Source organism: Bdellovibrio sp. HCB117 (assembly GCF_047305915.1).
Lineage (GTDB): Bacteria > Bdellovibrionota > Bdellovibrionia > Bdellovibrionales > Bdellovibrionaceae > Bdellovibrio > Bdellovibrio bacteriovorus_B.
In genome coordinates, this window is record NZ_CP178622.1 from 171301 (window position 1) to 226601 (window position 55301).

The 55301-nt window shown below is 44.7% G+C and carries 60 protein-coding genes and 1 tRNA gene (2 of these 61 only partly in view); 44 read left to right on the plus strand and 17 right to left on the minus strand.

Annotated features, from left to right (window positions below):
* The 4 genes in view from ACLWBD_RS00880 to ACLWBD_RS00895 are tightly spaced (at most 43 nt apart) and all read left to right on the plus strand, a layout consistent with a single transcriptional unit that may run on beyond the window.
* On the plus strand, positions 1-339 hold the 3' portion of the coding sequence (locus ACLWBD_RS00880; protein ID WP_413569220.1) for a polyprenyl synthetase family protein. It extends 531 nt beyond the left edge of the window; only the last 339 of its 870 coding nucleotides appear in the window; its start codon lies beyond the left edge, outside the window; the stop codon is at positions 337-339.
* 2 nt (positions 340-341) lie between these two features.
* Entirely contained in the window at positions 342-1121 is a 780-nt protein-coding gene (locus ACLWBD_RS00885; RefSeq protein WP_413569221.1) for a TlyA family RNA methyltransferase, read from the plus strand.
* A gap of 43 nt (positions 1122-1164) precedes the next feature.
* The gene (locus tag ACLWBD_RS00890; RefSeq protein WP_063206023.1) at positions 1165-2148 is read left to right on the plus strand and encodes a patatin-like phospholipase family protein; all 984 of its coding nucleotides are present in this window, start codon (positions 1165-1167) and stop codon (positions 2146-2148) included.
* Positions 2149-2156: 8 nt separating this feature from the next.
* Positions 2157-3476 carry an aminopeptidase P family protein gene (locus ACLWBD_RS00895; RefSeq protein WP_413569222.1) on the plus strand — a complete coding sequence of 440 codons (1320 nt, stop codon included), beginning with the start codon at positions 2157-2159 and terminating at the stop codon, positions 3474-3476.
* Positions 3477-3530: 54 nt separating this feature from the next.
* Here the strand turns inward: ACLWBD_RS00895 and ACLWBD_RS00900 are convergent, their stop codons facing one another.
* A complete protein-coding gene (locus ACLWBD_RS00900) occupies positions 3531-4277 on the minus strand; it encodes an HAD family hydrolase (protein ID WP_413569223.1) in 747 nt (248 codons plus the stop codon).
* Between the two features lie 51 nt (positions 4278-4328).
* Between ACLWBD_RS00900 and ACLWBD_RS00905 the strand changes: the two genes are divergently transcribed.
* The 11 genes from ACLWBD_RS00905 (at position 4329) to ACLWBD_RS00955 (ending at position 16508) form a co-directional block, all read left to right on the plus strand.
* A complete protein-coding gene (locus tag ACLWBD_RS00905) occupies positions 4329-4784 on the plus strand; it encodes a hypothetical protein (protein ID WP_063206026.1) in 456 nt (151 codons plus the stop codon).
* Positions 4785-4788: 4 nt separating this feature from the next.
* On the plus strand, positions 4789-6420 hold the full coding sequence (locus ACLWBD_RS00910; RefSeq protein WP_413569224.1) for a glycerol-3-phosphate dehydrogenase/oxidase: 1632 nt from the start codon (positions 4789-4791) through the stop codon (positions 6418-6420).
* A gap of 161 nt (positions 6421-6581) precedes the next feature.
* Complete coding sequence (locus ACLWBD_RS00915; RefSeq protein ID WP_413569225.1) at positions 6582-7610, plus strand: hypothetical protein; 1029 nt, start codon at positions 6582-6584, stop codon at positions 7608-7610.
* Between the two features lie 78 nt (positions 7611-7688).
* Positions 7689-8732: a rod shape-determining protein gene (locus ACLWBD_RS00920; protein WP_015089392.1), complete on the plus strand. Its 1044-nt coding sequence runs from the start codon at positions 7689-7691 to the stop codon at positions 8730-8732.
* Between the two features lie 13 nt (positions 8733-8745).
* Positions 8746-9213 (plus strand): hypothetical protein, encoded by a 468-nt coding sequence (locus tag ACLWBD_RS00925; RefSeq protein ID WP_063206029.1) that lies wholly within the window; start codon positions 8746-8748, stop codon positions 9211-9213.
* Positions 9197-10132 (plus strand): hypothetical protein, encoded by a 936-nt coding sequence (locus ACLWBD_RS00930; RefSeq protein WP_063244939.1) that lies wholly within the window; start codon positions 9197-9199, stop codon positions 10130-10132. Before ACLWBD_RS00925 ends, ACLWBD_RS00930 begins: the two co-directional genes overlap by 17 nt.
* 101 nt (positions 10133-10233) lie before the next feature.
* Entirely contained in the window at positions 10234-12096 is a 1863-nt protein-coding gene (locus ACLWBD_RS00935) for an ATP-binding protein (protein WP_253696547.1), read from the plus strand.
* 32 nt (positions 12097-12128) lie between these two features.
* Positions 12129-12353 (plus strand): hypothetical protein, encoded by a 225-nt coding sequence (locus tag ACLWBD_RS00940; RefSeq protein ID WP_063206032.1) that lies wholly within the window; start codon positions 12129-12131, stop codon positions 12351-12353.
* Between the two features lie 80 nt (positions 12354-12433).
* Positions 12434-13171, plus strand: coding sequence for a molecular chaperone (locus tag ACLWBD_RS00945; RefSeq protein WP_081112149.1), 738 nt, complete (start codon positions 12434-12436; stop codon positions 13169-13171).
* On the plus strand, positions 13168-15585 hold the full coding sequence (locus ACLWBD_RS00950) for a carboxypeptidase regulatory-like domain-containing protein (protein ID WP_413569226.1): 2418 nt from the start codon (positions 13168-13170) through the stop codon (positions 15583-15585). The genes ACLWBD_RS00945 and ACLWBD_RS00950 overlap by 4 nt, the downstream gene beginning before the upstream one ends.
* On the plus strand, positions 15582-16508 hold the full coding sequence (locus ACLWBD_RS00955) for a spore coat protein U domain-containing protein (protein WP_063206035.1): 927 nt from the start codon (positions 15582-15584) through the stop codon (positions 16506-16508). Before ACLWBD_RS00950 ends, ACLWBD_RS00955 begins: the two co-directional genes overlap by 4 nt.
* A gap of 50 nt (positions 16509-16558) precedes the next feature.
* Here ACLWBD_RS00955 and ACLWBD_RS00960 read toward each other — a convergent pair whose 3' ends face one another.
* Positions 16559-17044: a hypothetical protein gene (locus tag ACLWBD_RS00960; RefSeq protein ID WP_063206036.1), complete on the minus strand. Its 486-nt coding sequence runs from the start codon at positions 17042-17044 to the stop codon at positions 16559-16561.
* 252 nt (positions 17045-17296) lie between these two features.
* Between ACLWBD_RS00960 and ACLWBD_RS00965 the strand changes: the two genes are divergently transcribed.
* Positions 17297-17914 carry a hypothetical protein gene (locus tag ACLWBD_RS00965; protein WP_253696548.1) on the plus strand — a complete coding sequence of 206 codons (618 nt, stop codon included), beginning with the start codon at positions 17297-17299 and terminating at the stop codon, positions 17912-17914.
* On the opposite strand, the gene ACLWBD_RS00970 is transcribed toward ACLWBD_RS00965, so the two are convergent.
* Complete coding sequence (locus ACLWBD_RS00970; protein ID WP_253696550.1) at positions 17915-18325, minus strand: JAB domain-containing protein; 411 nt, start codon at positions 18323-18325, stop codon at positions 17915-17917.
* Positions 18326-18457: 132 nt separating this feature from the next.
* Between ACLWBD_RS00970 and lpoB the strand changes: the two genes are divergently transcribed.
* Positions 18458-19057, plus strand: coding sequence for a penicillin-binding protein activator LpoB (lpoB, locus tag ACLWBD_RS00975; protein ID WP_063206037.1), 600 nt, complete (start codon positions 18458-18460; stop codon positions 19055-19057).
* 4 nt (positions 19058-19061) lie between these two features.
* A complete protein-coding gene (locus ACLWBD_RS00980) occupies positions 19062-20303 on the plus strand; it encodes a COG3014 family protein (RefSeq protein ID WP_413569227.1) in 1242 nt (413 codons plus the stop codon).
* Between the two features lie 55 nt (positions 20304-20358).
* On the opposite strand, the gene ACLWBD_RS00985 is transcribed toward ACLWBD_RS00980, so the two are convergent.
* Positions 20359-20904 carry a polyhydroxyalkanoate synthesis regulator DNA-binding domain-containing protein gene (locus tag ACLWBD_RS00985; protein ID WP_041872735.1) on the minus strand — a complete coding sequence of 182 codons (546 nt, stop codon included), beginning with the start codon at positions 20902-20904 and terminating at the stop codon, positions 20359-20361.
* A 264-nt stretch (positions 20905-21168) separates the two neighbouring features.
* On the opposite strand from ACLWBD_RS00985, the gene ACLWBD_RS00990 reads away from it, so the two are divergent.
* Complete coding sequence (locus tag ACLWBD_RS00990) at positions 21169-21663, plus strand: hypothetical protein (RefSeq protein ID WP_413569228.1); 495 nt, start codon at positions 21169-21171, stop codon at positions 21661-21663.
* Positions 21664-21756: 93 nt separating this feature from the next.
* Positions 21757-23634 (plus strand): tetratricopeptide repeat protein, encoded by a 1878-nt coding sequence (locus ACLWBD_RS00995; protein ID WP_373998681.1) that lies wholly within the window; start codon positions 21757-21759, stop codon positions 23632-23634.
* A 48-nt stretch (positions 23635-23682) separates the two neighbouring features.
* On the opposite strand, the gene ACLWBD_RS01000 is transcribed toward ACLWBD_RS00995, so the two are convergent.
* On the minus strand, positions 23683-24294 hold the full coding sequence (locus tag ACLWBD_RS01000) for a hypothetical protein (protein ID WP_413569229.1): 612 nt from the start codon (positions 24292-24294) through the stop codon (positions 23683-23685).
* A 17-nt stretch (positions 24295-24311) separates the two neighbouring features.
* Here ACLWBD_RS01000 and ACLWBD_RS01005 point away from each other — a divergent pair, with 17 nt between their 5' ends.
* The 6 genes from ACLWBD_RS01005 to ACLWBD_RS01030 all read left to right on the plus strand — a co-directional run bounded on the left by ACLWBD_RS01005 (position 24312) and on the right by ACLWBD_RS01030 (position 30890).
* Positions 24312-24938 (plus strand): hypothetical protein, encoded by a 627-nt coding sequence (locus ACLWBD_RS01005; protein WP_413569230.1) that lies wholly within the window; start codon positions 24312-24314, stop codon positions 24936-24938.
* A 77-nt stretch (positions 24939-25015) separates the two neighbouring features.
* Positions 25016-27091 carry a PrkA family serine protein kinase gene (locus tag ACLWBD_RS01010; RefSeq protein ID WP_063244926.1) on the plus strand — a complete coding sequence of 692 codons (2076 nt, stop codon included), beginning with the start codon at positions 25016-25018 and terminating at the stop codon, positions 27089-27091.
* Positions 27091-28188, plus strand: coding sequence for a DUF444 family protein (locus ACLWBD_RS01015; protein WP_063206044.1), 1098 nt, complete (start codon positions 27091-27093; stop codon positions 28186-28188). Before ACLWBD_RS01010 ends, ACLWBD_RS01015 begins: the two co-directional genes overlap by 1 nt.
* A 41-nt stretch (positions 28189-28229) precedes the next feature.
* Positions 28230-29756: a SpoVR family protein gene (locus tag ACLWBD_RS01020; RefSeq protein ID WP_413569231.1), complete on the plus strand. Its 1527-nt coding sequence runs from the start codon at positions 28230-28232 to the stop codon at positions 29754-29756.
* The gene (locus ACLWBD_RS01025; RefSeq protein WP_063206046.1) at positions 29753-30115 is read left to right on the plus strand and encodes a translation initiation factor; all 363 of its coding nucleotides are present in this window, start codon (positions 29753-29755) and stop codon (positions 30113-30115) included. The genes ACLWBD_RS01020 and ACLWBD_RS01025 overlap by 4 nt, the downstream gene beginning before the upstream one ends.
* 55 nt (positions 30116-30170) lie before the next feature.
* A complete protein-coding gene (locus ACLWBD_RS01030; protein ID WP_413569232.1) occupies positions 30171-30890 on the plus strand; it encodes a response regulator transcription factor in 720 nt (239 codons plus the stop codon).
* Positions 30891-30949: 59 nt separating this feature from the next.
* On the opposite strand, the gene ACLWBD_RS01035 is transcribed toward ACLWBD_RS01030, so the two are convergent.
* Positions 30950-31966 carry a M48 family metalloprotease gene (locus ACLWBD_RS01035; RefSeq protein WP_413569233.1) on the minus strand — a complete coding sequence of 339 codons (1017 nt, stop codon included), beginning with the start codon at positions 31964-31966 and terminating at the stop codon, positions 30950-30952.
* 112 nt (positions 31967-32078) lie between these two features.
* Between ACLWBD_RS01035 and ACLWBD_RS01040 the strand changes: the two genes are divergently transcribed.
* Together ACLWBD_RS01040 and ACLWBD_RS01045 are read left to right on the plus strand one after the other, a co-directional pair.
* Entirely contained in the window at positions 32079-33017 is a 939-nt protein-coding gene (locus tag ACLWBD_RS01040; RefSeq protein ID WP_413569234.1) for a protein-glutamine glutaminase family protein, read from the plus strand.
* Position 33018: 1 nt separating this feature from the next.
* Entirely contained in the window at positions 33019-33294 is a 276-nt protein-coding gene (locus tag ACLWBD_RS01045; protein WP_063206050.1) for a hypothetical protein, read from the plus strand.
* On the opposite strand, the gene ACLWBD_RS01050 is transcribed toward ACLWBD_RS01045, so the two are convergent.
* The 4 genes from ACLWBD_RS01050 to ACLWBD_RS01065 are packed head-to-tail and all read right to left on the minus strand — an operon-like array spanning position 33295 to position 37669.
* Positions 33295-34854: a DEAD/DEAH box helicase gene (locus tag ACLWBD_RS01050; RefSeq protein WP_413569235.1), complete on the minus strand. Its 1560-nt coding sequence runs from the start codon at positions 34852-34854 to the stop codon at positions 33295-33297.
* Between the two features lie 29 nt (positions 34855-34883).
* The gene (gene tadA / locus ACLWBD_RS01055; protein WP_413569236.1) at positions 34884-35816 is read right to left on the minus strand and encodes a tRNA adenosine(34) deaminase TadA; all 933 of its coding nucleotides are present in this window, start codon (positions 35814-35816) and stop codon (positions 34884-34886) included.
* A complete protein-coding gene (locus ACLWBD_RS01060; protein ID WP_063206614.1) occupies positions 35816-36565 on the minus strand; it encodes a TerC family protein in 750 nt (249 codons plus the stop codon). Before ACLWBD_RS01060 ends, tadA begins: the two co-directional genes overlap by 1 nt.
* 42 nt (positions 36566-36607) lie before the next feature.
* Complete coding sequence (locus ACLWBD_RS01065) at positions 36608-37669, minus strand: hypothetical protein (RefSeq protein ID WP_413569237.1); 1062 nt, start codon at positions 37667-37669, stop codon at positions 36608-36610.
* A gap of 170 nt (positions 37670-37839) precedes the next feature.
* Here ACLWBD_RS01065 and rpsU point away from each other — a divergent pair, with 170 nt between their 5' ends.
* From rpsU to ACLWBD_RS01110, 9 genes are all read left to right on the plus strand, one after another.
* Complete coding sequence (gene rpsU, locus ACLWBD_RS01070; RefSeq protein ID WP_041872727.1) at positions 37840-38034, plus strand: 30S ribosomal protein S21; 195 nt, start codon at positions 37840-37842, stop codon at positions 38032-38034.
* A 147-nt stretch (positions 38035-38181) separates the two neighbouring features.
* Complete coding sequence (locus ACLWBD_RS01075; RefSeq protein WP_063206053.1) at positions 38182-38628, plus strand: GatB/YqeY domain-containing protein; 447 nt, start codon at positions 38182-38184, stop codon at positions 38626-38628.
* Positions 38629-38636: 8 nt separating this feature from the next.
* Positions 38637-40496: a DNA primase gene (gene dnaG, locus ACLWBD_RS01080; protein WP_413569238.1), complete on the plus strand. Its 1860-nt coding sequence runs from the start codon at positions 38637-38639 to the stop codon at positions 40494-40496.
* Positions 40497-40510: 14 nt separating this feature from the next.
* Positions 40511-42340 carry an RNA polymerase sigma factor RpoD gene (gene rpoD / locus ACLWBD_RS01085; RefSeq protein ID WP_063206055.1) on the plus strand — a complete coding sequence of 610 codons (1830 nt, stop codon included), beginning with the start codon at positions 40511-40513 and terminating at the stop codon, positions 42338-42340.
* 152 nt (positions 42341-42492) lie between these two features.
* Entirely contained in the window at positions 42493-42954 is a 462-nt protein-coding gene (locus ACLWBD_RS01090; RefSeq protein WP_413569239.1) for a hypothetical protein, read from the plus strand.
* Between the two features lie 137 nt (positions 42955-43091).
* Positions 43092-43168 (plus strand) — tRNA-Met (locus tag ACLWBD_RS01095).
* Positions 43169-43473: 305 nt separating this feature from the next.
* Positions 43474-43815 (plus strand): hypothetical protein, encoded by a 342-nt coding sequence (locus ACLWBD_RS01100; protein ID WP_413569240.1) that lies wholly within the window; start codon positions 43474-43476, stop codon positions 43813-43815.
* A gap of 75 nt (positions 43816-43890) precedes the next feature.
* A complete protein-coding gene (locus tag ACLWBD_RS01105) occupies positions 43891-44430 on the plus strand; it encodes a DUF1697 domain-containing protein (RefSeq protein ID WP_413569241.1) in 540 nt (179 codons plus the stop codon).
* A gap of 5 nt (positions 44431-44435) precedes the next feature.
* Positions 44436-44996 (plus strand): YdeI/OmpD-associated family protein, encoded by a 561-nt coding sequence (locus ACLWBD_RS01110; RefSeq protein WP_413569242.1) that lies wholly within the window; start codon positions 44436-44438, stop codon positions 44994-44996.
* Between the two features lie 51 nt (positions 44997-45047).
* Here the strand turns inward: ACLWBD_RS01110 and ACLWBD_RS01115 are convergent, their stop codons facing one another.
* Together ACLWBD_RS01115 and ACLWBD_RS01120 are read right to left on the minus strand one after the other, a co-directional pair.
* Complete coding sequence (locus ACLWBD_RS01115; protein ID WP_413569243.1) at positions 45048-45287, minus strand: hypothetical protein; 240 nt, start codon at positions 45285-45287, stop codon at positions 45048-45050.
* A 109-nt stretch (positions 45288-45396) separates the two neighbouring features.
* The gene (locus tag ACLWBD_RS01120) at positions 45397-46509 is read right to left on the minus strand and encodes a sensor histidine kinase (RefSeq protein ID WP_155722518.1); all 1113 of its coding nucleotides are present in this window, start codon (positions 46507-46509) and stop codon (positions 45397-45399) included.
* 296 nt (positions 46510-46805) lie between these two features.
* Here ACLWBD_RS01120 and ACLWBD_RS01125 point away from each other — a divergent pair, with 296 nt between their 5' ends.
* On the plus strand, positions 46806-47111 hold the full coding sequence (locus ACLWBD_RS01125) for an RNA recognition motif domain-containing protein (RefSeq protein WP_063206065.1): 306 nt from the start codon (positions 46806-46808) through the stop codon (positions 47109-47111).
* A gap of 74 nt (positions 47112-47185) precedes the next feature.
* A complete protein-coding gene (gene infA, locus ACLWBD_RS01130; RefSeq protein WP_063206066.1) occupies positions 47186-47407 on the plus strand; it encodes a translation initiation factor IF-1 in 222 nt (73 codons plus the stop codon).
* A 10-nt stretch (positions 47408-47417) separates the two neighbouring features.
* Here the strand turns inward: infA and ACLWBD_RS01135 are convergent, their stop codons facing one another.
* From ACLWBD_RS01135 to ACLWBD_RS01145, 3 genes are all read right to left on the minus strand, one after another.
* Positions 47418-47552, minus strand: coding sequence for a hypothetical protein (locus ACLWBD_RS01135; RefSeq protein WP_301335611.1), 135 nt, complete (start codon positions 47550-47552; stop codon positions 47418-47420).
* A gap of 182 nt (positions 47553-47734) precedes the next feature.
* Positions 47735-48133: a winged helix-turn-helix transcriptional regulator gene (locus ACLWBD_RS01140; RefSeq protein WP_413569244.1), complete on the minus strand. Its 399-nt coding sequence runs from the start codon at positions 48131-48133 to the stop codon at positions 47735-47737.
* 20 nt (positions 48134-48153) lie between these two features.
* The gene (locus tag ACLWBD_RS01145) at positions 48154-48606 is read right to left on the minus strand and encodes a nuclear transport factor 2 family protein (protein WP_413569245.1); all 453 of its coding nucleotides are present in this window, start codon (positions 48604-48606) and stop codon (positions 48154-48156) included.
* 309 nt (positions 48607-48915) lie between these two features.
* On the opposite strand from ACLWBD_RS01145, the gene ACLWBD_RS01150 reads away from it, so the two are divergent.
* Positions 48916-50586: a PQQ-dependent sugar dehydrogenase gene (locus ACLWBD_RS01150; RefSeq protein WP_413569246.1), complete on the plus strand. Its 1671-nt coding sequence runs from the start codon at positions 48916-48918 to the stop codon at positions 50584-50586.
* Here the strand turns inward: ACLWBD_RS01150 and ACLWBD_RS01155 are convergent, their stop codons facing one another.
* Both ACLWBD_RS01155 and ACLWBD_RS01160 read right to left on the minus strand, forming a co-directional pair.
* A complete protein-coding gene (locus ACLWBD_RS01155) occupies positions 50587-51459 on the minus strand; it encodes a PilZ domain-containing protein (RefSeq protein WP_413569247.1) in 873 nt (290 codons plus the stop codon).
* A 137-nt stretch (positions 51460-51596) separates the two neighbouring features.
* A complete protein-coding gene (locus ACLWBD_RS01160) occupies positions 51597-52211 on the minus strand; it encodes an ATP-dependent Clp protease proteolytic subunit (RefSeq protein ID WP_413569248.1) in 615 nt (204 codons plus the stop codon).
* 206 nt (positions 52212-52417) lie between these two features.
* Between ACLWBD_RS01160 and ACLWBD_RS01165 the strand changes: the two genes are divergently transcribed.
* From ACLWBD_RS01165 to ACLWBD_RS01180, 4 genes are all read left to right on the plus strand, one after another.
* Complete coding sequence (locus tag ACLWBD_RS01165) at positions 52418-52690, plus strand: peptidylprolyl isomerase (RefSeq protein WP_063244904.1); 273 nt, start codon at positions 52418-52420, stop codon at positions 52688-52690.
* A 102-nt stretch (positions 52691-52792) separates the two neighbouring features.
* Complete coding sequence (locus tag ACLWBD_RS01170) at positions 52793-53599, plus strand: transporter (protein ID WP_063244903.1); 807 nt, start codon at positions 52793-52795, stop codon at positions 53597-53599.
* Positions 53600-53606: 7 nt separating this feature from the next.
* Positions 53607-55025: a methyl-accepting chemotaxis protein gene (locus tag ACLWBD_RS01175; RefSeq protein ID WP_413569249.1), complete on the plus strand. Its 1419-nt coding sequence runs from the start codon at positions 53607-53609 to the stop codon at positions 55023-55025.
* Positions 55026-55100: 75 nt separating this feature from the next.
* A protein-coding gene (locus tag ACLWBD_RS01180; RefSeq protein WP_413569250.1) for a hypothetical protein crosses the window boundary here: on the plus strand, positions 55101-55301 show its 5' portion. Its footprint extends 999 nt past the window's final position; only the first 201 of its 1200 coding nucleotides appear in the window; its start codon is at positions 55101-55103; its stop codon lies beyond the right edge, outside the window.

The following is a 55301-nucleotide window of genomic DNA, read 5'->3' on the forward strand; positions in this document are numbered from 1 at the left end:
GATGAAATCGCGCATTTGCATTTATTAAAAACAGGAGCCCTTATCCGTGTGGCCGTCGAAGGTGCCGCGGTGATAGCAGGTGCTCGCCCTTCAGATATTGAACATCTCAAAAAGTTTGGAGAAGGATTAGGTTTAGCCTTCCAAGTGGCCGATGACGTTTTAGATCATGGGGAAAAGGATCAAGATATCCGCAGTTTCACAGGGATTCTGGGGCTTGAAGGTACGAAATCTTACCTTCAAGAAGTCAGTTCAGCCGCTTTGCAAGAATTGCATAAGGTATCTGCCGATGCTCCGATGTTAGAGTACTTGATCAGCTTTAATCAAAAACGTCAGGTGTAATCATGTCTGAAAAGCAGCGCCTGGATGTCTATCTTGTTGAAAAGGGATTGGCCCAGTCGCGCACTCACGCACAAGAATTGATTGAAGCAGGACAAGTTTTTCTTGTTGAGGGAACTCAACGACGCGTCTTAAAAAAAGCCAGTCAGTCTGTTTCTACTGAAAACTCCGTCATCGTTGAAGCCGGTCCCGCGAATAGATTTGTGTCTCGAGGTGGGTTGAAGCTTGAAGGGGCTTTGCAGCATGTGAAGCTTTCCACTAAAGATTTAAATGTTTTAGACGTTGGAATTTCGACGGGGGGATTTACAGATTGCCTTCTTCAGTCGGGTGCCAAGTTTATCCTTGGTGTTGACGTCGGACACGGACAAGTTCACAGCAGCCTTTTAAAAAATCCAAAACTTAAAGTCTGCGAGGGCGTCAATGCTCGTGGTCTTTCCAAAGAAACTTCGGTTCTTCAGTATGTCCCTAAAGAAAAATTTGATCTAATCGTGATGGACGTTTCGTTCATATCGATCAGCTTGATAATTCCAGAACTTTCTTCTTTCCTAAACTCTCAAGGCGCATTGCTGAGCTTAGTAAAACCCCAGTTTGAAGTGGGCGTCGAAGGCTTGGGTAAGGGCGGCATAGTTAAAGACGAAAGTCTTTATGCCGAAGTGGAAAAGAAAATTCGCGAAGTTTGCGCACAAAGTTCGTTTGAAGTCCTGGATTATTTCCCTTCACCCATCGAAGGCAAAGATGGAAACCGTGAGTTCTTCATTTATTGTCGTCATTTAAATAGAATCTGACAAAGTTGGGTGCTAGGATCATTTAAATAAAAAAGGGGAAACAATGCGATTGATATTCTCTCTAGGTTTCATTTCTTCTTTGATCTTTGTTGTGGGCTGTCAGTCCATTCGCACGCGCGAGGACATGCGTAAGCCACCGCAGCCGCGTCCAAGCCAAACCCCACAACAGCCGACTCCACAGCCGCCACCCATTGAATCTGATGATGACGAGGAAGTTGCTGAAGTTCCAGCTCCGCCACCTCCTCCGGCCCCTGTTATTCCTACAATGCCTAAGATTGGAATTATCTTAGGGGCTGGTGGTGCAAAAACTTATGCGCACATTGGATTTCTTCATGAACTCTCTCGCGCCAAAGTTCCTGTTCACGCAATTGGAGGCGTTGAGTTTGCAGCACCCATGGCGGCCTTATTCGCGAATAAAGAACAAGCTAACGATGTTGAATGGCAGATGTTTAAGCTCAAAGGTGAAGACGTTATTAAAACGTCTTTATTGGGTTCGGTAAGTAAAAACGCCGATGTGACGATCTTAAAAGATTTTGTGGGGACCGCATTTAATCGGGCTAAGGCCGAAGACTTCCGCATCCCTTTTGCTTGCCCTTCTTACAACATGAAGAAGAATCAAGTCTATCTGATGAATCGTGGTGCCTTAGATCAACTCATGTACCTTTGCATGGCCTATCCGCCATTCTTTAAGCCGTATCAAGCCCAAAATATTTCTGGAGTTCGCGATGTGACGGCATTAGCCAATTATCTGCGTAGTAAAGGGGCCAACTACATCGTTCTTGTAAACGTGCTTCAGCCGCCAGGAGGCAAAAATTATACATTGGATGCTGCGGCAACTGACAACGTCCTATGGAATGAGATTGCAGGTCTGTATAATAAGCCTTTTGCGGGTGTGGATACTGTTGTTTACTTAGACACAACCAATTATGGTATTATGGATTTTGATAAGCGTCGCGAGATCATGAATAAGGGAGCTGATTCAGCTGCTCGCCAATTGAAAACTCTGACTCGCAAATGGGGACTGTAGGAGATTGTATGAGAAAACCCACTTTTGATATGAACGTTTTTGCAGAAAGAAGAAAAAAGGCCGGCCAAGAAATTCAAGGCGGTGCTTTGATCGTGGCTTCTCACCCCGAGCACATTCGCAATCACGATGTGCATTTTCCATATCGCCAAGATTCAAACCTTTTTTACCTAACAGGTTGGGAAGAGCCTGAATCTATCATGATTTTACGCCCGGGTTTAGTTCCAGAAACGGTGATGTTCGTTCGTCGTCGTGATCCAGAACGTGAAACTTGGGATGGTTTCCGCTACGGTCCAGAAGGCTGTGAGCGCGAATTCAAAATCGACAAAGCTTATCCTATTGATGAATTTTCGAAAGTGGCTCCGCAACTTCTTAAGGAAGTGGACCGCGTTTATTATCGTCTTTTCAAAAACCCGGAAGTAGATCACCAAATGCAAAGTGTTCTAGAGACGGTAAAACAAATGCAAGGCCGCACCGGTTACGGTTTGTTATCGATCCATGACGCGGACACATTACTAGGCGAGATGCGTTTGGTGAAAAGTGAGTTTGAACTGACTCAATTACGTGAGGCTTGTGAAATTAGCGCTCAAGGTCACTTGGCGGCGATGCGCTTTACTCGCCCAGGTGTAACAGAACGTCAGGTTCAAGGTGTGCTTGCGCATCATTACTTTATGAAGGGTTCTGCGCGTGAAGGTTATAACCACATCGTGGCTTCTGGAAATGCAGCCACGACGTTGCACTACAACTTCAATGACCAAGTCTGCAAAGACGGGGACTTGTTGTTGATTGATTCCGGTGCGGAATACAATTTCTATACGGGCGACATCACAAGAACTTATCCCGTAAACGGTAAGTTCACAGATGAGCAAGCTCGCGTGTATGAAGGTGTTTTGAAAGTTCAAAAACAAATCATCGATTTTGTGAAACCAGGAATCGTGTTCAAAGATCTTCACGAGATGGGAACGTCATTGTTGACTGATCTTATGTTGGAATTAGGACTTCTTTCCGGTCGCAAAGAGGATTTGATCCAAGCATTGGCTCAAAAGAAGTATTACCCGCACGGAATCGGTCACTGGTTGGGTCTTGACGTGCATGATGCAGGCCTTTACTTCAAAAAAGGAGAGCCTCGTCCGATTGAAGCCAATATGTGCTTCACGATTGAGCCGGGTCTTTACATCCCTGCTGAAGATACATCAGCACCTCAGAAGTACCGTGGCATCGGTATTCGTATCGAGGATAATATCCGCGTGACGTCGACAGGTTCAGAGAACATGACTTCATCTGTTCCTAAAGAAATCACAGACATCGAAAAGGTAGTTGGGAAAGCTTAGGCAAAATTACGAACTAAAAAGAAAAAGGCCTCTTGGTTTCCAAGAGGCCTTTTTTTATCCCACAAATCGGTGAGACAGCCAGGAATTGGTTTCAGCATGCTGTTGCAATTCATGCTCTGTTTTAAAAAGCTTATCGTCGCGTGAAGCGGCACTAACCGCCAAGCTTAGGCGTGTCGCGGATTGCAGAAGTTGGAAATCACCCATGGTATTTCCGGAGGCAAAGAAAGGCTTTTTACCACCGGTGCGTTGAAGGAGAGCATCCACTTTTCCTTGGCGGTAGGTGATCAGACCTTTTTGAGTATCGGTGATCAAGCCGTTTTCAATCGTTGTTTCAATTCCGATAACATCATCTTTCTTAAGCCCTAGCATTTCTGCCCCAGGCTCGACGGCCCACTTCACTGAAGCCGTGACGACAAAAACTTTTACGCCGCGAGAAAGAAACAGATCGATCAACCTTTTTTGCTCTAAGAAAACAGGAAGGGGAGCTTGATCCTTCACGGCTTGGCGTGCCCACTCGTGCACTTGCTCCAGTCTCTGACCCTTGCAGACTTGTGCTAGCCAAAGGTAGGCTTTCTGTGGATTTTCGGCCTTCATGGATTCATAGTGATTCCAGGCATGAGGTGGAAGCTCGACAAGTCTGTTGTCGATTTGATAGTGGAAAAAAGTTTCTCCCAGGTCGATATCCCACAGTGTTCCATCGGCATCAAATGCGGCGACGGGTGCAGAATCCTCTTTCAAAACTTGGTCTAGTGTCGTATTTATGCGGTTCCAAATCTCGATCGAATAGTCTTTGTATTTCATATTCTTCTAGTATGAAATAGGAAGAGTGAAATGACAAGGAGACCTCAGGCCATGAGCCTTTTTTGCCGTGTGATTCAGGCGGACGATTTACAAGATATCTTAGATCTCGAAAATAAAAAGCTGACAGAAGCTTATCCCGACGAAATGGAACGCATGATGGCGGGATGGAGCTCGAAGTTTCGAGTGGAAGCTTTGAATCACTACATCCCATTGGGTTGGAGTTTTCTGGCTCGTGATGTGGAAAGCGGCAAACTCATGGGTTATTTCATCGCACAACCCTTGTTATTCTTGGACGGACAAACGCAGTCATTATGGGTAGAACACGTTCAGTATTCTTCTTTGCAGGCGCGTGACGAGCTTTGTGAGCTTGCTTACAAGTTAGGTCGCGAAAAACATTTGCAAAGAGTTTACTTCCCGAACGACAACGGAGTTCCAAACTCCATCAAGGCTTTCAAGTCAGAAAGCTGGCAACCAGGCACTCTTTCAGTCAAGACGACAAAGGGATAGAGTTATGAAGAATTTTTCCTTCGCCAATCGTATCCAGAATATCAACAAAATGAAGACTCAGGAATTTGATCTGGTAATAATTGGGGGAGGAATTAACGGCGCCGGTGTGGCACGAGATGCCTCGGCTCGCGGAATGAAGGTCGCTCTGATTGAAGCCCGCGACTTCGCATCCGGCACATCTTCAAAATCCAGCAAACTCATCCACGGCGGAATTCGATATTTAGAAAACATGGAATTCAAACTGGTGTTTGAGGCGTTGAATGAACGCACTCGCTTGTTTGAAATGGCGCCTCACTTAGTTCATCCACTTCGCTTTATGATTCCTTTGTACAAGGAAAGTCGTGTGGGCATGACAAAGATGGGGATGGGCATGTGGTTGTACGATGCCTTATCTTTGTTTCAAGCTCCCGAAATGCATGAACGCTTAAATGCAAAACATTCTTTAGAAAGAATGCCGGCGATCCGCAGTGAAAATCTTTTGGGTTCTTATATTTATTCAGATGCCTACATGGACGATGACCGTTTGGTGCACGAGACATTGCGTTCAGCCAATGACAACGGGGCTCTTTGTGCCAACTACGTTAAGGCCACAGGAGCGCAATACGAAAACGGTAAAATCACCGCGGTGACTTGTGAAGATCAAGTCAGCAAAGATAAGTTTTCTATTAAAGCTCGTCACGTCATTAGCAGTGTAGGACCTTGGACAGATCAAGTGGCACAAAGTCTGCTTCGTGACTGGAAGAAAATTCTTCGTCCCACAAAAGGTATTCACTTAACTTTGCCGAAACATCGTCTGCCTTTAACAAGTGCCGTCGTGATGGGTGCAGAAAAAAGTGATCGCATCGTCTTTGGAATTCCTCGTCATGAAATGATTATTATAGGAACTACCGACACAGACTTTAAAGAATCGCCAGAGAACGTGACGACTACGCCGGAAGATGTGAAATACTTGCTGTCTATTACCGACCACTACTTCCCGGGTGCTAAAATCACCGCGCACGATGTGATTGCAAGTTACGCTGGGGTAAGACCTCTAGTTCAAGACGGCTCTGCATCTGAAGGTAAAACAAGTCGTGAACATACGATTCTGAATGATGATGCAGGAATTACTTTCGTTGCCGGAGGAAAGTACACAACCTATCGCTTGATGTGCCAACAGACGGTAGACCGCGCTTTAGAATCTTTCACCCTCGAAGAGCGTGTGAAGTTTGCTAAAGCGGATACGGCGAAACCTTTAAATTCTTATACAAGTGTCGATGCCTTCCATCAGGCGCAAAGTCTTGCGGATGCTTGGTCAAAAGAAACCGCTCGTCCTTTGGAAGACATCAAATTATTGACTGAAAGATATGGTCTTGAAGCGGCAGAGATCCTAGAAAAATATTCTGAAAATTATAGCTATTGGCAGCTGGAAGCGGCGCAAGCTATCGACGCCACCATGTGTTTGCACTTAAGTGATTTTTATGCGCGCCGAGTTCCGTTGTTCCTGGCGGATCGCAATCACGGAGTGAAACACCTCGACGAAATCGGTGCGGTTTTCCAAGAAAAATTAGGCTGGAGTGACCAGCGTCTACATGAAGAAAAGCACAACCTCACGGCCTACATGGCTCATGAAGTTGAATGGAAAAAACATTTCTAAGCTACTATACCCACCAAGTATCTTTTACCCTCTGACGGCCTAAGCCGTCAGCACTGTCTAACTTTTTGATAGTGCATGGTTCCTCGTACCCCTATATTTCATTCTAACTTGGCAGGAAGTTTGAACTTTAAGCGGCGTTGCTCGTTGGTGGAGGACGTCAGATGAGTTTAAAAAATTCTTTGCTTTTGACTGCGCTTACGATGGTTTTAGGTGCCTGTGGTAATGGCGGTGGCGGCCAACCGGTTGTCACGGCAGCGGCGCCTATTCCAAACACAAATCCAACCCCTACATCTATTGGATATGAAGAGCTGACTTACGAATTTAAATTCAACGGCTGTTCAACAGGAAAACACAAGCTTCTTTCAAAAAAAGAATTCTGTGATGCTTTATTGAACGATACGCTTAACAACAACTGCGCGCGTGAATTGCGTATTGAACACTACAACCGTCAATGTACAGCCACTCAGCCTTCCAGTGCGGGGACTTTACTTCCCACAAGTGCTGCTCGTTGTATCGTCAGTGGTATGGACTTGAAGGACCGTACGTTCTTAGACAACATGAATCCATTCAATCCTCAACGTCGTCAAAGTGTGCGCGATATGTTCTGGAATGGAAGACAGTCTCAAGCTTATGACCTTCTTTTTTCTAGCAACTCGTATGGCCGCGCGCGATTTTTAGTTTCTCCTGCACAAGGTGGTCGATCCGCTCAAGCAGAGATTTTGTTACAGCAGCAAAGAGGCGATGACGCATTTTCTGCTCGTGGCGGAATGGGCTCACCACTTCGCATGGTAGTGACAAATTTTACGGATGAAAAAGAAGTCGATGCGGTGTGCATCTCTGACAAAGCTTTCCGCGTTGCCAAAAAAGATTTAAGAACCGTGAAGTGTTCCTTCCGTTTGGGTGGTGCTCACGATCGCAACTCGACAGTTCGTGAAGAGCTTTTGACATGGGATTTAGTAAGTTCTGTGCAAAAAGAAATCTTCCGTACCCGTCGCAGTGGATCCATCGTCGTGAAGCTGAAACCCGCTACCAATGGGGAAGAGGAGCGCATCGAAGTTGAAACTGTGGAGCTCGACATAGACAAAACATTCAAGGCCGAAGCGTCCCTGAATGAAGGTCTGGAAATCCGCTACCAAGGTCGCCAGACCCGTGCCGACTTCTCTCTTCAATGTGCGCCCGCGTCAAAATAACTGCAAGTCGGGGCTAAATATCTGCATTGACTCTGCTTTTCATCGCTCCTAGACTTGAGATGAAAAGAGAGAGTCCGCATGAGTTTTTTTGACAAAGTTCAAGATTATTTTTCGAATGATATTGCCATTGACCTTGGCACCGCTAACACCCTTGTTTACGTAAAAGGACGTGGAATTATTCTCGACGAACCTTCAGTTGTTGCGGTTCAAAAAAATTATCGCGGAATGCAAAACCGTGTTCTAGCGGTAGGTAAAGAAGCCAAAGATATGTTGGGTCGTACACCTGGCAGCATCGTTGCAATTCGCCCCATCAAAGACGGCGTTATCGCAGACTTCGAAGTCACTCAGTCCATGTTGAAATACTTCATCGGAAAATCTTTGGGAGAGAAAAAATCTTTCATCCGTCCACGTATCATCATCTGCGTTCCTTACGGAATCACGCAGGTGGAAAAACGTGCGGTGAAAGAAGCTGCTCAATCCGCAGGAGCTCGTGAAGTTTATTTGATCGAAGAACCAATGGCAGCCGCGATCGGTGCGGGTCTTCCAATCACAGAACCCTCTGGAAACATGGTTGTGGATATGGGTGGCGGTACGACAGGTGTTGCTGTTATCTCTTTAGGCGGTATCGTTTACTGTAAATCTATCAAAGTTGCGGGCGATAAATTCGACGAAGCGATCGTGAACTACGTTCGTCGCCAGTTCAACTTGTTGATCGGTGAAAGAACAGCGGAAAATATTAAAATCCAAATCGGTAACGCTTATCCATTCGAAGAAGAAAAATCGATGGAAATCAAAGGTCGTGACCTTGTTGCCGGTGCTCCAAAAACTATCGAGATCACTTCTTCGCAAGTGAACGATGCTTTGATGGATCCTTTGTCTGAAGTAGTTGATGCTGTTCGTACAGCGCTTGAAAAAACTCCGCCGGAATTAGCTTCTGATATCGTTGATAACGGTATCGTACTTACGGGTGGTGGCGCTCTATTAGCGAACCTTGATGTGTTGTTAAGAGAAAGAACAGGTCTTCCCGTTTCTATCGCAGAAGATCCTTTAAGCTGCGTAGTAATGGGTTCGGGCAAAGTTCTCGACCAGCTTGATCTTCTCAGACAGCTTACAGTCGACTAACATATAAGGAATTATGACCGAGGCCGACGTACAATCTATCGCTTTGTTTTTCTACTTTGCTTTGCTCGATGATCAAAAAGCGATAGAGGCTTCGTCCCAGGCTCTGGCCCTTGGTCGAGCCCGCAAGCAAAGAAATCCCGACTTAAAAAACTCTGTTGCTATCGTGGCTGCTACGAAAACCGTGTGGGATAGATATAAGTCCCGCGTGGCGCGCGGTCGTCCTAATACATCCGTTGAATCGGGTTGGCTTATTCCTGATGGGACTGATTTAGGTCCATGGCGTGAATTTCAAAAATCAGCATCTGAAGATGAGCTGCTGACAGTGATCTGGTCTAAAATTCTAAAACTTGAAGATGATGATATTTCTGAAGGCTTGGGGATCACTCAGGGAACGATTCGTTACCGTTTAGGTCGCGCTCTTCGTAAATTGGGAAGCATGACTCAAGCAGTGGGTAAGTTAAAGCATGGCACAGGAAAATAATGTTCCTCTTTCAAAAAAAGGAAAAAGAGAGATCTCTCCTTTTATTGGGCATGAGCTGCTTTACGATTATCTTACCGGCTCCTTAGATAAAGACCGTCGTTTGGCGGTCGAAGATCACGTTAAATTTTCCCGAGATGCCCAGTTAGATCTTACAAAAATTCAAAACGGTCAGGCGTATGCAGAAAAGCTGGCTGACACCGTCGTCTCTCAACACATCATTGGGCAAATCAATGCTCCTTCAAGCTATATGTCCGTTCTTATGCAGAAGTCGAACTTCGATAAGTGGCCACAAGGTTTGAAGTGGGGTTTAGAAGCCTTGGTTGTTGTTGTCGGGATCGTGGTTCTTCTTTCAATCACTCCTTGGCAGAAAGTCATGGAGTTAAGTACGACCACAGGTTCAAAAGAAGTTGTATTGGCTGAGGTCTCAAAAACGGGAACTTCTACAACAGTGGAAGATCAACCCCAGTTTGTGGACGAAGGCGTGAAGGAAAACTCGACGCCAGCGCCCGCGGCACCAGTTCAAGATACGGCGAAGCCCACAACAAGCCCATCACCGACAGTGGCGGCAAAAAAAGCAGCTCCCACAGAGGAATCTTCAGCAGCGACAAGTCCAGCTGCCGGGGGAGGGTTTCTTTATCGTGGCGACATTGCAGTAACAAATATCGAAGTTATCGGCCCGAAAATCACAGACAAGATCAACGAGCTTGGTGGACGTAAAGCCGGGGCCGTGGAACTGGGCTGGAAGAAGACGGCCACTTCCATGTATTATCACTTCACTATTCCTGAAGCAAAATATCAGGATCTGATGAATTTCTTGGGTACTTACGGAAAGCCTAAGATTTCAAAAGAAAAACATCCTCGCGTGATGCCCGATGGAATCGTGCGACTTATTATTACTGTGGATGAAGCGAAGAAGTGAAAACCTTAAGAAAAAAACCTAAAAGATCATTACGTACGATTTTGATCGTTTGGTTTGTTCTTTTCTCGGTGGTTCCTTTAGCCTTTGTCACAATTTATTCCATGATCAAATACGAAAAAGCGATCGACCACGAGTTGTCGCAACGTTTGAGTGGAAATGCTCGTGAAATCGAAGTGGCTTTAACAGATCTTCGTGCCGGTCTTCAGCAAAAACGCGACAAATACGTTCGGGATCCCAGCTTGGTTTATCACGTGACGATGGGGGATGGATCGACGTTGCGCTCGTTATCGGGACAGTGGATTCGTTCTGATAATATTTCAAGTCTGACATTCTTTAACCGTGAAGGGCGCATGCTGGCTTCGGTGTTTAAAGATGATAAAGATGTTATTCGTAGCTTCGTTCCTTCTCAAGATGCCGTGTTTTTGTCTGCGAAGTACATGGCGCAGGTCAAAGACGAAAATGAAATCGCTTTAGCCGAGTTCGGCGAAAATCAGAAAGTAAATCTGATCTTGATATCCAAAGTCACGGGAGCTGGTGGACGTGTTGTCGGCTATGTGGAACAAATCGTGGATATTAATAAAGCGTTCGTTGGCAAAATCAAAAATCGTCTGAAGCTGGAATTGATTTTCTTTAAAGACTCGGGCCAAGTCGTGGTTGCCAGTCATCCTGATTTCTATCTTTATAAAAAAGATTTCTTTCGTCCTTATTTCCGCCCTGGCGCGGAACCATTCTTTGATCTCAACATTAGAACTACACCATATGGATTTTTGGTTTATCCACTTGATTGGGGAATCACTAAGTTCTATGTCGCTCTGGGCGCTTCAAAGAGTGAAGCAAAAGCCGTCCTTAAGAACGTCAACTATGCCTTTATAACGGTTGTTGGTGCCGTCGTTGTTCTTCTAGTGTTAACAATTCTTGTGACATCAAGCTGGGTGCTAAAACCCTTATATGATCTTGTTGAGGCCTTGCAGTCATTTGAGTCGCAGGAACAAGCCGTGACCATCCCTGTGAAAAACGACACCGAGATTGGGCTTTTAACAGAATCTTTTAATGAAATGAGTAAAAAAATCTGGCAAGCCAGATCGGATCTTCGAAAAAAAATCACAGAACTTGAAGCCGCAAATAAAGAACTTAAAGACACGCAAACAAAACTTGTTCACTCTGCAAAAATGGTGAGCTTGGGTCAGTTGGTCGCCGGTGTTGCGCATGAGCTGAACAATCCCATCGGATTTATCTATAGCAACATGACTCATCTGAAAGAGTATTCAGAAAAATTGATTCAAATTGCTGAGGTCGCTGAAAAAGACCCGAAAAAACTTCCCGCAGTAAAAGAAGAGTACGAGTTTGACTATATCGTGAAAGATCTGCCGAAGCTTGTAGCTTCTTGCCAAGATGGGGCTCGTCGCACTCGCGATATTGTCTTGGGATTAAGAAATTTTTCGCGCCTGGAAGAAGCAAAACTACAAGAGATCGACGTTCATCAAAGTCTCGATACAACATTGAACTTACTGCAAGGTGAAATCAAAAACCGCCTAGAAATTCATCGTCAATACGAACCAATACCGATGATTCATTGCTACGCGAGCCAGATTAATCAAGTCTTCATGAACATTCTTTCCAATGCTGTTCAGGCCATTGAAGGCACGGGACACATTTGGATTTCCACGACGGCTTTGAAAGACTATAAAGGTTCTAAGGACCGCCGCGGTTGGGTGCAAATCTCAATTCAGGACAGTGGAAAAGGAATGTCAGCAGAAACCCTGGAAAAAATCTTCGATCCGTTCTTCACCACAAAAGGGGTGGGGCAGGGGACCGGTTTAGGACTGAGTATTTCTTACGGCATTATTCAAAATCACGGAGGAGAAATCCAGGCCCGTTCTGAAGTTGGCGTAGGGACTGAATTTATCGTGATAATCCCAGTCTATCCACCGATTCAGGAAAAGAACCCAGCACTTTTGTCCTAAAGCTTTCGTCGAGCTTTTCCGAGAAGAATAGGGTGAAAACTCTTTTCTTCCTTTCAATTTTAATCATTGGAAGTTTCAGCCAAGCCCAAAGCTCGAAAGGACTGCAGCTTGCGGGAACAGTTCCTCTTAAAGCAGAAGTAAAAATTCAGTATACAAAAACGGGTGTCGCTCACATTCAATCCAAAAGCTCACCTGAACTGCGCACCGAAGTAGATAAAAGAAAACCGGCTTCAATCGTTCGAGTCTCTGCGCCTTAGAAATTTTTCCTCTCTTAGGACTAGTTGTTAAAAACTGAATAAGTTCACCATTTCCCTGCTATAGCCACTTCGATAAGCTTATGAATATGTTCAAAAATATTCTGGCTCTGATCGTTTGTTTGGCGGCGATTCCCTCAGTGTCGTTTGCGTTTCGTTTGACTCCGATGGTGATCCACTTTTCACCAAGTGGAACAAAAGCAACCCAAGTTCTTACCTTAGAAAATCCCAGTACGGAAAAAGTTCCTATTCAGATTGAAGTCTTCACACGAACAACTGATGCCAAAGGCGAAGAAGTTCGAACGAAAACAGATGAGTTCAATGTTTATCCGGAACAAGTTGTTCTTCTGCCCAATGAAAAACGAAATGTCAGAGTTACCTGGTCCGGCGAGCTTAAAGGTGCCGAAGAAAAAGCCTTTCGCATTATCGCTTCTCAACTTCCTGTCGAATTTCGAGATAGAAATGCCAAGCCAAAGGCTAATGGTGTAAACCTCAATTTTCTTTTGCAGTATGTGGCTTCCGCCTACGTCACACCCGAGGGTGCGGTCGCAAAGATCAAAGTGAAAGAAGTTAAAAGCCTGGATAAAAAGAAGGTCCGAGTGACGGTGGCAAATGAAGGTACCGCCCACTTTGTCCTTAAGCCGAAATCCTTAAAGATTTACTCTGGTGAAACTTTGGTTGGGACGGTTTCTCCAATCAGCGAATTGGAAAATACGAATTTGTTACCAAAGACTGAAAAGACTGTCGTCGTAAATTCCAATAAAGAAATTTCAGGAAATAATCTGCGCGGAGAACTTGAGCTGGCGGAGTCCGGAGATTGAGATTTCTTTTTAGCTTCCTTCTTTTAATATTCTCTTTGGCATTGCCGGCTTTTGCTCAATCTGTGCGACCGGCGTTGTCAAAGCCCTATCTTGTGGCGCCCATTGTTTTAGACAATCAAGTGATTGCCCAAGCTTGGGTATTTCCACGTGAGGATAAGAAAAATTTTGCTGTCGAAGCAAAACCACTTCTTGAAGGCTTACAAAGTCAGCTCAAAGACTCTTTATGGATTAATCTTAAAAACCGCGTCCGCCCAGAGGGTGTGGTGACTTTGCAGGATCTAGAGGGCGCAGGCCTTTCTGTCTTTTTTGATGAAGCTCGTCTGGAGCTAAAAGTTGATCTTCCATTAAAGCATCGTCGGGGCAATGACTTAGATTTAAACTATGCAGAATTAAGCACTCGCCCTTACATGCGACCCGACGCTCATAGCGGATATTTAAACCTAAGAATGCTTCAATCCTTTCAGTACGGAGCGGGAACCACCGAAGAGAAGCTGCCTTTATCTTCCCAAGTGGATTTAGTTGAGAACATCAAAGGTTTTGTTTTCGAATCGTCGGGTGAATATCTCGAAGGGGACGAATATCCGTGGAAACGTCATGACACTCGAATCCGTCATGATGACGAGGAGAGAATGATTCGTTATACCCTCGGGGATTTGACATTGAATTCTCGCGGCTTTCAAGTGGCTCCGAATCTGGCCGGTTTTTCAGTGGTCAAAGAGTTTTCTATTCAACCCTATAAAACACTTCGTCCTTTAAGCAACACCGAGATCGTGATTAAACGACCTTCCTTTGTTGAAGTTTATGTGAACGGATTTCTTTATAGTCAGCTGCGCTTAGCCCCGGGTGTTTTTAATATTCGAGATTTCCCTTTGGCGATTGGACAAAATAACGTCAAAGTGAAAATTCGCGATGATTTTGGTCAAGAAGAGCTCTATGACTTTTCGGTTCTTTTTGAAAACACCCTTTTAGGGAAAGGTGTTCAAGAATTTTCTTACGCCGTCGGATTGCCATGGAGTGAATCAGGGGCAGACCGTGCTTATGACAACACCGGAGCGGCGACCACCTTCTTTCACCGCGTGGGCGTGACTGATCAATTAACTCTAGGTCTTAATTTTCAAAACTATTTATCTCAATCTATGACGGGTTTGGAAGTTTCGGGTATCAGTCGTTGGGGATATCTTTCATTTGATGGTGGATACAGTTCTGTTTCGGAAGACAAGCAAGGATTTGCAGAAAAACTTCGCTATCGCACTTTGGATAGAATGCTTGGACGGGATGTGCCGGTCGTCCTGACACTCGAAGCTGAAAATCGAGATCCTGATTTCGTTCCGGTTTCGGTTTTTGATATCGGAATTGTGTCTTACGTTCGCCGCTATGATTCTCAATTGAACTTTCGCTTTTTGCAAAATTGGTTCTTTGGTGTTGGCTCAGGAAGCCTGGAAGTTCCTACCGGAGTCAACGAGCGCCAGTATCGCTCAAATCTAGTGGTTCCTATAAATAATCAAACTCGCGTTGAACTGAGTTACAGTAAAACGGTCGGGTTGACTGAAGACGATCGTGGTTTGATTTCGTTCTTCTGGAACGAGGCTCAAGGTAAATACAGCGCCAGCGCGTATTACGACTCTCTTCAGAAAACGACGAATCTGACTGTGAATCGAAACAACATGCAAAAATATGATGATGTAAGAGCCTCTGCATCTTTGCAAGCAAGTGACGGTCAAGAAAGTGCGAACCTTATGGCTGAATACTTGGCGCAGCCTTTCAGTCTGCGCTTGGAGCACTTCACGACACGTCAAGATTCACAGGACACAAATACCACCTCATTAGGCCTGAATACAGGCATTGCTTGGGTGGGGAACCATGCGGCTTTCACTCAACCCATTTACGATAGTTTCGTTTTACTTCATTCAAAAATGCTGCCTGAGGGTCAGGAGTTGATGATCAATCCGAATGGAGAAAAAGGAGACGCCCAACTAGGACCTCGCCATACTACGGTTTTAAGAGATCAATCGGCGTATTACAAGTACACGGTGAATGTGGATTCAACGTCTCTTCCCATTGGTTATCTTTTAGAGAAAGAATATTTCAATGTGCAACCAAGCTATCGTAGCGGTGTTCTTATAGAGTTGGATTTAAAAAAGAAGATTATGGTGAAAGGGCGTGTGGTAGATCAAAAAGGTCAACCCATTGCTTATGTTGCCGGTGATATCCTGAACAATCAGGATCAGCTGGTCGACAATACATTCTTTACTAATAAAAATGGTGGATTCTTAATTGAGGGTTTAGAGCCGGGCCAGTACAAAATTATGACGGACCGTCCTTACTTGGGTCCTCTAATTTTTGAAGTTACTGAAGTGCCGGGCAACTCGCTGGATCTTGGAAACATTGTTTTAAAGAAAGAGGACAGTGAATGAGAACGCTGTTTTTTCTAGGCATATTGATGTTTCACGGACATTTTGCATGGGCCTGTGTTTCCATGCAGCTGCAAACATCGCAAACGGCAATTAACTTCAATAGTTCAACGACGGCGGCTCCAACATTCACAGTCAAAGCGAATACGAATCCCGGTGGCTGTAACTTCTTTATTACTTTTGATTATGGAAATGCGCCATCGTATTCAAGTCGGTCGATGAACCAGGGATCTGATAAATGGCCGTTTCAAGTTTCCAAGGATTCTGCACAACAGAATATTCTAAAGCATTTTCCAGACGTGATGGGAACGAATGATGTTCTGACAGGAACGCTCGCTGAAGGCAGTAACGATCGACAAGTGAATGTGACATATTATGCGAAGCTTGATGATTCCAATCCTTGGTTGCGATATGGAAATTACACTGAAACCTTAAACGCGCGTTTGTATCGCGGAAGCCCTACGGTTTCAGGATATACACTTATAGATAGTCGCTCGATTGTGTTTAATTATAATGCGCAAAAACGAGCCGATATCTCTGTGACCGCATCTGGTGGTTCTTTTGACATCGGCGATACGACTGAAACACTGAATTTTGGAAATCTGTCTTCGGGACTATCGCGAACGGCCTTGATAATTCTTAAGTACAATGCGGGCTACACTCTGTTCGCGTCTTCGCAGAACAATGGACAGTTAAAGCACATCTCGGCAAATCAGTTCATCAATTATGCTCTCACTATTAACGGAACGTCGGTGAATCTTTCTAACACTGCTACCAATCCCACACAAGTGGCGAGAGTGCTAGGAAGATCTCCCGCCAGTGGAACGGCGCTGCCAGTCGTTGCGACCATTGGTTCCGTTGCCAGCAATCAGCAGTCGGGAGTTTATACCGATACAATCACTCTGACGGTGCAATCTGCGGAATAAAAAAAGCCAACCTGAGAGGTTGGCTTTTTAGTTTTTAATTGTTCGAAAAATTAGTTAGCCTCGATAGCGATCGTCAAAGTATCTTGATAAGTACCAGCTGCCGCGTTTGCATAAGCGGCTACATCCACCGTCACTTCAGAAGAATCTGTAGTAAGACCAGTCAGTGAGCTTACGTTTTTCACAACAACACCCGCAACCGTTGGAGTGACTGCTGCCGCGCCATCATAACCGATTTTATAAGTCGTTTTTTGTGCAGAGTTTGTCGTGTGTCTTAATTCGCCGCCAGTTGCAGAAGAAATTTTGATTTTATAACCATTTAAGTTGTTGGAAGTCTCAGAGACTGTCGCAACATTTTTATTAGTTTCACCCGCAGTGATGTTCAACGAAGTATTGTTCGCCGTGTTTGCGGTAACAACGATATCGTTAACTACGTTGACTGTCCCTTGAAGCAATAAGGTGCCTGAAGAGGCTGCCATAGCTGTCGAACCAAGTGCCAATGTCGCCATGACTGCCGTCGCAATTTTAGTGATTCTCATGTAAAAGATCCTTTCCATATTCGGAGAATTATTGTTTTAACTTTCACAGAATCTTTACTTCATGGGTTGTGCCATTACCGGCGAGCAATATTTGGAAAAGGAAACACGTGGATATGTCTAAGAGTTAGACACTTTACCCAATCTTGCTTTACAGGCCTTTAACTCTGACAGCAGAAGTCTGTGGAGCTGTAATGATTTGAGGAAGACTCTTTTTGTTAAGAAATCATCTATTTAAGCCGATAAGGGCACTGTATGGCAGCCAAACCGGAACAAAAGGACCAAAAAGAAAGATCGATGCTTTTGGCACTTCTGCTTTTTTTAGGAGCAGCAGGGCTGATCTTTGCTTCGTTGGGAGAGCCGGATCCTAAGCCTGCGCCTGAAGGCGTTTCCGCAAAATTGAAATCTGAAAAATATGAAAAGTCCGTGAATAAACATTTGATGCTGACCAATGAGCGCATGGAATTAGAACGTCAACGTATGGCGGTTGAAAACGCGCGCTTGCTGAATACGGAGTTCAATAAAACTCACGCGCAACAAGCTTATCAAAATAGCGATAGCCTAGATCTAAGCGTTGATAATCGCGCCGCAGAACTTGCTAATGAGTTAGGGCGCGGAGAGAAAAAAGAACAAGCCATGACCCCTGATGAAATTGTTCAGCGTGAACTTTTCAATCAGCAGCAGATGCACGAGTATTCTCAAGCCTATAAAGAAGAATACGCACGTCAGTTCATCGAAAATGCTCGGCGTGGTGGATACAAAGTCATCTTAAGTGAAGATTTAAGCCGTGTTATTTCCGTGCAGCCATTAAGACGTGGAAATCCAAATTCCATGGAACTCTTCGGTGGCGGCGGCGACGACTTCCTTCAATAATTAATATAAATACTGAGTTGAACTTCTTCGCCATTTCTTAAAATGACCATGATCGGCCATGCTGTAGTACTGGGTCTGTGTCACTATTAAATGATCGTTGAGTGGAATCTGAAACATCGTCGCTAGCTGATAGATTTTGCGGGTGATGATTAAGTCCTGCTCGGATGGAAGAGCCTGGTTGCTGGGATGATTGTGAGCTAGAACGAAAGAGCTCGCGTTACACAAAATGAGTGTTCGAAAAATATCACGGGGATGAACCAGACAATGATCCGCAGTGCCGCGAAAAATCATTTCCTTCTGCACCATTTCCATTTGTGAATTTAAAGCGATGAGCCAAAGCTCCTCCGCATAAGGGTTTATTTGCGCGCGGAGTAATTCGTAAGCCTGCAGGCTTGAGGACACTTCATTCATAACTGAATAAACTGCAAATGGGCCGGTGTTTCAGAACTGGATCTAAGGGTTTTACTGGTTTTTGATTCGGACTTGCGTGTCCGAAATCCTCGACATAGACTTTCTGGGTATCCATTATTCAGGGAAGGTAATATGAAAAAGAATCTTACTTTAGCAGCTCTCTCTCTTTCATTCGTGGCATTGGCTAGTTGTGGACCAAAGGCATTCCAAAAAGGTCAATACGACGATGTGAACCGCGAAAACTTGATGAATGATCAATGGTCAGAAACAGACATGCAAAAAGCTGTGACTGATTTAGTTGCTAGCTTGATGAATGCGCCAGCGATCAACAACGCTAAAAAAATGCCAGTTGTAATGGTGACGGGTCTTCAAAATAAAACAAGTGAGCATATCGACACACAAAGCATCATGGACATGGTTCGCGTCGAGCTTATGAAGTCCGGTAAAGTCGGTTTCATCGATAAAGAAGCTCGCCAAGATATCTCTGATGAATACAACTACCAAAACTCTGGAATGGTAGAGCAAGAGTCTAAAAAAGGCCCTGGTGGCCAAATTGGCGCCGACTTCATCATCAACGGTCGCCTTGATTCCATCGTACAAGAAGTTGGTAAAGACAAGTCTGTGTACTACAAGTTGACTTTGAATCTGACGAACTTGAAAACAAGCATGATCACTTGGTCTGATCAAAAACAAATCCGTAAAACATTTAAGAAAAAAGCGGTTGGTCTTTAATTAGATGAAACTGAATTTGCAAAGACTCACGCCTGTCGTGGGTCTTTTTTTAGCTCTGCATCTTGTCGGCTGCGCGACCTATCAGAATAAAGTTCAAGAAGCTCGCGCTGCCATGTCTCGCCGTGATTACGAAAAAGCGATCGCGGATCTTAAGCCGTTGGCTGAAACTCAGAACGACGATCAACTGGTTTATCTCTTGGATTATGGTGTAGCCTTGCAGGTTGCGGGGAAGCTGAAAGAAAGTAATCAGGTCTTTTTGCAGGCGGACCGTCTTGCGGAGATGGTGGACTATCAGTCTGTTTCGCGTATCGCCGGTTCCTTGGCGCTTAATGAAGAAATGGTGCAATACAAGGGCGATACTTTTGAAAAGATCTTTATCAATGCTTATCTAGCCATGAATTTCCTAGAGCTAAATCAATTGGATGATGCTCTGGTTGAAGCTCGTCGTATCAACGAAAAATATTTAAAGTATCGCGCTGATGAAAAGAAGACTTTTGAGCTGAATTCATTCAGTAAATATTTGTCGGCTGTCGTTTGGGAAGCCAGCCGAAATTACGATGATGCTTACATCGCCTATGCGGAAGCATATAAAATTGATCCGACTATTTCGACGATTCGTGAGGATCTGATTCGCTCTGCAAAGCTGGCTCGTCGTATGGATACCTATCAGGATTGGAAAAAGAAATTCCCAGACGTGAAAGAAGACAGCGCTTGGTATGACCGCGGTTTGGGTGAGCTTGTCATTATTTATCAACAAGGTTGGGGTCCTCGAAAAGCACAAAGTCCGAATGAATACCGCTTTCCAACTTTGGTGCCGGTTTATAGCGAAACTCAAAAAGCGCGTCTGAATATCATCGGTAAAAATTATTTAAGCCGCGAAGTTTATGATGTGCAAAGTGCCGCCATTCAAACGTTGAACGAAGACCAAGGTATCTTGATCGCAAAACGTGTGGCCGGAGTTGCCACTAAAGCAGTGTTGTCAGATCAGGTCCGTCAAAAAGACGAACTCTTGGGGACTTTGACTTGGATTGCTTTGAACGTTGCGGACCGCGCCGACGTTCGTCAATGGTCGACACTCCCGCAGACAATTCAAACTATCCGCGTGCCCCTCGCGCCCGGCAAATACACCTTTAATATTGAAGGTCTGAATGTTTCTGGAGCCTCCACGGGGGAGGTATTAGAAAACCGCGAAATCGAAATTCGCCCGGGTCAGAAAAAGTTCGTGATCTGGCGATCCTTGAAATAAAAAAAAGCCCCGCAGTTGCGAGGCTTTTTAAGTAACTTCGAATTTACTTCAAATCTTAGTTGTTCAACAAAGAAGAACCAGGAAGATTCGGAGTTTCGTCGTCTTGTTGCAAACCAGGAAGAACAGTCGCTTTTTCAGCAGCTACTTTAGCAGTAGTGTCTGTGTTGTAGCGAGTTGCAGCAGTAGCAACGCGGTTTTCCAAGTTTTGTTTAACGCTGTCTGTAGAAGCGTTTTCGATCACTGTGTTAACTTGTTGCTTAGTCATGTAGTCCTGAGGGAACGCGCCAAGCTTAGCCAAGTAACCAGAGATGCTTCCGTTACCGTTTTGGATGATTTCACGAAGAGTGAAAAGAGGAGCGTATTGAGATGCTTTCTTTTCTGCTTCGAAAATGATCTGAGTCAAAGTAGCAGCAGTGATATCGTTTTTAGATTTATTATCGATAACCATTACTTCTTCGTTCGTACGGATCATCTTAGCGATATCGTCCAAAGTAACGTAGCAGCTTTGTTGAGTGTCGTAGAGTTTGCGGTTCTGATAGCGCTTGATGATTTTTACTTTAGAATTTGGCTTCGATGTCATTGTTTCGTTTTGGTTGATCAAAAGTGCCTCCCAATTTGAAATTTCCCCAAAGTCTCAAGGAGATATGGCTGCTAAATGATTCAGCGTCCCCTTGCAGATGGGCGCAACCTATCCCTGCCGCCACCCCTTGTCAAGGGGTCCTCAAATCAAAAGAAAAGACTCTAGGCGTTATTTTTTCTGCAAACTGCCATTAGTTTTTTCGAAATTCACAGACCTTTGTCTAAAGTTTTTTCCAAAGCCCGCCGAAATGTATTTATACCAACTTTCTTGGCGGGAAGTAATTTAATGAAAAATGAGCAAAAACAAGAGTTTAAGTCCTCTGGAGTCTTGGCCCTACTGGGTCTCGTCGGTTTCTCAACGGCGATTATAGCGACCCCTTGGAACCGCCAAATTCAGGACTCTCGCAGCGAACTTGCCCGCCAAAAAGCGGAAGTTGTTGGATATCAAGTCATCCAGATTTACCGCGAAGCAACAAAATCAGCTGCCAATTCACATATACCTAAGTCCCGCGTTCCGGCCTCTGTGGCCGAAGAAAAGGCCCTTTCCCCTGAAAATATTCGCAGTACGGGGACCATGGGGGTGGATCCTTGGGGACAGCCTTATAAGTACCGAATCTTATCGGGAAACCAAGTGGGCAAGATCCGCATTGTTGTTTGGTCCTCGGGTCCAAACCAAAAAGTAGATACGACAAATTTAGAAAATGAAGAAATCGCTCTTAAAGAACAGCCTGTTTACTCCGGTGACGATGTTGGAGTCCTTCTGAGCATGTCTCAGAATTAGATCTCTTTCTGATCACGGCCTAGGTCGCGATGAAGTCCTGATACATCAACAAAATCTCAAAACATGCCGATCAGCATGTAACTAGGAGATCAGATGTTTTTATTCACTAGGACTTCCTTAATCCCTATTTTGTTGACGCTGACGGCATGTGCGACGTTCACGCAGAACGACGCGGACAAAGCCACGTATTATGAAGCGTCATTCGATGACAAAAACAGAGCTCCTGCATCTTTTGCTCCTGCTATCGTAGCGCAAGATGGTAGCGCCAAGTTAGATCCGCTCTACATGCGCACACAAGCTGACTATCATTTCGCGATGGGTGAGGCTTACAGTCTTGACGGCAATTCGCAAAAAGCGATCGAAGCTTTCAAAACCGTGTTGGTGTACGATCAAGAGTCTCCGGCAGTGAACATGCGTTTAGCGGCTGAATTCCTGAAACAAGGTATGATCTCTGAATCCTTGGTGCAGGCGGAAGAGGCTGTTAAAAAAGATCCGAAAAACGTAGACGCTCACTTATTGCTTGGCGGTTTGTATTCATCCATGAAGCTTTACCCAAAAGCTTTGGCTGAATACTCCACAGTGATGAAGCTTCAGCCTTCGAATACGGAAGCTCCGCTTTACATCGGTGCACTTTACTCTGAACAAAAACAATCAGACAAAGCAGTTCAGTACTTTGAATCTCTTTTGAAAAATCCTGATTACACAACACCGTACCTAGCTCACTACTACATCGGTCGCGTGCGTATGGAGCAACCAGAAGCGAAATACCAAAAAGCTTCTGAAGAGTCTTTCAAAAAGACTTTGCAGTTGAAACCTGACTTTGCTGACGCTCTTCTTTCTTTGGGTTCGCTTTACGCAAAACAAAAGAAAGAAGATAAAGCCATTGCGATGTACAAGGAGTTCCAAAAGGAAAACACTCCAAGTCCACGTATTGCGGAAGTCTTAGCGCAAATCTATATCGAACAAGGTGACTACGAAAATGCCTATGACCAATTGGCTATCGTGGAATCAGAAACTGAAGAGCCACTGAATGTGCGCATGAAGATGGCTTTAATCTTGATCGAACAAAAACGTTACGATCAAGCGGCGCAAAAATTAGAAGACGTTCTTAAGGAAGCTCCAGATTCAGATAAAGTTCGCTTTTATCTAGCAGCGGTTTACGAAGAAACGCGTAAAGCAGAAAAAGCGGTGAAAGAATATCGCAAGATTCCAGCGAACAGCACTTACTACGGGGAAGCTGTTGTGCATGCGGCTTATCTTCTAAAAGGTTTGGGCCGTTTGGAAGAAGGTTTGGAAGTTGCGGCAAAAGGTTTGAAGGATCGTCAAGATCAACCTCAGATCTATGCAATGTATGCTTCTTTGTTAGATGAAAAGACGGACTATAAAGGAGCTTCAAAAATCTTGGAACAAGGTTTAGAGAAGTTTCCAGAAAACGCACAACTTCGTTTCTACTACGGCACTATTAATGACCGCTTGGGTAATAAAGAAGTTGTCGTAACCGAAATGCAGAAGGTTTTGGATTTAGATCCAAACCACGTACAAGGTTTGAACTATCTTGCCTTCACATGGGCTGAGATGGGAGTGCAACTTCCACAAGCGGAAAAACTAGCTCGTCGTGCTTTAGAGCTTGAACCTAAAGATGGCTATGTTCTAGATACTTTGGGTTGGATTTTGTACAAACAAAATAAGTTCACAGAGTCGATCAAGTTCTTAGAAGCCGCTCACAAGTATCAAGGTACTGTCAGCATCATCGCTGAGCACTTGGGTGACGCTTACTTAAAGCAATCCATGGTGGATAAAGCGAAGAAGATGTATCGCAAAGCCGCAGATCTTGAAACTGATAAAAAGAAAGTGGAAGAGATCCGCAGCAAAATCACCGCGATTGAAAAGCAAGAACTTCTTTCGCCAAGAATGCCAGCTTCGGCGCCGAAAACAGAAGTGCCGATTGCAGAGCACGACACGACGAAGTAATAAATTTAAAATTGAAAATGAAAGGGCTGCGCTAAAAACGCGGCCCTTTTACTTTTTAACGAACTTGGATTTCAATTCAGTGTAAGAGTAATAGCTGCTAAAAAAGAGCACGGGAAAAGCCACCAAAAATCCAACCCCCCAAGTCACACCCGCTACTAAAAGCAAAAGCGCCAAATAGAAACTGACGACAAAATAGTGGCGAATGTTTTTCATTGAAGCCAGGCCTACGATATCAACGGCCTCAGCTAATCCGGTGCCGGTATCTAAGCGGTAACGTAAGGCGTGGGTGAGCACTAAATAAAAGAAAGTTCCCAGGATGAATAGTCCTAAGGAAAGAGGCGCCCCCGAAAGATACTCTTGAGGACTTTGCAAGATTCCAAAAGAGGACCCAATAAGAACCGTGGTCGGGAACAAAATCAAGCTTGTTACAATAAAAGGAAGCAACGACTCTTTCACTGTTGAAAGATCTTTCCAGTTTTTCCCTTCAAGCCAACGGTCCGTGAGATGTTGAAGAACTAACAGAGCAAAAGCAGTCAACACGGCACTGACGTACGGAATATGGCGCAGGGAGAACGCGACCAGAAAACCAATGGCTCCAAGAATAAGACTGTATTTCCACTGGCTTTTCAGCTGAATCAGCGCTTGTTTAAAAGAATTCATTTCTCTATGCTAAGGCAATGATGACAACTATCAATTATTTTTTACTGATTGTATTAACCGCTTTCGTATCTGGCTGTGTCACTAAGACGGTAAAGCAAGGGGCTTATCAAAAAGCTCAATGGGAAACTAAGGCCCTTATAAAGGACGAGAAGCAGAATAAGACGCAGTCATTAAATATAGATATTTATGCGATCAAAAATGAAAGAGCACGATTGGAGATTTCGGCGATGCTGGGGTATCAAGTTGCTAGCTTGGTCATGAGTCCGTCTGAAATTTCTTATGTGATTTATCAGCAGAAAACTTTTTTTTATGGCAGAAATTCAGAGCGTGCGTTCAGTCGTATGATCGATTTGCCATTGCATCCTATGAATCTTGCCAACATTGCATTTGATGAGCCCGTGCGCGGCCCGGGTTGGCAATGCACGCTTGCGACGGACGGCTGGATCTCTCAATGTGACAACTTACAAAGAAACCTTCGCGTTGTGTGGTCAAATCGAAATGAAGGTGAGAAAAAAGTAGTTATTACGGGCCCGCAATTTGAAATGCAGTGGCAATTCCCTGCTCCCCAGACTGAAGTCCAGTTTAAAAATGACCTTTTCACATTGAGACAGCCCTCAGGGTTCAAAGCAATACAAATAAATTAATTAACTCGTTAACCGTCTAGTATTGAGGCATAATCTTATGGAAGTAGGTGTGTCACCAAGCACCTGAGGGAGAGATTATGGCCTCTAAGTTTGATCTTCAATCGTTGGTCAGTAACTGGCAGAACTCGAGCACTCACGCTAAAGAGCATTGGAGTGGGACCTTCGAAGAGTATCTCGATCTTGTAAAACAAAATCCTAAAATCACGAGGAATGCCTATCAGCGCATGTACGACATGATCGTTGAAGAAGGCACTGAAACATATCTGGATTTCAAAAAAGAAGTCGTCAGATATAAATTCTTCGATGACACATTCAACAACGGAAAAGACGCCGTCTTCGGACTGGATGTTCAGTTGATGAAGTTGGTGAACGTACTTAAAGCGGCCGCTTTGGGATACGGAACTGAAAAACGTGTGATCTTGCTTCACGGCCCGGTGGGAAGTGCGAAATCCACGATCTGCCGTATGTTGAAGAAAGGCCTTGAGCGCTACTCGCACAGCAAATCAGGCGCGATGTACACGTTTGAATGGATTGATGAAAAATTAGAACTTGATGGCATCCTTGGTAAAGGTGTGAAGGTGTTCCCTTCGCCGATGAACGAAGAGCCCTTGCTTCTAATTCCCGAAGAGCTTCGTCAAAGTGTGTATGAGTCCTTGAATAAAGGACAAGAAGGTTCTTACCGTGTGCATGTTGACGGGGAGCTAAGCCCGCCATCTCGATTTATCTTTAAGCAACTGATGGAAAAATATGACAGCAACTTGATGAAAGTTCTTGAGCACGTTCGCGTGAGAAGACTCTTCATCTCTGAGGCAGATCGTATTGGTATTGGTACTTTCCAACCGAAAGACGAAAAGAATCAGGACTCTACGGAGCTAACAGGCGATATCAACTATCGTAAGATTGCTGAATATGGATCTGATTCAGACCCACGTGCATTTAACTTCGACGGGGAGTTCAACGTTGCCAATCGCGGTATGATTGAGTTCGTCGAGGTTCTTAAACTTGACGTGGCTTTCTTGTACGACCTTTTGGGAGCGTCACAAGAACACAGAGTTAAACCTAAAAAATTCGCGCAAACTCATATCGATGAAGTGATTATCGGACACACGAATGAACCAGAATACCGTCGTCTTCAAGACAATGAGTTCATGGAAGCCCTTCGTGACCGTACCGTGAAGATCGATATTCCTTATATCACTCGCTGGAGAGATGAGATCAATATCTACAAACGTGATTTCAATTCTCAAAAAGTGCGTGGTTTAAGTATCGCGCCTCATACGGTTGAAATGGCGGCGATGTGGGCGATTCTGACTCGTTTGGAAAAACCTAAGAAGGCCAATCTCACTCGTTTGCAAAAACTAAAACTCTATAACGGTAAGACTTTACCGAACTACACTGAAGACAACGTGCGTGAGCTTCGTAAAGAAGCCAACCGCGAAGGTCTTGAAGGTATTTCGGCTCGTTATATCCAAGATAAGCTCTCTAACGCTCTGGTCGCGGCTCAACAGTCTAATAAAGGCTCGGTGAATCCGTTCATGGTGTTTAAAGAACTTGAATCCGGTCTTAAGAATCACTCGTTGATTTCTAACGAAGAGCTTAAGAGCGAGTACAAAGAACTTCTAGGTGTGGTTCTTCAGGAATACGAAGAAATCATCAAAGCGGAAGTTCAAAGAGCGATCAGTGCCGATGAAAGTGCGATGCAAAGACTTTGCGCGAACTACATCGATAACGTGAAAGCTTACACTCAACGTGAAAAAGTTCGTAATCAGTTCACGGGCAATGATGAAGAGCCGGATGAGCGTTTGATGCGATCTATTGAAGAGAAAATTGAGATCCCTGAATCTCGTAAAGATGATTTCCGTCGTGAGATCATGAATTACATCGGGGCATTGGCTTTGGAAGGCAAGAAGTTCAACTACAAAATGAACGAACGTCTTCATAAAGCGATTGAATTGAAACTCTTTGAGGATCAAAAAGACAGCATCAAACTTACGACTTTAGTGAGCAATGTTGCTGACAAAGATACTCAAGAAAAAATTGATATCGTTAAAACTCGTCTCATCAAGGACTTCGGGTACGATGAAATCTCTGCGACGGACGTTCTACACTACGTTGCAAGTATCTTCGCCCGCGGGGATGTAAAGAATAAATAATGTCGATTCGGGAAGACAATAACAGGTTCAGAGAAATCGTTAAGGGCAAGGTCAAAGAAGATCTTCGCAAGTATGTCTCCCAGGGCGAAATGATTGGGAAGCGAGAGGAGGAGTACGTTAAAATTCCTCTTCCTCGCATTGATATCCCTAATTTCCGTTACGGTCCTAAGCAACAGGGCGGTGTCGGTCAAGGGGAAGGTCAACCTGGTCAAGACGTTGGCGATCCAGGTGAAGGTGGACAAGGACAAGCCGGAGAAGCTCCTGGAGAGCATCTTTTGGAAGTCGAACTTTCAATGGAAGAGTTGGCAGATATTCTTGGTGAGAAGTTGCAACTTCCACGCATTGAGCCTAAAGGCGCAAAGAATATTGAATCCTTAAAAACGAAGTTTACGGGACTTGCTCCGGTGGGGCCTGAAGGACTTCGTCATTTTAAATCTTCATATAAAAGAGCTTTAAAGCGCATGGTAGGTGCTGGCACCTACAATCCGGAAGAGCCTTTGGTTTTGCCGATCCGCAGGGATATGCAATACAAGTCCTTCAAAAAAGTGAATCAACCACAAACCCAAGCCGTGGTTATTTACATGATGGACGTGTCTGGCAGTATGGGTGATGAACAAAAAGAAATTGTTCGTTTAGAAAGCTTCTGGATCAACACGTGGTTAAAGAAACATTATAAGGGTTTAGAGACTCGTTTCATTATTCACGATGCGGCCGCGAAAGAAGTGGACGAAGATACTTTCTTTAGAACCAGTGAATCAGGCGGAACCTTGATCAGCTCTGCTTATAAGCTCTGTCAGGAAATCATCCTGAAAGACTATCCCGTTCATGAGTGGAATATCTATCCCTTCCATTTCAGTGACGGTGATAACTGGTCGGGTGAAGACACTCGTTTGTGTATTAAGATGATGACTGAATTCTTCCTTCCGAACTGCAACGTCTTTAGCTACGGGCAGGTGGAAAGTAAATACGGAAGTGGTCAGTTCCTTAAAGATTTACAAAAAGAATTTGGCAACGACGAAAGACTCACTCTGAGCCAAATCGAAAACCGCGACAAGATCCTTGATTCTATCAAGGACTTCTTGGGTAAAGGCCGCTAAACGAAAAGGGACCACATGCCTTTTTCCAACGGAGATGAGTTATGGCGAATTTAACTCCCGAATTAGAAGCAGAAAGAAAAAGAATCTGTCAGATTGCGAAAGACGCAGGGCTGGATTTCTTTGAAACTATTTTCGAGTTGATCACTTATGATCAAATCAACCAATTTGCGGCTTACGGCGGTTTTCCCGTTCGTTACCCACATTGGAAATTCGGGATGGAGTACGAGCATCTTTCAAAGAGCTACGAGTACGGTCTTTCGAAAATCTATGAAATGGTGATCAATACTGATCCTTGCTATGCCTACTTAATGGAAGGCAACGCGATGATGGATCAAAAGCTTGTAATGGCTCACGTGTATGGTCACTGCGATTTCTTTAAGAACAATATCTGGTTTTCAAAAACGAATCGTAAAATGATGGATCAGATGGCGAACCATGCGACGCGCATTCGTCGCTACATGGATCGTTACGGATATGAAACTGTGGAAAACTTCATTGATGTTTGCCTTAGTTTAGAAAATTTGATCGATCGCTACAGTCCGTATGTGGAAAAGTCTGTGGCTAAGCCGGCAGAGTCACGTCCACAAGAGCCGAATTATCTTTTGCGAGTGGATCGCTCTTACATGCGCGACTATATCAATCCGCCATCTTTTGTCGAAGAACAAAAAAAGAAGGCAGAGGAAGAAGCGCAATACCGCGCTCAACGCTTCCCGCAAGAGCCTGAGAAAGACATTCTTAATTTCTTTATTCACCATGCTCCGTTAACAGACTGGCAGCAAGACGTGCTTTCGATCATCCGCGATGAAGCTTACTACTTCTCTCCGCAGGGAATGACGAAAACCATGAATGAAGGTTGGGCTTCATATTGGCATTCGCATTTGATGACAACGAAGATCTTAAATGATTCAGAGATCATCGACTTTGCGGATCACCATAGTGGAACGATGGCCATGGCGCCTAATGGATACAATCCGTATAAAGTGGGTATTGAACTGTTCCGTGATATCGAAGAAAGATGGAACAAAGGTCAATTCGGTCGCGAATGGGAAGAATGCGATGACGTTCGTGAACGTAAGAACTGGAACAGAGATTTGCGCTTAGGGCGTGAAAAGATCTTTGAAGTTCGCAAGGTTTGCAATGACGTTACTTTCATTGACCAATTCCTGACGGAAGACTTCTGTGTTCGTAACAAATTATTTGTCTATAAATTTAATAAAAAGACCGGCAAGTTTGAGGTCGACACAAAAGACTTTAAAGCTATTAAAGCTCAATTGTTATTCCATATGACAAACTTCGGTCAGCCGATCATTCGTATTGAAGATGCGAACTTTGAAAATCGTGGCGAACTTTTACTGACACATTTGCATGAAGGCATTGATATGCAACCAGACTTCATGAGCGAGACCCTTAAAAACGTCTTCAAGATGTGGAAGCGCCCGGTAAATCTGGCGACAATCATGGATGAAACCCCGCAGCTTTTTAGATTCGACGGAAAGGAGTATACACAGCATAAGTTGGGCGAAGAGCCCACTCCGAATCCATCGAATTCAGAAAGCTCCGGTTCATGAAAAATACTCGCTTAGTTTTTAGCACCGATCCCAAAGAGAACGTTCGTTGTCCTAAATGTAAACAGCTTCAGGCCGAGTGCAACTGCGTGCCTGAGGACTCTGTGACGGACGGGCAATATACTGTCATCTTTCGCCTTGAAAAGGGCGGTAGAGGCGGAAAAACGGTCACTGTGATGGACGGCTTTCCCAGAAACGAGGAGTTCCTTAAGAATCTTGCTAAGGAACTTAAAGCAAAGTGCGGCGTTGGCGGTACTCACATTCTTTCCCCAAAAAGTGGTATAATCGAAATTCAAGGTGACAAACGCGACCAACTTAAGAAAATACTTGAGTCCAAGCGCATTAAATATAAGGGTGTTTAAAACTGGACCCCATGCAGCTTGTATTTTCGATTTGATCGGGAGATAGTTTTCAAATATGAACATGTTTACTTCCAGCAATCCTTTGCGAGGTGCGGATTTGGCAGCAAAAAAGATTGTTATAGTTGATGACTATGAAGAGAGCTGTAAGCTTTTGGCTGAAATTCTCAGTGCGACGTACGAGTGCACCTATACTTCTGACAGCAACTCTGCGGTAAAACTTATTAATGAAAAAAGACCTGATCTTATTTTGTTAGATTACAAAATGCCTGGTTTGATGGGCGTTGATGTGTGCCGTATGGTGCGCGAGAGCGAAACAACGAAGAACACACCCATCATTTTCGTATCAGGTGCGGCGACGATCGATGAAAGAATCAAAGCTTTCGAGACCGGAGCGGATGACTTCATTTCTAAGCCTTTCCACGTGAAAGAGTTGATTTTGCGAATCAAAGCTCGTCTTTCAGAAAAAGAGCCGGAAGCGGCTTCTGAGTTGACGGCTTCCAATTTGAAAATGAATCTTTTGTCTCGTCAGGTTTTCGTTGATGGGGAAGAGATTGGTTTAACACCTAAGCAATTCGATATTTTGAAAATGCTTGTGGCGGCTAAAAACAATCTAGTCACTCGTGAAAAATGTCTGACAGAGATTTGGGGAGACACGGAAGTGACTTCTCGTAACGTGGATTCTCAGATCAACTATCTGAAACGTAAGATCAGTAAGTTCAATGGTCGTATCGTGGCGGTTCCTTCGCTCGGTTACCGTTTGGAATCACCGGAATAAGTTTTTTTGGAAAAATTAAAAGAAAAAGCCGGATGAACTCCGGCTTTTTTTATTTCAAACTATCCTGTCTTTTGTTTCTTCTTTGTGAGCTCTCCGCAAAGCAACTTCATGCGATCAAATTCTTTCGTAGAAACAATGGTACGTGGGCTATTTCTTTGCTCAGCGGCCATTTGATTCATCTGCACAACACGCTCGCGACTTGGTGGGTGTGTGCTCATGGCGTCTGCCAATGAAGAAAGCATTTTATTCTGTTCGCCTTTGGACTGTTCTTCCATCTTAAGAAGCTTTTCATAGAAAAGACCGACTTTGTCTTTATCGTAGCCAGCCGCTACGGAAGTTCTAAAGCCAATACGATCTGCTTCCATCTCATCTTCACGAGAGTTCGCCATAAACGCATACTTCTGCACTAGCAAACCACCACCTGCTCCCGCAGCAAGTCCGTAGGCGGTGGCTTTCTGCATACATTGATCATCACCTTGATTACACAGCAGTTTGCCGATGCCGTAACCTAAAGCTCCACCCAGGATTCCGCCGCCGGCGGCATACATCCAAGATTTACCTTCCGCTTTTTTTGCTGCGTCCATGCGTTGAGCCGTGTGACGTGCTTTGACGTGACCTACTTCGTGTCCGATCACTCCGGCAAGTTCTGCTTCGGAATCCGCCATCGCGATGAGGGGAGCCGTCACAAAAATAGTTCCCGCAGGAAGTGCGAAGGCATTCACGTATCCTACGTCCACAACCGTGAAGTTGTAGTTGTAGGGATTTCCCTGCAGATTGTTCGCGGTCACGATTTTACGACCCAATTGAGAAATATAAGATTGAAGCTGGGGGTTTTGCACCGGTGGATAGTCTTTACGCATTTGTGGCAAAGCTTCCTTCGTCAGGTTTCTTTCTTGATCATAGGTCAAAGTTGTTTCATCACCACGCAGATTTCCTTCGCGCTGACGGTGTTGTTCGGTCGCGCATGCTGCCATCAAAAGAGGAAGAGAACTTAAAAAAGTTCTTCTTCCCATCGGGGTGCTAATCCATTGATCTAAGACTTCATCGAGTTTTAATAGAGCTTCTTTTTGGTCCATATAAAAACTTAAGCAAACGCCTTTCTGAAGAGCCACATTTTCTTTCGTGAAAACAGGCGAAAGTCCAGGTCAAACCCCTTGGGTCCGGGCGTAAAAATTCCGAAAAAGAAGCATGCGTTTTATGTACGTATTGCTATTTCTTTTTAGTTTCCATTTTTCTTGGGCCCTCACCCCCGAAGAAGCCTGTCAGTTTAAGGAAGCCGTTCAAGCGGCGCCAGATGATTTTTCATCCCGCGATCGCATGATGGCGGAAGAGCTTTGCAGTGCCGCTGGTCACTACGAAGAACCTTTGCTGCCGGATCAGAACGCTTCAAAAAAAGTCGGCGCATCGGCGGCGATGACGGACTATTCCGAGTTCTATCAGTCACTTTCAAAGTCCTTAAACAGTTTAAATAAACCCGAGATCTGCGACCCGAAGGAAAACGCTCCGAAAGGCGTCGTTTATCCGACGATGACTTTAGCAAAAACGGCTGCCGGGAACATTCCGGTGTCTGTGTTGACGGAAGACGAAGCTAAAAAGATTTTCTCTGAATTTTCAAAAGACGAAAGATATGCTTTCGGTGCAACTCAAAACGGGTGCTACGCCCGCGCCCATATTTTTGCGCAACAGATGGAGAAAAAAGGTATTCGCGTCGCCAAGATGTTTTTAGAAGGGGAGCTCATCATTCCTGAAGAGAAGCGACAATATCCCGAAAACTACATGTGGAATTACCATGTGGCCCCCGTTGTCGCCGTTCAAACCAAAAAGGGAATTGAGTTGCATGTTTTAGATCCGGCTCTGTATGACAAGCCGGTACCGGTGAAGCAGTGGACAGATAAACTTTTGACGACTCCACAAGCGAAGAAAGAAGCTCTGGCGTACATCACTGATCGTTTTAATTTAGGACCTTTACGTGGCGAAACTTTGCCTTCGGCCAAGAACGAACCCAATCGTTTGAAATGGCATGCTGCGGACACAGTTCAATCTGAGCAAGAATTAGAGGCTCGTCGTGAAGAACAAAGTATGTTGGCTTATGAGCGAGAGCAGTTAAAGCGCGAGAAGGGACTTTAAGATGAAATTCATTCTAGTGACGTTGCTTCTGTTTTCTCAAATCTCATGGGCGCAGACATCTACGCCGAAGTCGCAATCATTTACCGACAAAGTATATAAGATTGAAAACGTGAACGAAAAAGTGCGCGTGTCCTTTAAGCTTCATCCCAGCATTTATGAACTGACGGGTAACGAGCCGTTTATGGATAATCTCAAACAAAGTTTGAAATTAAAAAAACCGGTGAAGTTTTCCATCGATCAAAAGACACGCAAAATTATTGATGTGAAAGGGCCTTAGTTAGCCCTTTCTGCCAAATCCAAAAAATCTTCTTTTAGGTTTTTGACCTTCTGATTTTTTTCCACCGCTGTTAGATCCGCCACTATTTTTGTGGGGAGCTGCTTTGTGGGGTTTTCCACTGTGGCTTCCGCTATGGGAGCTTGCACTTTTCGAAGCTTCTGCTCTGTGAGGTTTGTTTCCCCCGTGAGAAGCATCACTTTTTCCTGAATCGTGTCTGTGTGGTTTATTTCCTCCGCCATGAGCAGGGCTTTTCGGTGCGCCTTTTTTAGAATCTGCGTGATGTGGTTTACCACCACCGCCACCAAAGGAGCGCTTCGGTTTTTGACCAGCGCGATTCTTGGCCTTGTTCTCTAGGCGTTGACCTTCAAGAATGGCTTTCGCTTTACCCGCACTCATGACTTGAGCTTTCTCAACAGCTTCAGAGTGATAAGGTTGATTCTTCACGACCGGAACCGGCTGACGAGTGACTTTCTCAATCGCGTACATGAAGGATTTTTCTTCCGCTGTACAGAAAGAGATCGCCGCTCCCGAAGCCCCGGCACGCGCCGTTCTTCCGATACGGTGAACGTAGCTTTCAGGAATATGGGGAACTTCAAGATTGATAACGTGAGTGATACCTTCGATGTCGATACCACGCGCAGCGATGTCCGTAGCAACAAGAACGCGAACGTCCCCGTTGCGGAAATCTTCTAGGGCTCTTTGGCGAGCGTTTTGAGATTTATCACCATGGATACCTGCCGCCGTGATGTTGGCTTTGACAAGTTTATCTACGACACGATTTGCCCCGTGTTTCATTTGCACGAAGACCAGAACTTTATAAAGATCGTTATCGTTTAGAAGATGAATCAATAGATCCAATTTATCTTTCTTCTCAACGTACATCACTTTTTGATCCACTTTTTCTGCCGTCGAAGACGTCGGCGTTACTTCCACTTTTTCTGGATTTACTAAAATGCTGTGCGCGAGTTTAGAAATCTCAGGTGGCATCGTTGCCGAAAAGAACAAGTTATGACGTTTCTTAGGAAGCAAAGGCAGAATGCGTTTAATATCCTGCATGAATCCCATATCCAGCATACGATCGGCCTCATCCAGGACAAAGATTTCCACTTTATCCAAGCGTAAAAACTTTTGAGAAAATAAATCTAACAAGCGGCCCGGAGTCGCAACCAGAATATCAACACCCGCTTGCAAAGCTCTGACTTGCGGGTTTTGTCCTACGCCACCATAGATAACGGCATGTTTTAACTTTAAGTGCTTGCTATAAGCTTCAATATTTTCGTGAATTTGAATCGCCAACTCACGTGTCGGAGTTAAGATCAAAGCGCGCGGGCACTTCGCTTCGGGACGCGAATGATGTTTTGCTAGGTTCTGCAAGATCGGTAAACTGAACGCGGCCGTTTTTCCAGTTCCTGTTTGGGCAATACCCAAAAGGTCTTTCCCTTGCAAAAGAATAGGGATGGCTGCCAACTGAATGGGAGTTGGATTTTCATATCCTGCTTCTTTTAACGCAAATTGAAGAGGGGCTACTAAGGGAAGATCGGTAAATTTTGTCGTTGTCATGAAAGGCCGTTGTAACAGCCTAAAGGCCTTTAGCGCAAGGCGGATTTCTTTTGAGCGGTTTTCAGCAATTTTTGCACTGCCCACAGGATGTCTTTGTTATATGCAAAGATCTGTGAAGCATCTTTTGTTCTCATCCAGGCAACACCCTTGTGATAATCGGCATCGTCCACTTTATGAGGGGGAGTCCATTCCTGATCTAACTCTGCCAAATAGAACACAGTTCGACAGGCGTGCACTTTTCCATTCCAAGGGAAGTCGTACTTTCTTTCAAAGGCCGTTTCTTCAAGAATGCGGACCTTATAACCTGTTTCTTCCAGACATTCGCGGGCGGCGGCTTCGGGAAGGCTTTCACCAGGCTCAATCGCGCCCCCTGGTAAAAAGAAATAAGGGGCTTGTGACGTTGGATCTACGGCATGAAATCCCAGAATTTGATTTTTGTGAACCACCACAACGGAGGTTCGTTCACGATAGACCTTTTCGGATTTCTCTGTCTTTTTTTCTTCACGGCGGTCTTGAAAGAAGCCTTGCAGAAGGGCCGCGCACTCTTCAGCTAGAACACCGCCAGCCACTTCCACTTGATGATTTAGTCGAGCGTCGTTCAGTACTTGGTAAAGGCTTTGAACCGCGCCACCTTTAGGATCCGAAGCGCCATAGACCACGCGTTTTATTCGAGCTTGTTGAATCGCTCCGGCGCACATCATACAAGGCTCTAGCGTGACATACAAAGTGCAATCACTCAGTCGCCAGCTTTGTTTTTTTTGTGAAGCTTTATGAAGGGCAAAGAGTTCAGCATGTCCCAAAGGAGTCTGCTGTCGCTCACGAGTATTGATCGCCCAAGAAATCAGGCCTTCGGGTCCAACAATAAGAGCGGCAATAGGAACTTCTCCTTTGTCCGCCGCTTTACGCGCAAGATTTAAAGCCTTGCGCATCCAATATGAGTCTTGTTGGGAGATAGAGGACACTATTTTTCCTCGGCCACTCTTTCACGAAGCTTAACGTGATCCTTCACACTCGCTTTACGCATGCGAATGTTCAACATCTCAACACCGACGGAGAATGCCATCGCGAAGTAAACATATCCTTTTGGAATGTGAACTTCTAAAGCCTCGACAATCAAAGTGAAACCGATCATCAGAAGGAAGCTCAACGCTAAAATTTTCAATGAAGGATGGGAATCAACGAAATCGCTGATGCTTTTCGCAGAGAAAATCATAACTGCGGTCGAAGCTAGAACCGCCGCGATCATCACGGACAATTCTTTCACCATACCTACGGCAGTGATAACAGAGTCTAACGAGAATACGATGTCCAAAAGAAGAATCTGGATGATCACCGCACCGAAAGAATGCGCGACGTTCTTAGACTGACTTCCATCAACGCCCTCAAGCTTGTGATGAATTTCAGCCGTACTTTTAACGATAAGAAACAAACCACCCAGAAGCAGAATCAAGTCGCGACCTGAAATCTCTTGGCCCAGGGCAGAGAAAATAGGCTCTGTAAGACCGATGATCCAAGACAAAGAGAACAAAAGCAAAATACGAGTCAAAACCGCAAGACCCAAGCCCGTCATGCGCGCTTTTTGCTGTTGGTCTTTAGGAAGTTTGCCAGCAAGAATCGAAATAAAGATAACGTTGTCGATTCCGAGCACAAGTTCCAAAGCGAACAATGTACCAAAGGCAATCCAGATTTGAGGGTTCGAAAGCATTTCCATCATAGTGGTAAAACTCCTTTATGAGCTAAAGGAGTTTATAAACTACTTTGTGGCTTTTGGGTATTTAAGATCTCTTTGGTAGAACGCTTCTAGCCAAGATTTTTTGGGAAATAAAACATCCCATTTCTTTTCTAACGAGTAAGCCATGTACGGCGTTTGCACGCGGTAGTTCCATTCACCTTGGAGGCTAAGCACATGGAAAGTGAAGCTCTCAGCAAAGTCTTCATAAGGTGAAACGGCCGCGTAAGTTGAAACGAAGTTTGTCTGATCCAGTTGTCGATAGAAGCTTTCCATGTCGGCGATTGTCAGGCGTTCATTACAACCATAAAAACAAAGCTTATCCCAAAGTGGAAAACGTTGTGCATCCTGTGGATACATCGGGTTTTTCCAGCTTAAAGCACCAAAAGAATTTGCCGCGGGAATCATTTTCCCAAACTCGACCGGATCCCACTTGCTCAAATCACAAGTTTCATTCGCAGGGCAGACAAATTCATTCGCGGAATTTGCAAAATCTAAAATATGACCGATTTCGTGAATGAAAATATATTGAAGCGCGGACAAGCTATGCGGAAGGATGACTTCGACTCGCGGTCCATCTGGTAAGTGTACAAATGGAGGGGCGATAATGCCGAAAGCTTTTTGCTCTTTCCAACCGAAGACGGAAGTCGCGTCGTATGCTGTTTCTAAAAGTGTACGGCGAACCCCGATAAAAGAACCTTCGACCTCGCCTTTTTCGTTGGCGCGAATGATACCCGCATAGGCTAAAGATTCCACATCACTTTCAACGAAAATAGCATCAAGTCCGCAAAAAGCCTTTTGCAGCTTTTCGGGCAAAATATCGTAGATCTTTTCAATGGGGGCGGCGAAGTTTTCGGACCCGCTGAGGCATTGACGGGGGCCATTCGGTGAAGATGAGTTATCCACCAAACAGATCACTTGTTTGATTCTGTCTCTGCAGCTGACTGAATTCAGAGGAGTGAATCTTTGGCTAGGGGTGCGTTCAATTTGGAATTCTGAGGGCTTTAGGATGTAAAAATCCTCCCAGGCAAAAGCCGATGGAGTTAAGGATAAGCCCAGTAATATCAGACAGATAAGATTTCTCATAAACACCCCTCGATGAATTTTTCCCGTGCTTTCCCTGGCTGCGCAATAAAAAAGCACATTGGAAATAATAATTCATCGCGTTAAGACCCCGAGACTTGCGCCTTTTATGCCGCTTTGTTATACACTCATCTCTCATTTTCCACATCGAAGGGCAGGTGATTGTCGTGGCAATGGTTAAGATCAAAGACGGTGAGTCTTTTGAATCTGCTTTCAGAAAATTCAAAAAATCTTGCGAAAAAGCAGGAATTCTTTCTGAAGTTAAAAAACGTGAACACTTTGAAAAGCCCTCAGTAAGACTTAAAAAGAAGTCTCTTGCAGCTCGTAAACGCGCTGTAAAAAAATCGAGAAAAGGCTGGAACGACTAGTCCTTCTTTTGCGAAGATAGTTTTTCAAGAGGCGGCCCAAAAGGTCGCCTCTGTTCTTACAGACAGACTGTTGAATAAGACCCATCCGACTTCATTGAACTTCTTGCGGCTGCGCCTTTTTGAACAGTCTTACTCTCGGAGGTATCGATGGAAATCAAAGATCAAATCACTGCGGATATCAAAGCCGCGATGCTCGCGAAAGACAGTGCTAAATTGGGAGCTCTTCGTATGCTCCAAGCCGCGATCAAAAACCGTGAAATCGACATGCGCCCGAACCCCATCACAGGTGATGAAGTTCTTGGCGTAGTTAAAAAACTTGTTAAGCAAAGAAAAGAATCTATCGAGCAGTTTCAACAAGCAGGTCGTCAAGACCTTGTAGATCAAGAATCTGCAGAGTTGAAAGTTCTTGAAGTTTATTTGCCAGCACAAATGAGCCGTGAACAAATCGAAGCTCTTGTGACTGAAGTGATCGCAGCTACTGGCGCGAAAACTGTGAAAGACATGGGACCTGTGATGAAAGAAGTCATCGCTCGTTCTGGCGGTGCGGCTGATAACAAAGTAGTAAGCGAAGTAATCAAATCTAAACTTGCGTAAGAAGGTTCATGAGATTTTCTCAAGACTTTATCGAGAGAGTTTCCGAGGCCAATAACCTCGTCGATATCATCTCTCAATATACTCAGTTAAAACCAAGTGGTAGCGGCCTTATGGGCCGCTGTCCATTTCCTGATCACGTCGAAAAAACGGCGTCGTTCTCTGTTTCTGAGACGAAACAAGTCTATCACTGCTTCGGCTGTCACAAGAGTGGAAACATGTTTTCATTCTTACGCGACTACCAGGGCATGAGCTTTCCGGAAGCGGTCGAGTATCTTGCTAATCGCGCTAGCATTCCAATGCCAGCTCCTGAAAAGAACGAAGGAGCTCAAGACCAAGTCGCTGAAAAAAAGAAGTTGTTGTTAAAAGTAAATAAGCTCGCGGCTCATTACTTTTCAGAGCAACTTCACCGTGTTCCTAATGATCATCCGGTGAAAAAATATATCGCCAGCCGTGGCCTTTCTAAAGAAGTCATCGAAACTTTTGGAATTGGCTATGCGGTGGCCGAATGGGATGGGCTAGAAAAGCATTTAGCTTCTCACAACATCTCTATGGCCTTGGCCGAAGAAGCGCGTCTGGTAAAGGCTCGCACGAATAAATCCGGTTACTTTGATATCTTCCGTGATCGTTTGATGTTCCCGATTTTCTCGGCGATGGGTGAGCCTATTGCTTTCGGTGGACGTTATTTAGAGAAGAAAGAAAACGAACCGAAGTACCTGAATTCTCCTGAAACACCGGTCTTTATTAAGGGGAAGGTGCTTTACGGACTTTCTCAGACCGCTCGTTATATCCGCAGTGATGACATGGCCCTTATTGTAGAGGGGTACATGGATTTAGTTTCTTTATATCAGGCGGGTATTCGTAACGTCGTTGCGACAATGGGAACGGCTTTGACGCCGGATCATGGGAAAATGCTTAAACGCATGACCAAAAACGTGGTGGCGATGTTTGACGGCGACTCTGCCGGAATGGAAGCCGCCGAACGCAGTCTGCCGATTCTACTAGCTGCCGATTTGTATCCAAAGGGCCTGACGCTTCCGAACAGCATGGACCCTGACGATTACGTGAAAAAGTATGGGGCGGAAGCCTTGAAGGCCGAGCTTGATAAGGCTCCAGACCTTTTTGTGATGATTTTAGCGCGTTGGATGGAAGGTTACCGGGGCGAGGCTTCGGAAAAAGTGAAGCTCGCAGATAAGCTAAAACCTTTATTTGAGGTCATCCCGGACTTGCGCTTAAGAGATCTGTATTTGGCCGAGGCCGCTCAAAAAATGAGCGTAACTCTGCCCTGGTTGCGTCAAGCTGTCGGAATACAGGGAAGTGGTCCTGTTTCTTCGCAAAACCGTTCGGCTATGACTAGGACGGTGCAGCCAAGCCCGCAGACTAACCCTCAAGGCCCGGCTCCCGTGTCCCAATCAGTAGAGGGTGGCAAAATCTCCCTTAAAGGAGCCTCAAAAGCCGAGCTTCTGCTATTAGGATTGGTACTCAAAAGTCGTGCCAATTTTGATCAATTTGTGAATGAAAAATTGCTTGAGAGCGTCGCTCACGACGGAGTGAAAAAGATCCTAGAAAAGGCGACGGATGTGTATAGACAAGATCTTAATAAGTTTGATAAGTTGACCAGTCTGCTTGTCTCTTACGTCGATCAGCCTGAATATTTATTTCAAGCCGGTCCACAAGCTGAAACCGAGCCAGGGTTCGACGAAGAGGCCGAGACGAAGCTCTTGCGTGATTGCTTTAAACGCGTGCGTGAAAATTTCTTAAGAGAGCAAGCAAAGCAATTAGCGCGAGATCTTAAAAACGAACCTAGTTCGGAAAAGTTGGAACAGATTATGAATATTCAGAGAAACCGAATCTCTCTGAATAAAGGGTAAAAGGCGGGGTATTGATGAAACCGAACCTACCAAACAAACAAGAGAAAGAGCCCGTAAAGGTTCTTTCCCTGCAAGAACAAGAAACGTTGATTAAAGAAGAAATTCAACGATTTCTGAAGCTTGCGAAGGAAAAAGGCGCGTTGACTATTGAAGAGATCAACGACCTTCTTCCGCCTGAAATTATCGCTCCTTCGGTGCTCGATGCATTCATGCACGCGCTTGAGGGTGGTGGTGTAGTAATTTCAGACTTGTCTGAAACTTCGAAAGAAGAAGAGGGCGAAGGAGCATTCCTTGAAAGCCCGGATTCTGAAGACGAAGAAATAGATGATGAAGAAAAAGCCGAAAGCGAAGACGTAAAGGGTAATGACCCTGTTCGTCTTTATTTGCGTAAAATGGGTAGCGTCTCCCTTCTTACTCGTGAGGGTGAAGTTGAGATTGCCCGTCGTATCGAAAAAGGGGAGCGTGAAATCGTTCGTGCGATCCTTTTGTCACCTCTAGGAACTTACGAGATCATTCAACTTGGTAAACGTCTTGATGAAGGCCGTATCAAAGTTAAATCGATCTTCCGTGGTCTTGAAGATGAAGACACTCAGTACGATGAAAAAGAGTACATCGATAAGATTCATGAACTTATCGGTAAAGTGACTGAGTACCAAAAAGGTGCTGAGAAGCTTTTCATGGTTCTTCGTAAAGAAGAAACCAACACTCCAGCTCGTCAAGCCGCTATGAAAGAACTTGTTGTGATGAACGATAAGCTGATGGCGAACTTCGAGTCTGTGAACTTCAACCGTAAAACTATCAATCGCGTTGTGATCAAGTTCAAAAACTTGGTGAACCGTATCGGAACTCTTCGTCGTCGTATCAAAGACGGTGTTGAGCGTACGTTCTCTAAAGACGTTGCAGCTATGGCTGAGCGTATGAAGTTGATCGATGCGAACGAAAAAGAATTAACAAGAATGACTCGCGACACGGGTTTGAACTATCAAAAGTTCAAGTCTTACGTGTTACAGGCTCAAGAAGCTGAAAAACGTATCAAGCGTTTGGACTCTGAGACTGAGATGAACCACAACTGGGTTAAGGAAACTTACACAGCGATCTGGAAAGGTGAGCGTGAGGCCGATGCAGCGAAATCTGAATTGGTTGAAGCAAACTTGCGTCTGGTGGTTTCTATCGCGAAGAAGTACACGAACCGCGGTCTTCAATTCTTGGATCTAATCCAAGAAGGTAACATCGGTTTGATGAAAGCCGTTGATAAGTTCGAATACCGTCGTGGTTACAAGTTCTCGACTTATGCGACATGGTGGATCCGTCAAGCGATCACTCGCGCGATTGCCGACCAAGCTCGTACAATCCGTATCCCAGTTCACATGATCGAGACCATCAACAAGCTTGTTCGTACATCTCGTTATCTTATCCAGGAACTAGGCCGTGAGCCGACCCCTGAAGAGATCGCAGATAAGATGGACATGCCGGTTGATAAAGTTCGCAAAGTTTTGAAAATCGCTAAAGAACCAATCTCTTTGGAAACTCCAGTGGGTGAAGAAGAAGATTCACACTTGGGTGACTTTATCGAAGACAAAAAGGTTATCAATCCTGCAGAAGCGATTGTGAACCTGAACTTGGCTGAACAAACTCGCCGTGTTCTTTCGACTTTGACTCCAAGAGAAGAAAAAGTTCTTCGTATGCGTTTCGGTATCGGTGAAGAATCCGACCACACTCTTGAAGAGGTTGGTCAAGACTTCAACGTGACTCGTGAACGTATCCGTCAGATCGAGGCGAAAGCTCTTCGTAAGCTTCGTCATCCTTCACGCTCGAACAAGCTTAAGGCGTTCGTTGATAGCTAGGACGCGTTCTTAAAACTAATTTAAGCTCTTTAAAGGGGACTTTTTTCGGAAAGTCCCCTTTTTTTTAGAATCTTTTTCATCTTTTATATTCCTGACAAATCGTTCGGAAATTTTCTTGTATGATCCCTCCAATTTTAAAACTGGAGGTTAAAATGAAATCAGTTCTTTTCGTGGCTGCTTTGCTTTTGTCTCACTCCGCTTTCGCTATTGATTCCGCTGATAAAGTCATTAAGTCCATTGAATGTTCCGCTGAAAAAACGCCTGATTTGGTCCAATACACAGGCAACGACACGGTGGCGACCGTGTATCTAAAAGCTGAACGTGCGACCCCTGACGAGCCGTTGCGTATCAATTATACCGAAGAGTTTTGGGCAACGACGGGCAATGGCCCTCAACACCGCGTGCTCACGGTTCGTGACGTCGCTTGTACAACACTTCGGTATCGCTCTCGTGCTTCATCCTTTGTCGGACGTGCCCACTATGAATTGACCTGCTATGAAGGCGGCTCTCTTGTGCGCCTGGATTTAGATTCTAAGGCCAAGAACGGAGTTTACTTGGGTGTTGCCGGTCTGACAGGTCGTTTTGCTTTGGCTTGTTCGTACACGAAGTTTTAATTTATCGTTGATTTAACTCTACACAGCGTCAAAAGGGTCCCCATCGGGACCCTTTTTTATTTTTAAACGTTCGCCGCTATCATGTGCGGTTGATAGTGCTCGTTAGGTTTGGTACGGTAAAGTCATCTCAGACTTACGGGGGGCTAGCTTAGTTGGTTAAAGCACGGTGCTCATAACACTGGGATCGGGGGTTCAAGTCCCTCGCCCCCTACCACTTTCCTTTTCTATCTTATTGCTGATGATTTTGGGTTTTCTATTGGTTGCTTGGTGGCATCTCGGGGCGCGGAATATTGGGCGTTGAGCCCAATATTCCTAGGCGGTCGACGTTCGCCGCCTTCGCGGCGAGAGCCTCCCGCATGCTCCGCACTAAAAAGCTCCCCCGGAGCTTTTTACCGCGGGCACAACCTCGCCCCCTCTTCGCGCTCCCTGGGGTTTTTTTAGGGGGCGGTTTTGGATTTGTTTTTGGGTTTGAAAATTGACTCGTTCTTTCTTGGGCGCAAAGGTGCTTGTGGAGGTGATATGAAAACTCTGTTTCTTGCTGTTGTTGTGCTTTTTACTTCATTGATGGTTCAGGCTGATCCGGTTAAGGCTTTGTGTTCGACTACTATTAAGTGTGCGAACGGGACTGCTACTTGTACTGCGGATCCTCAGCAGTCGGGTGGGACTTCTTTGGAGACGGCTTCTTGTGGGGCGGTGTCTGGGAAGTACCGAAGTTGTAAGTATACGGCTTCGATGGAATCTAGAAACGACATTGTGAAACGGGAACGGTTTGTTTGCTGTAATGCTAACGGTGACGCCGTTTCTTTTTATGAAAAAGCCAGTGTTGATGAAAGCTGTGCTTCTCCGGGCGTTGTTCAATAAATATTTCTTATCAAATTTAATATCCTTTTCTTCGTTGGCCTTGAAGTTCCTTCTTAAACTTCTTACAACTGAAGTATGGGATATTACATAGTCTTTTTACGAGCGGTGACTCCTACAGGGAAGAATAAGGTTCCTATGGCGGAGCTCCGCAAGCTTCTTGAACAGAATAAGTTTTCTGAAGTTCGGACTTATATTGCTAGTGGGAATATTCTTCTTCAGACTTCTTTGAGTGCTCGTGAAGTAGAGAAGAAGGTTCGGGCTCTCATCAAGAAAAATTTTGGTGGGGATTTGGATACTTTTGCTCTGACTCCTGACGAATTGGCGCTTGTTCTTAAAGGCAGTCCTTTTAAGAAGCCGGATGGGAAGACTCACTACTATACGTTGCTTTCAGATGTGCCTAGTGCTTCGGCTCAGAAAGCGTTTTCTGAAATTGATTTTTCTCCGGATAAGATCGTGCTTAAGAAAAAAGTGGTCTATGCGGAGTATCGCACTCTGATCAGTGAATCTAAGCTTAACAACAACTACTTTGAAAAAAAGCTTTCAGTGCGGGCGACGACTCGTAATTTCAATACAATGTCGAAGCTTCTTGAAATAGCGCACGAGATGGTTGGATAGATTCGATGCAGATTAAATACTTTAAAAGTAAAAGTGAACTTCATAAGTGGCTTCAGAAGAATCACGATAAGGCTTCTGAGGTGTGGATTGGTTTTTACAAAAAGGATTCCGGCAAGAAAGGCATCACGAATCAAGAGGCTTTGGATGAGGCGCTTTGTTTTGGATGGATTGATGGAATTCGTAAAGCCGTCGATGAAATCAGCTACTGCAATCGTTACACTCCGCGTACGGCGCGCAGTAAGTGGTCTAAGATTAATACCGAACATGTGCAGCGTTTGATGAAAGATGGCCTGATGCAGCCTGCAGGCTTAGCGGCGGTGAGTGCGGCGAAAGCGGATGGTCGTTGGGATGCGGCCTATGTTTCTCCGAAAAATTCCGAAGTGCCTGAAGAGTTTCTTAAGCAACTCAAAAAGAATAAGAAGGCGAGTGCGACATTCAAAAAGTTAGATAGAAGAAATCTTTTTTCCATTGCGTATCGCCTGCAGAACGCCAAAAAGCAGGAAACTCGCGATCGATTGATTCAAAGATTTATTGAAAAATTAGAAAAGGGCGAGCCTATCGTATAAAAAAAGGCTGCGGATCGCGCAGCCTTTTTCATTCCATTTTTTAGGAAAGAACTATTTGCAGTCGCTGTTGATAGCTTTTTCTGCGTTTTGGTATTTAGCGTAAAGCTCTTCGTATTGGCCCATGTAAAGCTCAAGAGTGTCAGAGTTTCTTGTTGCTCTCACTTTCTCTCTCAACCAGTTCAATTCTTTTGCAAGATTGCTTTTGTAGTCTACTAGTTGGCCGCAAGAAAGGCCGTAAGCGTGAGAAGTGGATACAGACAAAACCAAAGCTAAAGCGATAAGAGCTTTCATGGGATCTCCTTAATTGTGTTTATAATGCCTGGGGAACTTACTCAGAGCCCTCTGAAAGCGCAAGATTTGGGGCAGAGAGAATAAAATTTACAGTCTGAGAAAGCCCGTATTAGTTTTCAGCGTTAATTACGGGCAAAGAAAAGAAGATCGATGTTCCGTGATTAGGCTTGGAGTCGGCCCATATTTGGCCTCCGTGCAGCTCGACGACTTTGCGACACGTGGCCAGTCCAATTCCTGAGCCAGAGAGCTGTTTGCCCGAGTTCAATGTCGTGTACAGACCAAAAATAGTGTCCTTTTCCTTTGGGTCGAATCCGATTCCCTGATCTTTAATGCAAAATACCCACGAACTTTGTTCAGGTCGGCTTTGCACGGTGACTTTGATGCGTGAAGGCTTTGTACCTCGAAACTTGATCGAGTTAGAAAAAATATTCTGGAATACCTGCACCAGAAGTTCAAAATCACCATACACAGAAGGAAGCTCATCAGATTCTATCTGAGTTTGTGTCTCTTGAATGGCGCTGTGTAAGTTTTGAATTGAAATTTTTAGGACATCGTTGAGATCCACTTTCTCAAAAGGAATGTTTTTTCCCGAAAGGCGAGCATAGCTTAACAAGCGGTCGATAAGCTTGCGCATTCTTTCTGCGGCACCCTCAATAATTGGAATATATTCGTTACCTGGCAAAGCCTGTCCTAACTCTTCTTCCAACAAACTTAAGTACCCTGAAATTGTCGCTAGCGGAGACTTAAGATCATGAGCTGCAACACCAGCAAACTGTTCTAGACTTCTATTACTGGTTTCGGCCTTCGTCAGGGCATCTTCGGTTCTTTGGCCTTTTGTGGTCACAAACTCTGTGACTGCCAGCGAGATCACGGCGTCGATGGCCTCATCGACTTTATTTCTAGCCTCATAGCTAAGCTCATTTTGTTTTTGCAGTTCTTCATTAACGGCTTTGCGTAGCAGACTGAATTCTTTTAAAAGTTGTGGAAGAGGAAAACTAGTCAGTGCGGCTTTCGCTCTTCCGTAGGGTGCCGACATGCCATCGGTTTCTAAATGACGGAATGTGAAACGACTGTCTGAGTTTATGTAGCTAAGTAGATCATCCAGAAAAGGAGGAACAGCATCCAGAAGAGCATCAGAGTTGTTCGTCACAGATGATTCTTTTGAAAGCATCTCCGTCAGTCGGTTCGTTACATTCTTCTTAATTGTTTCAGTCTCTCTCACCTGATCATGTCTCCCTTTCACTCTTTTTTATAACATCATGAAATCTTCAGAAACAGAGAGGTTGTGAAAAGACTTAGTGCCGGACTCGACTTTGTTTTCGCACAAATAACATGAGACTGAATATTTTTCGTCTCAAACACGTCCTCTTCGATCTGAGCTCGATTTGAACGTTTCGATTTTGGTTATATCTAATTGAGGGGGAGTGTGTTCTACTAACGGCAACAAGTCGTTCACATCCTTCATTAGATTCCCTTTTGTCTTTTGCGAATGGCCCCTAGCTTTTTATGGAGGCAATTATGGGAAGAAAATTATACGTCGGAAACCTTTCATTCACAGTGGATTCAGAGCAACTAGGCACTGTCTTTTCAGAGGCAGGAAGCGTGGCTTCCGTCAATGTACTGACCGATCGTGAAACAGGTCGAAGCAAAGGTTTTGCGTTTGTCGAGATGTCGACAGATGAAGAGGCACAGGACGCGATTCATAAATTAAACGGCATTGCCTTGTCAGGTCGTCCCTTGAATGTTTCTGAAGCGCGTCCTCAAGAAAATCGTTTCTCATCTAATAGACGTGGTGGCGCCTTCGGGTCTCGCCGTTCTTATTAGTCACAGAATTTCAAAATTAATTTCCTAGTCGGTGTTGCCCACCGGCTAGTTTTCTATTCGTAAAGCAAGGTACTATGGCAAAAGATGATTTGGTAAATGTCGAAGGTAAAGTCGTCGATCTTTCTGGCGGTGGTGTTTATTCAGTGACTCTGGAAAATGGAGTCTTGGTCAAGGCACGCCTTTGTGGAAAAATGAAAAAATTCAATATCAAGGTTGTCGTCGGCGATCGCGTCAGTGTCGGAGTGTCGCCTTACGATCCTAGTCACGGGCTGATTCTTCACCGTCACAAATTCTAGTGGTGAAATTCTATTGGGTTCCGATAATACCCATAGAGGCCGGCGAACGGGCTTCTTCGGTGCGGGCGCAATTTGAATAGAAAAAGCAAAGAACCAAATAAATCACGGATAGAGCCAGAAAGCCTCTAATCTTATTATTTTTCATTCCATGAACTCCCTGGCTCAGTTCTGCAAAGATCTATTTTTATTTTTGCAAAGAATGAGATTTTCTACTCGTAAAAAAAGTGAATAGCCTCATCTTGAGTCGGGGTTTCACGAAAGATTTTTTCTTAGTTTTGCTAAGGACTTATCCGTCTTTAGGATGTCTCGCAATTAGAATGGCGCAAATCACTTAATTTTGCGCAGCTTGCTCTCATTTTCTATGGCCCAATCAAACAGCACGGAAAGTGTGGGCATAAGGCTTCGACCGAACGGTGTGAGCGAGTACTCCACTCGGGGAGGGATTTCGGGATAGACCTCTCGTGAAATAAAGCCCCACTCTTTTAAAGACTTTAAAGTTTGAGCGAGCATCTTTGGCGAGATGGTCGGTATTTGCTTTTGAAGTTCATTATAGCGTTTTGTCCGTTCAAGAAGGGCGACAAGAACAATCATTGTCCATTTGTCGCCCAGGAATCGTGCCGCTACGCTAAAGATACATGTTTCATCGAACAGAGGTTTTTTAATGACACGCTCTAAGGTCGTTTCAACCTTATGGTTAAGCACTTCTTTTTCAGTTCTTTTGTTCATTTAAAAAACCCCTGGGCACGCTACATATTTGCTGTAGCCCCGTCGTATTTATTGTTCTCTCCGAGCGCCGTTTGTAAAACCAGTGGATTCCAAAAATCCTTGTAGCTGTCGATCTTTCCGTTTGTTGTTTTCACGACGGAAATATACGTCTGATTGTACGGGCGTCCGTTCGTGACCATCTTACCAAAACCTTTAAATTCAGCAATCACAAGGTTTGGATCTTCAGTCAGATGATATGTGGGTTTTGTAAACTCAATCTTCAAGTAATTCGGGAAGTGGCGGATGTATTCGTGAATTGCTTCATTGCCGCTGACCTGGGCTGGGTATTCCTTAAGGCCGAAGGGAAATTCCAAGACGCCGCCTTCGTTCCATAGAGCCATCCAGGCACTGATATTCCCTGTAGAAAGATACTCAAGATGCTTTTCGAAAGTCTGTTGCGCTTTTGTTCTGATTGATTCGTTTTGTGTTTTCATGTGCGATATCCTTTCTTTTAGTAAGTCGCTTTCTGAAGGATAGTAGAAATCTAAAATATTGGAAGTACGCACGTTTTTGTGCTTTGGTTACGAAAAGGAAAGTAATGAAGCCATTTCGATCTGAAGCTAAAACCCAAGAGCGTCTGCGTTAAATTTACAGGACGAATAACTGTACAAAAGGTGTCAGCCAAATTTGTCCTTGGTCATTTTGATTCTCATCTTGGTTCGCTAATATCGATGGAGTTGAAGATAAGAGGGCGTGCCTTTTGCTCATTCATAAACTGGATATTTCCTTTGAAAGGAAGACTTATGAAAGCAAAAGCGGTTGTCTCAAAATGGATCATGATGTTTTCAGCGCTGACCGCAATTCAAGCAAGTGCAGAGATTTATGAAAACTCGGGATACCGTCTTGATACTTCTGTGCTCTGTGACGGTCTTCCCCAAGCCCCGGTGGCGACTCTAGAGGGATTGTGTGTTGGTGTTCTAGCTGGAAAAAAAGAGGGATTTAAAATGCCTCGTTACGCCGTGCAATCTAAAGAAGGCGTGATCTATGTCACTGAAATGGGCGGCTGGGCTTTCGGTCGCGGAACTGTGTATGCTGTTTATCGTGGAAAAGATTCTTCTGGCGTCGAAAAAACAGCGGTGGTTAATCTTTTTCCTACAAAGAAACTCACGATGCCTAATGGGATCATTATTGATCCCGAGGGACGCCTTTATGTTGGAACGCCGACAGCCGTGGTGCGCTTTCAACCCAGAGACTCAAAGACGGGACAATTTAATATTGATACCGCAACTGAAGTTGTCGTGAATGACTTTGCTCAGTCTATTTTCCGTAAAGGAGAATACGCAAGTGTGGGCAGCTATAATGCTTTGGAAAATCGCTTGAAGAACAAACATCCTCTTATTCAAATGGCCGCCAATCGGGACTTCACGGAAATGTATATAAATGTCGGTGCCCCTTCAGATGACTGCGGTTCTGGTATAAAAACCATCGACGAAAATGGAAAATGTATTCAGTCTGAAAGTGCGCTTGCGAGTGCCGCCGTTTGGAAAGTAACACTCAGTAACGACACTCAAAGAAAAGCGGTGAAGGTCGTTCCTTTTTCGCGCGGCTTAAGAAACTCTATGGCGTTAACCGTGCATCCAATTTCAGGCCTGGTCCTTCAAGGTGAAAACGGCTTGGATCTTCCGGATGAAGAACGCCCTTATGAAGAGTTAAATATTCTAGAAGAAGGAAAACACTACGGTTGGCCTTATTGCCATTCGCGCGGGGAAGTCGCTCCAGGATTTAAAAATAAAGTTACTGGTGAAATGTGTGCGAAGAATTTCGCTTTACCAAAAATCTTTATGCCTGCTCACACGGCTCCTCTGGGTCTTCTTTACTACAAAGGGGAACTGCTGCCTCAATTGAAGAACAAACTTTTAGTCGGATGGCACGGATATCAAAAGTACGGTCAGCGAATCGTCGCTTATCCCGTTGATGAATTGGGAACACCGACCGATAGCCAATACCAAGAGGTGGTATTTGGTTGGAAGGCACAAGAGGGAGTTCGTCCTCGCGGCGCCCCCACAGGCTTAACCGCCTTGAATGACGGTTCGGTTCTTGTTTTGGATGATAAAAACGGAGCTCTTTTAAGAATTTCCTCTGGTAAAAAAGCAGATGAGATTTCTGAAGATCCGTCAAAGTCGCATATTTCCGAAAAAACTTTGCAGGCTTTTGAGCCACTTGTCCCCTTTGTGAAAAAGAACTGTGCTATGTGCCACTCGCAATTTCAGAAGGCGACCGCAAAAGAGATGCTGCTTGAGATGAAGGGCACCATGCTCAATCTTTCAAGCCCTGCGGAAAGTTCTTTCTGGCTCAGAATGAAGGCCAAAGAAATGCCACCAGAAATGATTCGTCCCACGCTGAACTTTCACGATAAAGACTTTGATGAAGTTCTTCCCAAGATAGAGGCCTTCATCAATACGCTGCAAAAGTAATTAGGATTTCGTGACAGACAAGATAAATTTTTTACCCGCTTCGGAAAGTGCAGTGAAACGCACGCCGTAGCGGATATAAATATCGTTGGCACCCGGCAGTTTTACTTTTCGGACTGAAACCACAATGCCTTTGGCGTCAAACTTACTGTCTTGCAGTTTGTCGTCAAATTTAATCATTAGCTCGTCATTTAAGTCACACTTAGCGGCGCGAACCAAAAAGCCTAAGCCGGTTTTAGAGATATCGGCACAGAAGACCTGGAAACCTGTTCCCTTTTTTGAAAGGGCGACGAAAACCTTTCCACAGTTAAAGCGTTGCGATTTTCGACGAATATGGACGTCGGGAAGATCTTCATTTGAAGCTCTTTTATAATCTTCTAATGATTTCGGCGAGAACTCGTCCCAATTGATAACGGGCTGCCAAGGGCCGTGCGGATTCTTCGAGATCAAGCTCTGTTCAGAAAGCTTTTGAGAATGAATAAGTTCAAGCACTTCCAAGTATTTTAAACGCTGGTCTGAGTGGTCTTTTTCGTACCAGTAAACGGGAGTTAAAATTGGAAAATTATCGGGAGTGATAAATTCAGGGAGATCTAATTTCTCGTTCGATTCCTGATCCGATATCAAGCCAACCGCGAGATGATCGCCATACTCAGATGAGGTGTTAGATTCATTTGAAGGATCTAAATCGGAAAAATCAGGATGCTGGGCTAGCATCATCCATTCGCCCGTCTGATTATTCAAAATCATATCAAACAAACTGATTTTTCCAGAGCGAACGCCATCAATGATATTCTTCTCTGATAACGGCCCTAGTTTTTGTTTACCTGTAGTTAGGTAGTAGTTGGCTGCCAAGACGCTTCCCCAGTCCCAAGACATTCAAATTAAGTGGAGTATCGCTATCTTTAAGTTTGAGGCATCTTCCTGTTAATTCACAAGCGCTTTCTTTTTCTGAGACGGCGGCAGGCCCAAAGTTGGAAGCAAGAAGAGCCGAAGCTCTCCTTGCGAACATGAGATTAGCCAGCTTCTTTTAAAAGCTTTTTTCGGGCAGGGATGACGTGATCGATGACTCCAAAGACTTTGGATTCTTCCGCACTCATATAATGATCTCGCTCCATCGTCTTTGCCAGGAAATCTGCCTTCTTACCGGTGTGAAGGGAGTATATCTCGGTCATCCTTTTCTTCGTACGGACCAACTCTTTTGCGTGGATCTCGATATCGGTCACTTGTCCGCCCAACCCTCCATCACCCAGATGCGGTTGATGTAGTAAAATTCGGCTGTTAGGCATCGCGAAGCGTTTCCCTGGTGTGCCTGCCGTTAAGAGCAAAGAACCCATGCTTGCCGCCAAACCCAAACAATATGTGGCAATGTCGCATTTTACGAATTGCATGATGTCGTAGATGGCCATCCCAGCAGTGACGGATCCACCCGGGGAATTAATATAAAGATGGATATCCCTATCTGGATCGTTCACCTCCAGAAATAAAATCTGGGCGATCAAAGAGGTTGCGACCTCGTCGGTGACAGCCGAGCCCAAGATGATGATACGGTCTTTGAGCAGGCGAGAATAAATATCGTAACTGCGTTCTCCAGCGGATGTTTGTTCGATTACGTACGGATTGATAGGCATAGTGTTTCCCTTCTTTTTTTAAATTTCTTTTGCAGAACTGGGGCCGAACATTCAGTCCGAAGAGCCTGTTTCAGCCTGAAACAAGCACAAACCCAAGTCGCAAATAACGAAGGGTGATGATCTTCCAAAAAAAATTCTTATACGTTGGATAAGGCGAAAAAAAGCTTTCGGGTGACATTTTTGAAAACGACAAGTAGTGTGTGACTATGAAAATCCGCGCCAGCCACATTCTTGTGAAGCATCAATATGAAGCCGAAGATGTTCTTCGCGCCTTGAGTTCCGGAAAAAGTTTTGAGGAATTGGCGAAACGTTATTCGACGTGCCCTTCTGCGGCCCAGGGTGGAGACCTTGGAACTTTTGGTCCAGGTCGCATGGATGAAGACTTCGAAGATGCGGCCTTTGCTCTAAAGGTCGGGGAAATATCGTCTAAACCTGTGCGCACACGTTTTGGCTTTCATATAATTAAGCGCACTGCCTAAAGAAAACCCCTCCCAAAGTTTTGTTCTTTGTTGGGAAATACGTACTCCGTAGATTTTCGCCGAGGTTCGAGAAAAGATATTCGAAACACTCTCGGGGGATACATGCATAAATTCGGAATTTTGAACGTTTTGGTTTTAATGATGGCGTCTTTTGCGCAAGCAGAGGTCGTGAAGGACAACTCTTTTCTTATGGAAGAGGCTTACAATCAAGAGCCGGGTGTTGTTCAATTTATTCAAACTTATCAGTATCTAAATCCTTCGCATGATTGGACTTATAACTTCACAAGTGAAATCCCTATAACGGATGAAACTCATCAATTCTCTTTTGTTGTTCCGGTGATGAAACAAACGGGCGAGGCGGGTGAAAGCGATCAAACTCAGGTCGGCGACATTCTACTGAACTATCGCTATCAACTTTTGAACACGCCGACTCTCGCTATGGCTCCGCGCTTTACTTTAATTGCGCCAACAGGTGATTACAAAAAGGGATTCGGGACAGGCGTTGCTGGATTGCAGTTCAACCAGGCCGTTTCGATCACGATCAATGATCGCTGGACAAATCATTGGAATGCGGGTTTCACCTTCACTCCTGATGCTAAAGACGTCAACGGAGACACGGCGACGACCTTTGGGTTCAACTTTGGATCCAGCGTCGTTTACAATTACACTCCAAAAACAAACCTGCTTTGTGAGTTTGTATTTAACAGCAATGAATCTGTGATCGGTCCTGATATGAAAGCCGCCGCATCAACATATTACGTGGTGCCGGGCATCCGTACAGCTTTTGAGGCTGGAGAAGAAACTGAAATCGTTCCTGGCATCGGTGCTTTGTTGGGAATTGGCCCTTCCGCGGAAGAACACGAAACTGGTGTGATTGTTTATTTATCAATCGAATCAAAACTCTGGTAAGGGTGATATGGGTTTAACCCTTAAAAAACAACTTTGGTTGCTGTGTGGCGGATTTTTGATTGTACTATCTGGCGTCGCTACACTTTCTTTCGTTAACTCAACCAAGCTGATGAATCAGTTTGATAACGTCGCCAATGTGCAACTGCCCGCGGTTCGAAATATGACATTAGCAGATATGATGCATGATGGATTGCGGTCCGTGGTTTTAGCGTCATTGCTTGCCGCTGAAAACAATCCGGAGCAGTTGAAAGAGATCAAAACAGAAGCGCAGGAAAAGTCAGAGGAATTTCAACAATACCTTGAAGCTCTAGAAAAGCTTCCTTTAAATGATAACACTCGAAATGCGATTCTAGAAACCAAGCCGGAAATGATGAACTACATTGCATCCACAAATAAGATTGTGGATCTAGCCATCGCCGAAGGTTACCGTGCTGCGCTGGTGGAGCTTCCTAAGTTTGAAGCTTCGTTTAAAGTTCTCGAAGGCAAAATGGAAACTTTGGGTGAGTTGATTGAAAAAGATGCGGCTACGGCGCATGAATCCGGTGCGGCCTTCCGCATGATCAACTTATTGATTTCCATCATCGGTGGTTTGTTCTGTTTGGTGATGGGCATCTGGGTGACAGTGAGTTTGGTGCGTCGAATGACTGGCTTTGCTACACGCATTGAAGGCACGGGGAACTCTTTAGAAAACACGAGCACGCATTTGAATAAAGCCAGTCAGGATTTGGCTTCAGGAGCGACTCAGTCGGCCGCTTCACTTGAAGAAACAGTCGCTTCGCTTGAAGAGCTGTCCAGCATGGTGAAGTCTAACTCTGAAAATGCCAAAGCGGCTTCGGGATTATCTCAAGAAAGTTTTGATGCTTCCAAAGCGGGAGCTGAGTCTGTACAAAAACTTATAACTTCGATGGATGCTTTAAGAGCTTCAGCAACGAAGATCGAGGAAGTCAGCCAAGTCATTGATGACATTGCTTTCCAAACAAATCTTTTAGCCTTGAATGCCTCTGTGGAAGCGGCCCGTGCCGGAGAAATGGGAAAAGGATTTGCGGTTGTTGCGGATGCGGTTCGCAGCCTTGCGCAAAGAAGTGCAGATTCTGCTAAAAATATTTCAAAGATGATTCAAGAAAGCGTGCGCCAGATTCATGAAGGTGGCGAAATCGCGAATCAAAGTGGTGAGCTTTTAAATAAGTTTTTAGCTTCAGCTCAAAAAGTTTTAGAGATCAACAATGAAATTGCTGGCGCCAGCCACGAACAAGCTCGCGGTATCACGCTGATCAGTGAAGCCATGAATAAACTTGATCAGGCCTCGCAGAAAAACGCTCAAGTGGCTCAAGAAGTCGCGCAGACCAGTGATCAAATGTCACACTTGTCCCAAGGTATGCAGGACTTAGTGGTTGAGTTAAAGGATCTGGTCGGTCAGCAAACTTGAGTTTGCACAAATTAACAGTCCTTAAGATGACCCCTCCGAAAAGCTTCTTCAGTATGGATCTTTTCGGAGGAGCCCATGTCAGCACAATCCATTCTTGTGACCGCATTTTTTCTTTTCAACTCAAATGCCGTCCATGCAGTTGAAGTTAAGCCACAGATACTGCTTCCCATTCCGGAATCGAGCCAGAGCATTCCGACGAAAAAAATTATTCTTAGCGAAGGAAAAATGATTCGTTATGAGGTGAATGGCATTCTTGAAGCAAAGGCGGAACTGCCT

Bases quoted from the DNA above. Each gene is read 5' to 3' on its own strand.
- ACLWBD_RS00885 (WP_413569221.1), top strand. From the start codon at position 342: ATGTCTGAAAAGCAGCGCCTGGATGTCTATCTTGTTGAAAAGGGATTG.
- ACLWBD_RS00890 (WP_063206023.1), top strand. From the start codon at position 1,165: ATGCGATTGATATTCTCTCTAGGTTTCATTTCTTCTTTGATCTTTGTT.
- ACLWBD_RS00895 (WP_413569222.1), top strand. From the start codon at position 2,157: ATGAGAAAACCCACTTTTGATATGAACGTTTTTGCAGAAAGAAGAAAA.
- ACLWBD_RS00900 (WP_413569223.1), bottom strand. From the start codon at position 4,277: ATGAAATACAAAGACTATTCGATCGAGATTTGGAACCGCATAAATACG.
- ACLWBD_RS00905 (WP_063206026.1), top strand. From the start codon at position 4,329: ATGAGCCTTTTTTGCCGTGTGATTCAGGCGGACGATTTACAAGATATC.
- ACLWBD_RS00910 (WP_413569224.1), top strand. From the start codon at position 4,789: ATGAAGAATTTTTCCTTCGCCAATCGTATCCAGAATATCAACAAAATG.
- ACLWBD_RS00915 (WP_413569225.1), top strand. From the start codon at position 6,582: ATGAGTTTAAAAAATTCTTTGCTTTTGACTGCGCTTACGATGGTTTTA.
- ACLWBD_RS00920 (WP_015089392.1), top strand. From the start codon at position 7,689: ATGAGTTTTTTTGACAAAGTTCAAGATTATTTTTCGAATGATATTGCC.
- ACLWBD_RS00925 (WP_063206029.1), top strand. From the start codon at position 8,746: ATGACCGAGGCCGACGTACAATCTATCGCTTTGTTTTTCTACTTTGCT.
- ACLWBD_RS00930 (WP_063244939.1), top strand. From the start codon at position 9,197: ATGGCACAGGAAAATAATGTTCCTCTTTCAAAAAAAGGAAAAAGAGAG.
- ACLWBD_RS00935 (WP_253696547.1), top strand. From the start codon at position 10,234: ATGATCAAATACGAAAAAGCGATCGACCACGAGTTGTCGCAACGTTTG.
- ACLWBD_RS00945 (WP_081112149.1), top strand. From the start codon at position 12,434: ATGAATATGTTCAAAAATATTCTGGCTCTGATCGTTTGTTTGGCGGCG.
- ACLWBD_RS00955 (WP_063206035.1), top strand. From the start codon at position 15,582: ATGAGAACGCTGTTTTTTCTAGGCATATTGATGTTTCACGGACATTTT.
- ACLWBD_RS00960 (WP_063206036.1), bottom strand. From the start codon at position 17,044: ATGAGAATCACTAAAATTGCGACGGCAGTCATGGCGACATTGGCACTT.
- ACLWBD_RS00965 (WP_253696548.1), top strand. From the start codon at position 17,297: ATGGCAGCCAAACCGGAACAAAAGGACCAAAAAGAAAGATCGATGCTT.
- ACLWBD_RS00970 (WP_253696550.1), bottom strand. From the start codon at position 18,325: ATGAATGAAGTGTCCTCAAGCCTGCAGGCTTACGAATTACTCCGCGCG.
- lpoB (WP_063206037.1), top strand. From the start codon at position 18,458: ATGAAAAAGAATCTTACTTTAGCAGCTCTCTCTCTTTCATTCGTGGCA.
- ACLWBD_RS00980 (WP_413569227.1), top strand. From the start codon at position 19,062: ATGAAACTGAATTTGCAAAGACTCACGCCTGTCGTGGGTCTTTTTTTA.
- ACLWBD_RS00990 (WP_413569228.1), top strand. From the start codon at position 21,169: ATGAAAAATGAGCAAAAACAAGAGTTTAAGTCCTCTGGAGTCTTGGCC.
- ACLWBD_RS00995 (WP_373998681.1), top strand. From the start codon at position 21,757: ATGTTTTTATTCACTAGGACTTCCTTAATCCCTATTTTGTTGACGCTG.
- ACLWBD_RS01000 (WP_413569229.1), bottom strand. From the start codon at position 24,294: ATGAATTCTTTTAAACAAGCGCTGATTCAGCTGAAAAGCCAGTGGAAA.
- ACLWBD_RS01005 (WP_413569230.1), top strand. From the start codon at position 24,312: ATGATGACAACTATCAATTATTTTTTACTGATTGTATTAACCGCTTTC.
- ACLWBD_RS01010 (WP_063244926.1), top strand. From the start codon at position 25,016: ATGGCCTCTAAGTTTGATCTTCAATCGTTGGTCAGTAACTGGCAGAAC.
- ACLWBD_RS01015 (WP_063206044.1), top strand. From the start codon at position 27,091: ATGTCGATTCGGGAAGACAATAACAGGTTCAGAGAAATCGTTAAGGGC.
- ACLWBD_RS01020 (WP_413569231.1), top strand. From the start codon at position 28,230: ATGGCGAATTTAACTCCCGAATTAGAAGCAGAAAGAAAAAGAATCTGT.
- ACLWBD_RS01025 (WP_063206046.1), top strand. From the start codon at position 29,753: ATGAAAAATACTCGCTTAGTTTTTAGCACCGATCCCAAAGAGAACGTT.
- ACLWBD_RS01030 (WP_413569232.1), top strand. From the start codon at position 30,171: ATGAACATGTTTACTTCCAGCAATCCTTTGCGAGGTGCGGATTTGGCA.
- ACLWBD_RS01035 (WP_413569233.1), bottom strand. From the start codon at position 31,966: ATGGACCAAAAAGAAGCTCTATTAAAACTCGATGAAGTCTTAGATCAA.
- ACLWBD_RS01040 (WP_413569234.1), top strand. From the start codon at position 32,079: ATGCGTTTTATGTACGTATTGCTATTTCTTTTTAGTTTCCATTTTTCT.
- ACLWBD_RS01045 (WP_063206050.1), top strand. From the start codon at position 33,019: ATGAAATTCATTCTAGTGACGTTGCTTCTGTTTTCTCAAATCTCATGG.
- ACLWBD_RS01050 (WP_413569235.1), bottom strand. From the start codon at position 34,854: ATGACAACGACAAAATTTACCGATCTTCCCTTAGTAGCCCCTCTTCAA.
- ACLWBD_RS01060 (WP_063206614.1), bottom strand. From the start codon at position 36,565: ATGGAAATGCTTTCGAACCCTCAAATCTGGATTGCCTTTGGTACATTG.
- ACLWBD_RS01065 (WP_413569237.1), bottom strand. From the start codon at position 37,669: ATGAGAAATCTTATCTGTCTGATATTACTGGGCTTATCCTTAACTCCA.
- rpsU (WP_041872727.1), top strand. From the start codon at position 37,840: ATGGTTAAGATCAAAGACGGTGAGTCTTTTGAATCTGCTTTCAGAAAA.
- ACLWBD_RS01075 (WP_063206053.1), top strand. From the start codon at position 38,182: ATGGAAATCAAAGATCAAATCACTGCGGATATCAAAGCCGCGATGCTC.
- dnaG (WP_413569238.1), top strand. From the start codon at position 38,637: ATGAGATTTTCTCAAGACTTTATCGAGAGAGTTTCCGAGGCCAATAAC.
- rpoD (WP_063206055.1), top strand. From the start codon at position 40,511: ATGAAACCGAACCTACCAAACAAACAAGAGAAAGAGCCCGTAAAGGTT.
- ACLWBD_RS01090 (WP_413569239.1), top strand. From the start codon at position 42,493: ATGAAATCAGTTCTTTTCGTGGCTGCTTTGCTTTTGTCTCACTCCGCT.
- ACLWBD_RS01100 (WP_413569240.1), top strand. From the start codon at position 43,474: ATGAAAACTCTGTTTCTTGCTGTTGTTGTGCTTTTTACTTCATTGATG.
- ACLWBD_RS01105 (WP_413569241.1), top strand. From the start codon at position 43,891: ATGGGATATTACATAGTCTTTTTACGAGCGGTGACTCCTACAGGGAAG.
- ACLWBD_RS01110 (WP_413569242.1), top strand. From the start codon at position 44,436: ATGCAGATTAAATACTTTAAAAGTAAAAGTGAACTTCATAAGTGGCTT.
- ACLWBD_RS01115 (WP_413569243.1), bottom strand. From the start codon at position 45,287: ATGAAAGCTCTTATCGCTTTAGCTTTGGTTTTGTCTGTATCCACTTCT.
- ACLWBD_RS01125 (WP_063206065.1), top strand. From the start codon at position 46,806: ATGGGAAGAAAATTATACGTCGGAAACCTTTCATTCACAGTGGATTCA.
- infA (WP_063206066.1), top strand. From the start codon at position 47,186: ATGGCAAAAGATGATTTGGTAAATGTCGAAGGTAAAGTCGTCGATCTT.
- ACLWBD_RS01135 (WP_301335611.1), bottom strand. From the start codon at position 47,552: ATGAAAAATAATAAGATTAGAGGCTTTCTGGCTCTATCCGTGATTTAT.
- ACLWBD_RS01140 (WP_413569244.1), bottom strand. From the start codon at position 48,133: ATGAACAAAAGAACTGAAAAAGAAGTGCTTAACCATAAGGTTGAAACG.
- ACLWBD_RS01145 (WP_413569245.1), bottom strand. From the start codon at position 48,606: ATGAAAACACAAAACGAATCAATCAGAACAAAAGCGCAACAGACTTTC.
- ACLWBD_RS01150 (WP_413569246.1), top strand. From the start codon at position 48,916: ATGAAAGCAAAAGCGGTTGTCTCAAAATGGATCATGATGTTTTCAGCG.
- ACLWBD_RS01155 (WP_413569247.1), bottom strand. From the start codon at position 51,459: ATGTCTTGGGACTGGGGAAGCGTCTTGGCAGCCAACTACTACCTAACT.
- ACLWBD_RS01160 (WP_413569248.1), bottom strand. From the start codon at position 52,211: ATGCCTATCAATCCGTACGTAATCGAACAAACATCCGCTGGAGAACGC.
- ACLWBD_RS01165 (WP_063244904.1), top strand. From the start codon at position 52,418: ATGAAAATCCGCGCCAGCCACATTCTTGTGAAGCATCAATATGAAGCC.
- ACLWBD_RS01170 (WP_063244903.1), top strand. From the start codon at position 52,793: ATGCATAAATTCGGAATTTTGAACGTTTTGGTTTTAATGATGGCGTCT.
- ACLWBD_RS01175 (WP_413569249.1), top strand. From the start codon at position 53,607: ATGGGTTTAACCCTTAAAAAACAACTTTGGTTGCTGTGTGGCGGATTT.